Genomic DNA, 57,671 nt, shown 5'->3' with positions numbered 1-57,671 from the left:
CAGGTTGCTGGCGCTGGGTTGCAGGAACAGCCGCACCAGCGAGCGTCCCATCACGCGGATCGCCTGGCGCCACGGCTGCGACTCGGCATACGCCGGGTGCACCGGCAAAATCGCCTGCTCCTTGCGCAGTTCGATGATCGCGTGGCCGACCTCCAGCACCACGAACATCCAGCGCAGCAAATCGCGTTGCACCTGCGGCTGGCCGGCCGCGAGGCCATACGCTTGGTGCAGCAGGTCGCGGGTGCGGCTTTCAAAGCTCGACGCCAGGCCCTTGAGCTTGCCGCTGATGGCATACACCACCTGCTCACGCAGGTCTTGCTCCAGGCGGCGCCACAACCAGCGGCTGTTGGGCGGCAAAATGATCGCCCCCGCCGCCGCGCATACCAGCATGCCGATGACCATGGCGATGTAGTCGTTGATAAAGGTGTAGGGGTTATAGACCGTGAGGTTGTCGGGCACCGAGCCGGTGCTGAAGAAGATCAACAGGCCCACACCCACACCGGCGTATTGCGGGCGGGAGGAGAGGAAGGCACCGAAGATGATCACCGGCGCCAGCATCACGCACAGCAGCGGGAAACCGTCGATCCAGGGGAACACGAAGAACATTTCGACAAAGCCGACCAAGGCGCCGATCAAGGTACCGCAGGCCATCTGGAACGCCATGCGCTTGGGGTTGGGCGTGGCAGCAGACAGGCCCACCGTGGCCGCCGCGATCAGGGTCATGGTGGCGCCGCTGGGCCAGGCCGTGGCCACCCAGTAACTGCCCAGCACAACTAGGATAAACGAGGCGCGCACACCGGCAGCGGCACAGGCCAGCCAGTTGGTCTTTGGCGTGTAGGCTTCGTGCCAATCCTCCCGCGCATGGCGATGATCGGCCAGGGACGCGTGGGTTTGCGCGTAGTTGTGCAGGTCGTCGACGAAGCGGTACAGCAGCTCGTAGGCAGTGTGGAAATCCAACTGCTCGGCGTCCGTCGGGTTGTCTTCCTGGAAGCTCGCCCGCAGGCTACGCACCTTGGCGGGCAGGCCGTCCTTGTAGGCGCTCAGTTGGTTGACCAGGCGCGCGGCATCCAAGCTGGTGAGGGCGCGGCCAGAGAAGCCGTCGAGCACTTCGGCCAGGTCTTGCAGGCCGGGCTTGATCGCTGCCACTACATGGTCGGCCTCATCGGCGCGCAAGCGTTCAAGCAATTGGTGCAAGGCGTTGAAGCGCGTGGTGATGCTCATGAATTCGCTGTTAAGGCGACTGAGCCGCCCGTTACGCCGACGCATGTGCGGGTCTTCGAACACGGTGACGCTGCGCAGGCCTTCCAGCCCCACGGCTTCGGCAATAAAGCGCACGTTGCTGGCCTCGAAACCTTCGCGTTGGCTGCGCCCGCGCAGGCCATCGGTCACAAACAGCGCGAACACACCGAAGCGCTGGTACAGCGCGTTGCGCATGGCGGCGCTGGAGGTCTGCGGCAGGATGGCGGCGCTGACCAGTGTCGAGCACAGTATCCCCAGGGAGATTTCCAGCACCCGCCACACCGCCGCCATGAAGGCGCCGTCCGGGTGGGCCAGGGCCGGCAGGCCGACCATCGCCGCGGTGTAGCCGGCGAGCACGAACCCATAGGCGCGAAAGTTACGATTGCGCGTGGCGCCAGCGGTGCAAATGCCCACCCAGATCGCCAGCGCACCGAGGAACAGTTCGGTGTTCTGCGCAAACAAAGCGATCAACAGCACCATCACCGCCGAGCCTGCCAAGGTCCCGAGGAAGCGATAGAAACTCTTGGCGAACACCTGGCCGCTCTGGGGCTGCATCACGATAAATACGGTGATCATCGCCGTGCGCGGTTGCGGCAGTTCCAGGCGCATCGCCAGCCACAGCGTCAGGAACGCAGCGACCAGCACTTTGAAGATATACACCCAGGTCACGCCATCACTGCGTGCCCAGTCGAAAAAACCACGGCGCCACTCAAGGGAATGCAGCCAGCGCAGCGGTGCAGGCAAGGGAGTCATCAAGGCCTACTCAGTGATCAAACACGGCGAGCGCCGCCGGAGTCTTGCTTGGGAGTGTCTTGGCAGCCGTGGGCACATCATCGCCAGCACCGAGGCCGCCGCCCAAGGCGGTCACTAGCTCGGCATGGGCGCTGAGGCGTGCCGCCTGCACCTGTTGTGCGATCTGCTGCTGGCGAAACAACAAGGTTTGGGCGTTGAGCACGTTGAGGTAATCAGTGAGGCCACGCTGATAGGCGATCATGGCGATGTCGTAGGTTTTCTGCGCCGAGGCCACCGACTGCGCGGCAAAAACCGATTGCTTGTCCATGGATTCGCGGCGGATCAACTGGTCGCTGATGCCCTTGAGCGCATTGACCAGGGTCTGGTTGTACTGGGCCACCGCGATGTCGTAGCCGGCACTGGCTTCACCCAATTGCGCACGTAGACGGCCGCCGTCGAAGATCGGCAAGGTGATCGCCGGGCCGACGTTGTAGTTGAATTTCTTGCCAGCCAGGAATTCCAGCATGCCGCCCCCAGTGGCCATGTAGCCAAGGCTGCCGACCAGGTCGACGTTGGGGTAGAAGCCTGCATGAGCCACATCGATACCCCGCGCCTGGGCCGCTACCTGCCAGCGACTGGCGACCACGTCCGGGCGTTGGCCGAGCAATTGCGCGGGCAGGCTGGAGGGCAATTTCAACGGCGCGGCGAGGGCCAGGGTCGGGCGCTGCAACTGCGCGCCCTCCCCCGGGCCTTTGCCGGCCAACGCCGCCAGTTGGTTACGGCTCAGGGCGATTTCCTCGTCCAGGGCATCCAGTTGGCGATGGGTTTCCGGCAGCGGGGTTTCGGCTTGGCTGACGTCAAAGTGAGTACCGATCCCGGCGGCCAGGCGTTTGTTGGCCAGGTCCAGGATCTGCTGTTGCTGGGCCAGGGTGGCGGCCGCGATGTCATGGTTGGCGTACTGCAACGACAGCTGGATATAGGCGCGCACCACGTTGTTTTGCAGTTCGAGCTGGGCCAGGCGCGCTTCGGCGGCGCTCATGTGCGCCAGGTCGACGGCGCGTTCGGTCGTGTTGCTTTCCCGGCCCCACAGGTCGAGGGCGTAGCTCAGGCCCAGGGACGAATTGTTGTCCCAGGTGTTGGCGCCGCTCAATTGGCCGGGGCCGTAGAACTGATCCTTCGGCCAGTTGTGACGCTTGAGGGTGGTGTCGCTGTTGACCTGCAGCGACTCGGCCGACTCGGCCACGCCGGCCAGCGCTCGGGCTTGCCGCACACGGGCGGCGGCCACGGCCAGGCTGGGGCTGTTGCGGGTGGCGAGTTCGACCCAACGGTTGAGCTGCGGGTCGCCGTAGGCCTGCCACCATTGGGCGGTGGGCCAGTGGGCGTCGCGGTCGGCGCTCTGGATCGCGGCGTCGGTGGCCAGGGTATTGGCGTTGATCGCCTGGCCTTGCGGGGCGATTCCTCCGGTTCCGATGCAACCGCTGATGACTGACGTTAAAGCCCAAACACTGAGAGTCTTCAGCTCTCTGCTGATGCGACGCGGCACGGCAAGCGAATTCCTGAGAGGGTGTTGCGGGAGAGGTGGCGCAATTCTAGGCGGCGCCAGGGAGGACGATAAGCTGGTATTCCTGTGAATCTTTGTTACCGTTCAGGCGATAATCCGTTGGTAGGGATCACTGAAAGCGTAACTTTCTGTCACAATTTGCTATCTCCCTTGAGAACACTCCATGGACACTTTGCAAAACATGCGCGCCTTCAGTTGTGTGGCCGAAGCCGGCAGCTTCACCGCCGCCGCCGTGCAACTGGACACCACCACGGCCAACGTCTCGCGCGCGGTCTCCAACCTTGAGGCCCACCTGCAAACCCGCTTGCTCAACCGCACCACCCGACGCATCGCGCTGACCGAAGCCGGCAAACGCTATTTGCTGCGCTGCGAGCAGATCCTCGCCTACGTCGAAGAGGCCGAGGCCGAGGCCAGCGACGCTCACGCGCGCCCGGCCGGGCAGTTGAAAGTGCACACCATGACCGGCATCGGCCAGCATTTCGTCATTGACGCCATTGCCCGCTACCGCCGCACCCATCCCGACGTGACCTTCGACCTGACCCTGGCCAACCGCGTGCCGGATTTGCTCGATGAGGGCTACGACGTGTCCATCGTGCTGGCCAGCGAACTGCCGGATTCAGGTTTCGTGTCCCAGCGCCTGGGCATCACCTACAGCATCGCCTGCGCCTCGCCGGACTACGTCAAGGCCAAGGGCTGCGCACAGCGGCCCCAGGACTTGCTCAACCATGCGTGCCTGCGCCTGGTCAGCCCAGTGGTCCAGTTGGACAAATGGACCTTCAACGGCCCTGAAGGCCAGGAAAGCGTGGCGATCAACAGCTCGCCGTTCCTGGTGAACTCGGCCGACGCGATGAAAACCGCGATCACCAGCGGCATGGGCGTCGGCCTGCTGCCGGTGTATGCCGCCATCGAAGGGCTGCGCAATGGCACGCTGGTGCGGGTGATGCCGACCTACCGTTCCCAGGAGCTGAACCTGTACGCCATCTATCCTTCGCGCCAATACCTGGATGCGAAGATCAAGACCTGGGTGGAATACCTGCGCGGTTCGTTGCCGGAAATTCTGGCGGCGCACCAAGCGGAGTTGGTGGCGTATGAGTTGAGCGGTGGTGTGGGTGGCGTGCGGATGGCGAACTGATTTTGGCATGCTGCTTCCCCACCCCCTATAAATTCATTGTGGGAGCATGCAAGCCAGCTCCCACATGTTGAGTGGAGTTCTGCAATGAAAAAGACTGTCCTGGCCTTCAGCCGTATCACCCCGCCCATGATCGAACGCCTGCAACAGGATTTCGAGGTGATCGTGCCCAACCCCAAACTGGGTGACATCAACGCACAGTTCAACGAAGCCCTGCCCCATGCCCATGGCTTGATCGGCGTGGGCCGCAAGCTGGGCCGCGAGCAGCTTGAAAGCGCGAGCAAGCTGGAGGTGGTGTCCAGCGTGTCGGTGGGCTACGACAACTACGACGTGCCGTACTTCAACGAGCGCGGGATCCTGCTCACCAACACCCCCGATGTGCTCACCGAGAGCACTGCCGACCTGGCCTTTGCGTTGCTGATGAGCAGCGCCCGCCGCGTGGCCGAATTGGACGCCTGGACCAAGGCCGGCCAATGGAAAGCCAGCGTGGGCGCGCCTTTGTTTGGTTGCGATGTGCACGGCAAGACCCTGGGCATTGTCGGCATGGGCAATATCGGCGCAGCCGTGGCCCGGCGTGGGCGCCTGGGCTTCAACATGCCGATCATTTACAGCGGCAATAGCCGCAAGACCGCGCTGGAGCAGGAACTGGGCGCGCAGTTTCGCAGCCTGGAGCAGTTGCTGGCCGAGGCGGATTTCGTCTGCCTGGTGGTGCCGTTGAGCGACAAGACCCATCACCTGATCAGCACTCGGGAGCTGGCGTTGATGAAGCCCAGCGCGATTCTGATCAATATTTCCCGTGGGCCGGTGGTGGATGAGCCAGCGCTGGTCGAAGCCCTGCAAACCCAACGCATTCGTGGCGCCGGGCTGGATGTGTATGAAAAGGAACCGCTGGCTGAATCGCCGTTGTTCCAGCTGAGCAATGCGGTGACCCTGCCGCATATTGGTTCGGCCACCGGTGAAACCCGCGAAGCCATGGCCAACCGCGCCGTGGACAACCTGCGCAGCGCCCTGCTGGGCCAACGCCCGCAGGATCTGGTGAACCCCCAGGCCTGGAAGGGCTGATACTGGACTTAATGTGGGAGCTGGCTTGCCAGCGCCCACATAAACAGTGCCCGACACAAAAATCCGGTTAAAGCCCAGGCCAGCCAAGTCGATAACTCTCTATAGATCGTCATCCCTGATCCACAGAAGGTTTTTATGTCCACCACCAAAGCCCGCGCAGACTCACTCTCGCTTCTGCTCTTTACCTTGCGCAGCGGCAAGCTGATGGCCATCAACCTGTTGAAAGTCAGTGAGATCATCCCCTGCCCGCCGTTGACCAAGCTGCCGGAGTCCCACCCGCACGTCAAAGGCATAGCCACCTTGCGCGGCGCTTCGTTGTCGGTGATCGACTTGAGCCGCGCCCTGGGTGAAATGCCTTTGCAAGACCCGGACGGCGGCTGCCTGATCGTCACCGATGTCAGCCGTTCCAAGCAGGGCCTGCATGTTCAGGCGGTGAGCAAGATCGTGCATTGCCTGACCACCGATATCCGCCCGCCGCCCTACGGCTCCGGCGGCAATCGGGCGTTTATCACCGGTGTGACCCAGGTGGAAGGTGGCCTGGTGCAGGTGCTGGATATCGAGAAAGTCATCCATGGCATCGCCCCGGCACCGATTGAAGCGGCGCCGACCGACCTGACCATGGAAGAAGCCGAAGTGCTGGGCAACGCCCGCATCCTGGTGGTGGACGACAGCCAGGTGGCTTTGCAGCAATCGGTACACACCCTGCGCAACCTCGGCCTGACCTGCCACACCGCCCGCAGCGCCAAGGAAGCCATCGACGTGTTGCTGGAACTGCAAGGCACGGTTGAACAGATCAACGTGGTGGTGTCGGACATCGAGATGTCTGAGATGGACGGCTACGCCCTCACCCGCACCCTGCGCGAAACCCCGGATTTCAAGGACCTCTATGTGCTGTTGCACACCTCTCTGGACAGTGCGATGAACAGCGAAAAAGCGCGCCTGGCCGGCGCCGACTCGGTGCTCACCAAGTTCTCATCCCCAGAGCTGACCAAATGCCTGGTGGTCGCCGCGCAAACCGTGGCGCAAAAGGGGCTGTAAGCCTTGGCCGAGTATTACCAGTTGCTGCGTCGCGACCTCACCGGCAGCCTGCCCGCCCCGCAGTGGCCAGCGAATACCCGGCTGGATCATTATCGCGATGAGCTAGCTCCGGCGATCCATGCCGTGCTGCGCATGACCCAGGACCAGGGCGGCGGCCGTGTCGGCCACCTGGAGGAGTGGCGCCAGCAGTTCGTCACCGATGCCGACTACGACCCGACGCTGTGTCTGGTGGCGAGTAACCGCGACGGTATTCTCGCAGTGGCACAATGCTGGACCAGCGCCTTTATCAAGAACCTGGCCGTACACCCCTGTGCCCAAGGCCAAGGGCTGGGCCGCGCCTTGCTGCTGCACAGCTTCCAGGTGTTCAAGCAGCGCAGCGAACCCTATGTGGACCTCAAGGTGCTGGAGAGCAACCTGCGCGCCCGGCAACTGTACGAAAGTGCGGGCATGCGGTTTGTGCTGCGCGACGTCGTATCCAAGGGCTGATCCTCACTGGCGCATAACTTGCTTCCAGAGCCCCTGAGCGGTAGATAGAGGTAAAAACCCGTCACCCCTCAAGCGTGCCCTCTGACCTTGCCTGGTGACAGATCCGCCATGAACACACACTTTTCCTGCGTCGGTTGCGGTAAATGCTGCAGCGACCATCACGTGCCCCTGACCCTCGAAGAAGCCCGCAGTTGGGCGGCGGACGGTGGCAACGTCATCGTTCTGGTCGAGGGCTTTCTTGGCAATGGCCTGGGCCTACCCCTGCAACAACGGGAACACGCCGAGCGCCGCTCAGTGGTCGTGCCCAGCGGCAATACCGAGGCGTTTGTGGCAATTACCTTTGCCGCCTACAACGCCGGACGCTGCCGGAATCTTGACGAAGACAACCGCTGCCGCATCTACGAACGGCGCCCGCTGGTGTGCCGCATCTACCCGATGGAGATCAACCCGCATATCCCGCTGAACCCAAGCGCCAAGGACTGCCCGCCCGAATCCTGGGAGCAAGGCCCCGCGCTGATCGTCGGTGGCGAGTTGATGGACGCACAACTGGCCGAACTGATTCGCCGCTCACGCCAGGCCGACCGTGATGACGTGCAGACCAAAGAAGCGGTGTGCGCGTTGCTCGGCATCCGCACGACCGCGCTCAAGGGCGACGGGTTTACCGCGTACTTGCCGGATATGCAGGCGTTTGCCCAGGCCATTGAACAGGCGGTTGAACAGCCGGCGGTGACCAATGAATGGGTGTTTCATGTGTCCGGGATGGACGTCGCCGAACAGGTGCTGGATGCCGGAGCGCAAATTGCCACTGAGGTGCCAGCCAATTATGCGTTTATCTCGTTGAGGGCGGCTTAAGCCGCTGCGGCCTCATGACGGTATGGGTATCTAATTCAACTTCGGGTGCAAAGCTGCACACCCATTAGCGCTCATGGACGGGCGGGCAATACACCGAGGCGATAGGGCTGGAGGATGCGTTGGTATTCGCCATTCTGCATCAGTTGCTCAAGCGCATGATTAAGCTCATTACGCAACGCGGTATCGGTTTTTCGCACCGCGATCGCCACGCTATTACCCAGCAGGCCAGACGACACAGGCGGGCCCATGAAGTCGAAGTCCAGGCCATCGGCCGTGTCGAGCAGGGCTTCACGGATCTCCACGACGCCTTGCAGGGTCGCATCGATATCGCCCGAAACCAGGCTCTGCACCAGTTGGTCGTTCAGCCAAAAACTCCTAATGATCACTCCCGCCGGCGCCCACTGCGACAGGGCGTAGGCTTCACGATTACTGCGCACCAACACCCCGACCCGCTTGCCCTTGAGCAAGCGCCGATCAGGGCGCAGGCCTGAGGTTTTACGCGCCACCAGCCGCGTGGTGATCGGGTAGAGGTCATCGGTGAAACTCACCCGTTTGCGCCGACGACAGGTGGGCGCCATGCCCATGATCGCGTCGAACTGCCTGGCTTCAAGGGCCGGGAAGTTTTCCATCACGACCTGGTCGACCCAGGTACAGCGCACGTTGAGCTGCTCGCAGAGGGCATTGCCCAGTTCGATATTCAGCCCCACCAATTGCCCTTGGGAATTGCGGCTTTGAAATGGCGGGAAATGCGCGGCAACGGCGAAACGGATTTCACGCCGCGGTTGCACGTCGACGGCAACCGCAGTCGACGAGAGCAAGAGGACGAGCACCGCACAGAGGTGTATCAGGGCCACGGGAATGTCCTTTTCCGGAAAGCTGACTCACCACGCCCCGATGAGCGTCATCGGGACGAAGCAAACGCTGTGCAAGCTTTCAAGAATCGGTCGCGGACCTACAAGCAGAAATTTCTACGGGCAATGTAGGTAACAGCCTATAACGCACCTACGGTTTTAATCTCAGCGTTTACCCATGGACCGGCGAGTGCCCGGAGGCGCCATGCCCGGCGTCTTGGTATGGCCGTTCTTGGCGCCGCCTTTGTACCAGGGCTGGCTGGCATTCTTGGCGCCAGCCAGCTCGCCCGGTTTGAAGGGGAACTTAAACGCCGGGATCTCGGTTTTTTCAACGCCGTCGGCGGTGGCCGAATCGACGAGGTCAGCCGCGTCGACAGGGGGTTGGGTTGGGGAAGTCATAGGGGCTCCGGCGCAGCTATAGGTGTAAAAGCGCGAGTATACGGGGGCAAAGCGGCAAGCGGTAAGCTTCAAGCCACAAGTAAAACGCGCTAGCTGTCGCGGCTGTCAGTTTCGCGTCACCGTGCTGACCGTATTACCGGGCTATAAAGCAGCTACCCAACCTTCAACTGGCAGCTTGCGGCTTAAAGCGTGCAACTGCGTCCCGGCGCCTCCCATGCAGATAAAACGAAACACGGCCCTGATGGTGGGCGTCCTCTTGATACTAGCGGTGGCCGCCTTGGCCGTAACACGGCCTGCCAAGCCCCGGCTGGCTGCGCCCACAGCGATCCCGGTACGGGTGGTGAGCGTCGCGCAACAGGACGTTCCCAGGTTCATCAGCGGCATCGGCTCAGTGCTGTCGTTGCACAGTGTGGTGATTCGCCCGCAGATCGACGGCATCCTCACCCAGTTGCTGGTCAAGGAGGGCCAATCGGTGAAGGCCGGCGACTTGCTGGCGACCATCGATGACCGTTCGATCCGCGCCAGCCTCGACCAGGCCAGGGCGCAATTGGGCGAAAGCCAGGCGCAGTTGCAAGTGGCGTTGGTCAATCTCAAGCGCTACAAAGCGCTGAGCATCGACGACGGCGTGTCCAAACAGACCTATGACCAGCAACAGGCGCTGGTCAACCAGCTCAAGGCCACTGCGCAAGGTAATCAAGCGGCCATTGATGCAGCTCAGGTACAACTTTCCTATACCCAGATTCGCTCCCCGGTCAGCGGCCGCGTGGGCATCCGTAACGTGGACGAAGGCAACTTCCTGCGCATGAGCGATACCCAGGGGCTGTTTACCGTCACCCAGCTCGACCCGATTGCCGTTGAGTTCTCCCTGCCACAACAGATGCTGCCGACCTTGCAGGGCCTGATTGCCGCCCCCACCCGGGCCACCGTCGACGCCTACCTGGGCGCCGACACCGACAACCAGACCGGCGACCTGCTCGGCGAAGGCCACCTGAGCCTGATCGACAACCAGATCAGTTCCACCACCGGCACCCTGCGGGCCAAGGCCGAGTTCAGCAACCCGGCGCATAAGCTATGGCCGGGGCAACTGGTGACCATCAAGGTCCAGACGGCCCTCGACAAGAACGCCCTGGTGGTACCGCCGACCGTGGTGCAGCGCGGGCTGGACTCACATTTCGTGTACCGCGTAAGCGCTGACAAAGTCGAGGTGGTGCCGGTGCAAGTCGCCTACCAGAACAGCGACATCAATATCATCAAAGGCGTGCAGGCCGGCGATGTGCTGGTCAGCGATGGGCAATCGCGGCTCAAGGCCGGTGCGCAGGTGGAGGTGCTCAAGGAGCCGCCGCAAGTGATCCACACCGCCAACGCCCAGGTGCAACCATGAGTGCAAGCCGGTCGCCCTCGGCCTGGTGCGTTGACCACCCGGTCGCCACCCTGTTGCTGACCTTCGCCCTGGTGTTGCTGGGGATTATTGCCTTCCCGAACCTGGCCGTCGCGCCACTGCCGGAAGCGGAATTCCCGACCATCCAGGTCACCGCGCAACTGCCCGGCGCCAGCCCGGACACCATGGCCTCATCGGTGGCCACGCCTCTTGAGGTGCAGTTCAGTGCCATCCCCGGCATGACCCAGATGACCTCCAGCAGCGCCTTGGGCTCCAGCCTCTTGACCCTGCAGTTCACCCTGGAAAAAAGCATCGACACCGCCGCCCAGGAAGTCCAGGCCGCGATCAACACCGCGTCCGGCAAGTTGCCCAGCGACATGCCGAGCTTGCCCACCTGGAGGAAGGTCAACCCGGCGGACAGCCCGGTGTTGATCCTCAGCGTCAGTTCCAGCAGCATGCCCAGCACCGAGCTGAGCGACTACGTGGAAACCCTGCTGGCGCGCCAGATCAGCCAGATCGACGGCGTCGGCCAGATCAACATCACCGGCCAGCAACGCCCGGCGATTCGCGTGCAAGCGGCACCCGACAAGCTCGCGGCCATCGGCCTGACGCTCGCCGACATACGCCTGGCCATCCAGCAGTCGAGCCTGAACCTGGCCAAGGGCGCGATCTATGGCGAAAACAGCGTGTCCACCCTGTCGACCAACGACCAACTGTTTCATCCGGAGGAATACGGCCAACTGATCGTTTCCTACAAGAACGGTGCGCCGGTTCAACTGCGCGATATCGCCAAGGTCATCAACGGCTCGGAAAACGCCTACGTGCAAGCCTGGTCCGGCGATACGCCAGGGGTGAACCTGGTGATTTCACGCCAGCCTGGCGCCAACATCGTCGACACCGTCGACCGCATCCAGGCCGAGTTGCCGCGCCTGCAAGGCATGTTGCCAGCCTCGGTGCAGGTCAGCGTGTTGACCGATCGCACCAAGACTATCCGCGCCTCACTGCATGAAGTGGAAATGACCCTGCTGATCGCCATCCTGCTGGTGGTGGCGGTGATGGCATTGTTCCTGCGTCAACTGTCGGCGACGCTGATTGTGTCTGCGGTATTGGGTGTGTCGCTGGTAGCCAGTTTCGCCCTGATGTATGTGATGGGGTTCAGCCTGAACAACCTGACCCTGGTGGCCATCGTGATCGCCGTGGGCTTTGTGGTGGACGATGCGATTGTGGTGGTGGAGAACATTCATCGGCACTTGGAAGCCGGCTTGGGCAAACGTGAAGCGGCGATCAAGGGCTCCGGCGAAATTGGCTTTACCGTAGTGTCCATCAGTTTCTCGCTGGTGGCGGCGTTTATTCCGCTGCTGTTCATGGGCGGCGTGGTCGGGCGGTTGTTCAAGGAGTTTGCGTTGACGGCCACCGCGACCATTCTGATTTCAGTGGTGGTTTCGCTGACATTGGCCCCGACGCTGGCCGCCTTGTTCATGCGTGCCCCTACCCACCCTGCCCACGCCAAACCCAGCTTCAGCGAACGCCTGCTGGCCGGCTATGCGCGCAACCTGCGCCGGGCCTTGGCGCACCAACGCAGCATGGCCGCGATCTTCGTGGTAACCCTGGCCCTGGCGGTGGTCGGCTATGTGTTCATTCCCAAGGGATTCTTCCCGGTGCAGGACACCGGTTTCGTGCTCGGCACCAGCGAAGCGGCGGCCGACGTGTCGTACAAGGACATGGTCGGCAAGCACAAGGCTCTGGCCGAGATCGTCAAGGCCGACCCGGCGGTGCAGGCGTTTTCCCATTCGGTGGGCGTTACCGGCAGCAACCAGACCATCGCCAACGGCCGCTTCTGGATCGCCTTGAAAGACCGCAGTGAGCGCGATGTGTCCGCCAGCCAGTTCATCGACCGCATCCGCCCACAACTGGCGAAGGTGCCTGGCATCGTGCTGTACCTGCGCGCCGGCCAGGACATCAACCTGAGCTCCGGCCCCAGCCGCGCCCAGTACCAATACGTGCTCAAGAGCAACGACGGCCCGACGCTGAACACCTGGACCCAGCGTCTCACCGAAAAACTGCGCGCCAACCCGGCGTTTCGCGACCTGTCCAACGACCTGCAACTGGGCGGCAGCATCACCCATATCAGCATCGACCGCCAGGCCGCCGCACGTTTCGGGCTGACCGCCACCGATGTCGACCAGGCGTTGTACGACGCCTTCGGCCAGCGCCAGATCAACGAGTTCCAGACCGAGATCAACCAGTACCAAGTGATACTTGAACTGGACAGCCAACAGCGCGGCAAGGCCGAAAGCCTCGACTACTTTTACCTGCGCTCGCCATTGACCAACGAGATGGTGCCGTTGTCGGCCTTGGCCAAAGTCGACCCGCCCACGGTCGGGCCGTTGTCCATCAGCCATGACGGCATGTTCCCTGCTGCCAACCTGTCATTCAACCTGGCGCCCGGCGTGGCCCTGGGCGATGCAGTGATCATGCTCGACCAGGCCAAAAACGAAATCGGGATGCCGAGCACAATCATCGGCAACTTCCAGGGTGCGGCCCAGGCGTTCCAGAGCTCGCTGGCCAGCCAACCCTGGCTGATCCTCGCGGCGCTGGTGGCGGTCTACATTATTCTGGGTGTGCTGTACGAGAGTTTTGTGCACCCGCTGACGATCATTTCCACCCTGCCCTCGGCGGGCCTCGGTGCGCTGGTCATGCTGTGGCTGCTGGGCCAGGACTTTTCGATCATGGCCTTGATCGGCCTGGTGCTGCTGATCGGCATCGTGAAGAAAAACGGTATCTTGATGATCGACTTCGCCCTGGAGGCGCAGCGGGTACGCGGGCTGCCACCCGAAGATGCGATTTATGAAGCCTGCGTGACACGGTTCCGGCCGATCATCATGACCACCCTTGCCGCGTTGCTCGGCGCCGTGCCGTTGATGCTCGGCGCAGGCCCTGGGGCGGAACTGCGCCAGCCGCTGGGCATCGCGGTGGTCGGTGGCTTGTTGGTGAGCCAGGCGCTGACGCTGTTCACCACGCCGGTCATATACTTGTACCTTGAACGTTTTTTCCACAGGCCCAAACCAGCGCTGACGCTGGCGACCACACACTGAGGCGGTCATGCGCGTCCTGATTATTGAAGATGAAGAAAAAACCGCGGACTACCTGCACCGCGGCCTGACCGAGCAAGGCTACACCGTCGATGTGGCCCGGGAAGGTATCGAGGGCCTGCACCTGGCGCTGGAAAACGATTACGCCGTGATCGTGCTCGACGTGATGCTGCCCGGCCTGGATGGCTTCGGTGTGTTGCGTGCCTTACGCGCCCGCAAGCAGACGCCGGTGATCATGCTCACCGCTCGCGAGCGCGTTGAAGACCGCATCCGCGGCCTGCGCGAAGGCGCCGACGATTACCTGGGCAAGCCGTTTTCGTTCCTGGAACTGGTGGCCCGCCTGCAAGCCCTGACCCGCCGCAGCGGCGGCCATGAACCGGTGCAGGTCACCGTTGCCGACCTGTGGATCGACCTGATCAGCCGCAAGGCCAGCCGCAACGGTGTACGCCTGGACCTGACCGCCAAGGAGTTCTCGCTGCTCAGCGTATTGGCGCGACGCCAGGGCGAGATCCTGTCCAAGACCGCGATTGCCGAGATGGTCTGGGACATCAATTTCGACAGCGATGCCAACGTGGTGGAAGTGGCGATCAAGCGTCTGCGCGCCAAGCTCGACGGGCCGTTCGAACACAAGCTGCTGCACACCATTCGTGGCATGGGCTATGTGCTGGAAAACCGCATGCAGGAAAACCACAGTGGTCGCTAATTCCATCGCCCTGCGCCTGAGTGGCATGTTCACCCTGGTGGCGCTGCTGATCTTTCTGTTAATCGGCGGCGCGCTGTACCAGCAGGTCGACCGTGGCCTGGGGCTGTTGCCAGGTGCCGAGTTGGATGCGCGCTACAGCGTGCTGGAATCGTCGATCAATCGCTTCGGCACGCCGGAACATTGGGCCAAGATCAGGTCCAAGCTCAAGCTGTTGGGGGAAGAAGACAAGCGCATCCGTTTCTGGGTGGTCAGCAGCGACCCGAGCTACGAATACGGTGAGCCGGACGCGCAGATTCGCGCCTTTGCCGAAGGCGCCACAGGTAAGCGCGACCTGCGCCTGCCGGGTCACGATTATCCCTTCAAGGTGCTGGTCAGCCAATTTGCAGCCAAGGACCAGCGCCCGGCGTTGCGCTTTATGATTGCCATCGACACGGAGAACTTCCGCGCCACCCAGCATCACTTGCTGGTGGCGTTGATCAGCCTCGCGCTGGTGGGTGTAATACTGGCGGCAGTGCTGGGGTTCTGGGTCGCGCGTATCGGCCTCAAGCCCTTGGGCAAACTCTCGGATGAAGCGCAAAAGCTTGCGCCGCCGAAACTCTCCGGGCGCCTGCAATTGTCACCCTTACCGCCCGAGCTGAGCCAATTCGTCAATTCATTCAACGCCACCCTCGACCGGGTTGAACAGGCGTATTCGCGCTTGGAATCGTTCAACGCCGACGTTGCCCATGAACTGCGCTCGCCGCTCACCAACCTGATCGGCCAGACCCAAGTCGCGCTGACACGCGGGCGTTCGGCCGAACACTATTTTGAGGTGCTGCAATCGAACCTGGAGGAGCTGGAACGGCTGCGCTCGATCATCAACGACATGCTGTTCCTTGCCAGCGCCGATCAGGGCAGCAAAGCCACCAAGCTGATCGAATGCTCCCTGGCCGATGAAGTGGCCACCACCCTCGACTATCTGGATTTTATCCTCGAAGACGCCCAGGTTCAGGTGCGCGTGGACGGCGATGCCCTGGTGCAGATCGAAAAAGCCCACCTGCGGCGTGCGCTGATCAACCTGCTGAGCAATGCCGTGCAACACACCGCACCCGGACAGATTATCGACGTGCATATCCAGGTGCAGGAGAAGCAGGTGGCAATCGGCGTGACCAACCCCGGCGACGCGATTGCCAGCGAACACTTGCCACGCCTGTTCGAACGCTTCTATCGGGTGGATGCCTCGCGCAGCAACAGCGGGGCCAATCACGGGTTGGGGCTGGCGATCGTCAAGGCGATTGCGTTGATGCATGGCGGGGATGTGTTTGTGCGCAGCGAAGGCGGTGGCAATACGTTTGGTATCACCCTGCCGATCTAAACAACTCGGTCAAAATGTGGGAGCTGGCTTGCCTGCGATAGCATCACCACGGTAGGCCTGGCATACCGAGGTGTCTGCATCGCAGGCAAGCCAGCTCCCACAGAAGATCCCATGGCCCTCACTGTTGCGATTTGGGCAATAGTTATTATCTTGTTACACTCTGTATCGCACCGCTCCCCTGCGTTACTTTGACGCATCGATGAGCGCGACGGCAAAGACAGCTGACCACTCACCCGAATTTCCCTCGACTTATTTCCAGGGCTCTACACTGGGAATCTGTCTTAAAGCCGCTGACTTCAGCGGCTTTTTTTTGGTGCGCCAGGCATGGCGCGTTGCGCGCAAGCGCAACCAGCTTGGCTGTGGTGGCCACGCTGGTGACTGGGAGGTGAAAGTCCTCTACACACCCGGCAAGGGGAAGTGTTAGCCAGAGGCAAGGGTGTCGCGGGTGACTGCGAATCTGAAGGAAGCCCGAGGCAAAATGCTGGCCTGACGAACAGGAAGCGGATAGAGGCGGCGCAGCGGGGTAAGAAGGCCAAAATCTTCAAAGCCCAATACTTGCACGGAACGCTGTGACGTAGATCCGACAGGCATAAGCAGGAAGGTCGCGCGAATTACCCTGGGAGATCTGCACGTTTGCCAGTGTGCTACCGAGCGTCGAGAGGCGATGGGATGAGCGTGCAGAAGTCAGCCGAAGCCGTAGTAAGTGGCGAATAACCGCGCCACCAAGGGCCGAACAGGTTATGCCGCCAGTAGGCGTCAGAGTCTCGTTGAATACCGAAATGCAGAAATTTCTCCAAGAGAAGACTGTGACTCCGAGTCCCGGACAGAATCCGAGGATGACGGCTGACAGCGCAAAGGTATCGACGGCATCTGTGACGTGGACGAACGCGGAGCCGGACACGCTGATGGCGCGGGTGCTTGCACCGGCCAACCTCAGACGTGCGTATCAGCGCGTGGTCAGCAACAAGGGCGCGCCGGGTGCCGATGGCATGACGGTCGACGACTTGGCGGACTACGTGAATCAGTATTGGCCGATCCTCCAGAGGAGGTTGCTGGCCGGCGAATACCACCCGCAAGGTGTACGCGCCGTCGACATCCCCAAACCCAAAGGCGGCACCCGACAACTGGGCATTCCCTGCGTCGTGGATCGCCTGATCCAACAGGCACTGCTGCAACAGCTCACGCCGATCTTCGACCCGCTGTTTTCGGATTACAGCTACGGCTTCCGTCCGGGCAGAAGCGCCCACCAAGCCATCGAGACAGCCCGCGCCCATGTGGCGGCAGGGCATCGCTGGTGCGTGGAACTCGATCTTGAGAAATTCTTTGACCGGGTCAACCACGATCTCCTGATGGCGTACGTGGCGCGCCAAATCGTAGATAAACGCGTGCTCAGACTGATCCGGCGGTACCTCCAAGCCGGTGAGATGTCGGGTGGGATCGCCAGCCGACGGCAGGAAGGGACGCCGCAAGGCGGCCCGCTCTCGCCGTTGCTGTCGAACATCCTGCTCAACGAACTCGACCGCGAGCTGGAACGGCGGGGTCATCGCTTCGTGCGTTATGCCGACGATGCGAACATCTATGTGCGCAGCCCTCGTGCTGGCGAACGAGTGATGGCCAGTGTTGAGCGCTTCCTGAATCAGCGCCTGAAACTAACGCTGAATCGGGATAAGAGCCGAGTAGCCGGGTCTTGGATGTGTGATTACTTGGGTTACGGGATGAGCTGGCATCAGCAACCGAGACTGAGAGTGGCGACGATGAGCCTGGGTCGCTTGCGCGACCGGCTCAGAGAGCTGCTACGTAAAGCGCGGGGCCACAAGGTGGCGACTGTCATCGAGCGGATAAACCCCGTGCTGCGCGGATGGGCGGGCTACTTCAAGCTGAGCCAGAGCAGACGGCCACTTGAGGAATTGGACGGCTGGGTGCGTCACAAGCTTCGCTGTATCGTCTGGCGTCAATGGAAGCGGCCCTCTACGAGGGCGCGCAACTTGATACGCTTGGGACTTAATGCGGCGCGGGCGTGGAAATCGGCAGTCAATGGCCGAGGCCCATGGTGGAACTCGGGAGCGCCCCATATGAATCAGGCGTTGCCGAAGAAGCTGTGGGACCGCCTCGGGCTGGTCTCGATACTGGATACGATAAACCGACTTAACCGTATAACCTGAACCGCCGTATACGGAACCGTACGTACGGTGGTGTGAGAGGACGGCGGATGTGAATCCGCCTCCTACTCGATCCGTGAAAAAAGGCCGGGCACACCCCACGACACTGGCCGTTCATGATTGACCAAAGGAGCTCCACCGGTGAAGAACTCGCTGACGTTCACCCCGTTATTCCTCGCAATCGCAGCAACGATCATCCCCCTTGCCCACGCGGCAGACGCCCCGCCCGTCGAAGGCTTCGTCGAGGGTTCACACCTCACGATCAACACCCGCAACTACTACATGAACCGCGACCGGCGCGATATTCATACCGATGACAGCAAAGAGTGGGGTCAGGGTTTTATCGGCACCTTCGAATCCGGCTACACCCAGGGCACCGTCGGTTTCGGCCTGGACGTCAATGCCATGTTCGGCCTCAAGCTCGACGGCGGTGGCGGTACGGATGGTTCCAGCATCCTTCCGTATGGCAGCGGCAACGGCAAAGCGCCGGGTTCGTTCTCGACGGCTGGCGGCACCTTGAAGCTGCGCGCCTTCGACACCGAACTGAAAGCCGGCGACCTGTTCCTCAACAACCCGGTGATCGCCGGCGGCATGACACGCATGTTGCCGCAGACTTTCCGTGGCGTGAGCCTGACCAACCACAGCTTTGACGGCTGGATGTTCGAAGGTGGCCAGGCCAGTTTCACCAAGCTCTATAACCAGAGCGGCCATCGGCGTATTGGTACCAGCTACGGCACGCTGCCCGCCAACACCGACAGCCAGCACCTGGACTGGGCTGGCGTGTCGTTCAGCGGGATCGAGGGGCTGACCAGCAACCTGTACGCGTCCGAGCTCAAGGACGTCTGGCACCAGTATTACTACGACCTGGAATACACCTACGCCCTGAACGACCTGGTCAGCCTGACGCCCGGCCTGCACTACTACCATACCCAGGACACCGGTCAATCGCTGCTGGGGGATATCGACAACAACACCTACAGCCTGCATTTCACCTTGGGCGTGGGTAACCACAGCGTCACAGCGACTTATCAGCGGGTCAATGGCAACACGCCGTTCGATTACATCACCCAGGGCGACAGCGTGTACCTGGACAACTCCCAGCAGTACTCGGATTTCAACGGGCCCAATGAGCGCTCCTGGAAGCTCAAGTACGCCTACGACTTTGCCGGCCTCGGCGTGCCCGGCCTGACGTCCGCCGTGTCCTACATCAGCGGCAAGACCGACCTGACCAAGGTCGACCCCAACAGTCGCGGCTACAGCAACTGGTACAGCGCCGATGGCAAGGATGCCAAGCACTGGGAGCGCGATATCGACCTGAAATATGTGGTGCAGGGCGGCAAGGCCAAGGACTTGGCCGTGCGCCTGCAATGGGCGACCAATCGCGGCAGCAATGGCTACTCGGCGGTGGACCGGGATGTGGATGAATACCGTGTGATCGTGGACTACCCGATCAACGTGTTCTGAGTACAGGTAGGAGCGAGCTTGCTCGCTCCAGGTTGGCTTTGCGCCATATTTAAGAGTTGCTACTACGCTAAGGGCATTCTCAATGCAGAAGTGTGCCCGATGAGTTCAAGCCCTACCCGCCCCAACCGCCGCCCGGAGCGCCTGCTGATCCTGGGCAGCACCCTCACGGTGTTGCTGATCGTGGGGGTCGTCACTGCGCTGCTGATTCGTGAACATGCCAACACCCTCCAGACGGCCAAGCGCACCGCCAACACCATCACTCAATTGATCGACGCTGACGTGCTGCGCAATGTCGAACTTTACGACATGGCCCTCAAAGGCTTGATCAGCGCCACCGAGCGCACCGACCTGCAAGACGTTTCAGAGAGCATCCGTCATTTGGTGCTGTTCGATCGTTCCGCAGCGGCGCCCTACAAGGGCGATATCCTGCTGTTGGACCCGGCTGGCGAGGTGATTGCCGATTCCTCCCTGCTCACGCCCAAACTGGGTAACTTTGCCGACCGGGACTACTTTCGGGCGCACCGCACCAACCCCGACCTGGGCCTGTATATCAGCCGTCCGTTCATGGCGCGCTGCCAGTGTGCCGACCCCTGGCGCATCGCGTTCAGCCGTCGCGTTTCGTCACCGGATGGGCGCTTCCTGGGAGTGGCGGTCGCGTCCATGCGCCTGTCGTACTTTCATCAGTTGTTCAGCAGCTTGAACATCGGCAGCAACAGCACCATCAACCTGCTCAACCACCAAGGCATCCTGCTGGCGCAAGAGCCTCTGCTGGAAGCAGATATCGTCGACAAGGACCTGAGCCAGCGCCCGAATGTGGCGCGCATGCTGCGCGAACGGGACGGCAGCTTCCAAAGTATCTCCAGTGTCGATCGCCAGGCACGGCTCTACAGTTTTTCGAATGTGGGCAACTTGCCGCTGATCGTGGCAGTGGCCTTGTCCAGCAATGAAATGTTCGCCCCCTGGCGACGTGCGGCGTGGCTGGTCAGCATCGCGACCGGAGTGTTGTGCGTGGGCCTGTTGTGGCTGACCTGGGCACTGTGCATGGAGCTGCGCCGTCGCCATCGCGCCGAACAGGTGCTGTCAGAACTGGCAGCCACCGACGCCCTTACCGGCCTGGCCAACCGCCGCACGCTGGACGAACGCTTGCGGCTGGAATGGGACCGGGCACAACGCTCCATCGAGTCGTTGAGTGTGCTGATGATCGATGTGGACCACTTCAAGGCCTTCAACGACCGCCACGGCCACCAGGGCGGCGATGAGGCGTTGCGCGCAGTCGCGCAGGTGATCGCCAGCCATATCCGCCGCCCTGCCGATCTGGCGGCGCGTTATGGCGGTGAAGAGTTCGCGGTGGTGTTACCCAATACCGACGCCAAGGGGGCGTGGGTGATCGCCGAGCATATCCGCAAGGGTGTCCAGCACTTGCCGCGCAAGGCCGGGGATGAGCAACCAATCACGGTGAGCATCGGCATGAGTACTTGGCAAAAGCACAGCCGTATTTCCCTTGAAGACCTGCTGCTCAAGGCTGACCAGGCGTTGTATCAGGCCAAGCACAGCGGCCGTAACCGGATAGTGGATGTTTCAAAGACCTCAAACTGATGAGGTCAGGTGTGGGAGCTGGCTTGCCTGCGATGGCGGTGGGGCAGCTATCTATAAGCTAACTGGCCGGCCGCTATCGCAGGCAAGCCAGCTCCCACATTTGGATATTCGTCAGGCATAAAAAAAGGCCACCCGAAGGCAGCCTTTCAAAACTAAAGAAAGAGAGTTGTTACTTACACCGCCGCAACGGGACGCATGTAAGAGATCGGTGCGGTGCTGGCATCTTCGAAGGTCACGACTTCCCAAGCGTCTGTCTGCTCAATCAACTTGCGCAGCAGCTGGTTGTTAAGGGCGTGGCCCGACTTGAAGCCTTTGAACTCGCCTATCAGGCTATTGCCCAGCAGGTAGAGGTCACCGATTGCATCGAGGATCTTGTGCTTCACGAATTCGTCTTCGTAGCGAAGGCCGTCTTCGTTCAGTACACCATCCGCGTCGACCACAATGGCGTTTTCCACGCTGCCGCCGAGTGCGAGGTTGTGCTTGCGCAGGTACTCGATGTCACTCATGAAACCAAAGGTACGGGCGCGGCTGACTTCTTTTACAAACGAAGTGCTGGAAAAATCCACGCTTGCACTTTGGGTGCGGTCACGGAATACCGGGTGATCGAAATCGATCTCAAAGCTCACTTTAAAGCCTTCGAACGGGACGAAGGTGGCGCGCTTGTCGCCGTCTTCTACTGTCACTTCCCGCAGAATGCGAATGAACTTCTTGGCTGCGTCCTGTTCTTCCAGGCCGGCAGATTGAATCAAGAATACGAAGGGTCCAGCGCTGCCATCCATGATCGGGACTTCGGACGCGGAGAGCTCGACGTAGGCGTTATCGATGCCCAGGCCAGCCATGGCCGAGAGCAAGTGCTCCACCGTGTCCACTTTGACGTCACCGTTGACCAGAGTGGTCGACATCGTGGTTTCGCCAACGTTTTCCGCGCGAGCAGGAATCTGCACCACAGGGTCCAGGTCGGCACGAACAAACACGATGCCGGTGTCGACAGGTGCGGGCTTGAGGGTCAGGTATACCTTCTCCCCGGAGTGCAGACCTACACCTGTGGCACGGATAATATTCTTCAGGGTGCGTTGTTTAATCATGGCTTGGACCGCTTCAGCGCAAATTGCGAACTGGTATCAACAAAGGCTGGCGATAATAACAGACCAGACCTTTGCTGAACACCAATCACCTTCATAGCCCTGATACATTCCATTAATCGGCCTGACGACGCAGGAATGCCGGGATGTCCAGGTAGTCCAGGTCATCTTGCGGATTCGGGCTACGGGACGCCGCAGCACCGGCCTGAGCCTGGTTGCGCATCACGGTCGGACGGTCCAGATCACGGTAGTTCACCGACGGCAGTTCCTGGCGAGCAGGGGCTGGGACAGCAGTTGCCTGGCTGGCCTGGCTAGTGTGCAGGGTGTTGTCGATGACCTTTACAGGCTTCTCGATTTTCGCACCCAGGCCGGTCGCAACCACGGTTACATGCAGTTCGTCGCGCATGTCCGGATCGATAACGGTACCCACCTTGACCATGGCGTGCTCGGACGCGAAGGCTTCGATGATGCTACCCACGTCGGAGTACTCACCCAGGGACAGGTCGGGACCGGCGGTGATGTTCACCAGGATGCCGCGTGCGCCTTGCAGGTTCACGTCTTCGAGCAACGGGTTGCGGATGGCCGCTTCGGTGGCCTCGCGTGCACGGTTCGGACCGCTGGCGCAGCCAGTGCCCATCATCGCCATGCCCATTTCGCTCATGACCGTACGAACGTCGGCAAAGTCGACGTTGATCATGCCCGGACGCTTGATGATGTCGGAGATACCGCGAACGGCACCGGCCAGTACATCGTCAGCCTTGGCGAACGCAGACAGCAGGCTTGCGTCCTTGCCCAGGATGGTCAGCAGTTTCTCGTTGGGGATGGTGATCAACGAGTCGACGCTTTCAGACAGCAGACGGATACCTTCGTCGGCGATCTGCATGCGCTTGCGGCCTTCGAACGGGAACGGACGCGTCACGACAGCAACGGTCAGAATCCCCATTTCCTTGGCCACTTCGGCAATGATCGGTGCAGCACCGGTACCGGTACCGCCGCCCATGCCGGTGGTGATGAACACCATGTTGGTGCCTTGCAGCACTTCGGCAATACGCTCGCGGTCTTCCAGGGCGGCTTGACGGCCGACTTCCGGATTGGCGCCAGCGCCGAGGCCTTTGGTCACCGCGGTGCCCAATTGCAGGATGGTCCGCGCGCCGATGCTTTTGAGCGCCTGGGCATCAGTGTTGGCGCAGATGAACTCAACGCCTTCAATGTTGCTCTTGACCATGTGGTTGACAGCGTTGCCGCCGCCACCGCCGACACCGATTACTTTGATAACCGGGCTAGCGGGGATGTTGTCTACGAGTTCGAACATGTTCCCTCTCCTTTCATTTTCTCTAGTTTTTTCGCCTACTGCTTGCTGCGGGTGTTGCGGTGTCGCGGTAAATCTTTAGAAATTGCCTTGTACCCAGCTTTTGATCCGGTCCAGCAGCGGCGCTTTCTCATCGTCATCGCTGCGGTAGCTGTCACGGATGCTCGGGCCCGACAGGGAAATGCCGTCGGTCTGCTTTTGCAGCCCGTACAACAGCAAGCCCACACCGGTGGAATAAATCGGGTTGCGCACCACGTCGCCCAGGCCCTTCACGCCATGGGGCACGCCCAGGCGCACCGGCATGTGGAAGATCTCTTCGGCCAACTCGACCGCGCCTTCCATCTTCGAGGTACCACCGGTCAGCACGATGCCGGCCGGGATCAAATCTTCGTAGCCGCTGCGGCGCAGTTCAGCCTGAATCAGGGTGAACAGCTCGTCGTAGCGTGGCTCGACCACTTCGGCCAGGGCCTGGCGCGACAGCTCGCGGGGTGGACGATCACCCACGCTTGGCACCTTGATGGTCTCACCGGCACCGGCCAGCTTGGCCAGGGCGCAGGCGTAGCGGATCTTGATTTCTTCGGCGTACTGGGTCGGTGTGCGCAACGCCATGGCGATGTCGTTGGTGACCTGGTCGCCGGCAATCGGGATCACGGCGGTGTGACGAATCGCACCCTCGGTGAAGATCGCGATGTCGGTGGTGCCGCCGCCGATGTCCACCAGGCACACGCCCAGCTCTTTTTCGTCGTCGGTCAGTACCGAGTAGGCCGAGGCCAACTGCTCGAGAATGATGTCGTCGATTTCCAGGCCGCAGCGGCGCACGCATTTTTCAATGTTCTGTGCGGCGTTGACGGCGCAGGTCACCACGTGAACCTTGGCTTCCAGGCGAACGCCCGACATGCCCAGGGGCTCGCGCACGCCTTCCTGGTTGTCGATCACGTAGTCCTGCGGCAGGGTGTGCAGCACGCGCTGGTCCGCCGGGATCGCCACGGCCTGGGCGGCGTCGAGGACGCGCTCAAGGTCGGCCGAGCTGACTTCACGGTCGCGGATCGCCACGATGCCGTGGGAGTTCAGGCTACGGATGTGGTTGCCCGCCACGCCGACGAACGCCGAGTGAATCCGGCAACCGGCCATCAGCTGCGCTTCTTCGATAGCGCGCTGGATCGACTGCACGGTGGACTCGATGTTCACCACCACGCCCTTCTTCAGGCCCCGGGACGGATGCGTGCCAATACCGACGATTTCGATCGCGCCGTCTTCCCCGACCTCGCCCACCAGCGCCACCACCTTGGAGGTGCCGATATCGAGACCGACGATCATTTTGCCGCTTTGCACGTTTGCCATGGGTCCTGCCTCTTCTTAATTCTTCGCGACAGCGGGTTGTGCTGCCGTGGGCGCAGCCGGTGTACGCCAGCCGACGGCCAGGCCGTTGGCGTAACGCAGGTCGACGCTCGCAATGTTCGTAATCTGTTCTTTCAAGGTTTTTTCATAGATGGCAATAAAGCGGCGCATCTTTTCCACCAAGCGGTCGCGTCCCAGCAACAACTCGATGCCCGGGCCGGAACTGCCTGCCCCGGTCGTCAAAAACCAGCTGCCCCGCTCACGCAATTCCAGGCGTGCAATGGAGAAGCCCAGTGGCCGCAGCATCTGGCTCAAGGCCTGGTACTGCTGCATCACTTGCTGCTGCGCCCGCTGCGGCCCGAACAGCTGCGGCAGGTGTTCATAATTGGCCAGCTCACGCGGGGTGAACGCCTGGCCCTGGTTGTTCAACAGCGCTTCATCGCCCCAACGGGCCACGGGCAGTTGTTCTTCCAGGCGGATCGTGACCTGGTCCGGCCATACACGGCGAACTTCGGCGTGGGCGATCCACGGCATCTGTTCCAGCTCCGAGCGCATGCCAGCCAAGTCGATGGTAAAGAAGCTCGCCGCCAGGTATGGGCCGATGCGCTGCTGTACCGCTTGCTGGCTGATGTAGCTCAAGTCGCCCTGCACGCTGATCTTGGTGATCGGCCGGTCGGCATACGGCAACAGACGCTGCGCGCCTTCGTACGTGCCAAAGCCCAGCACCACCAGCAGCACCGGCCAGAACAGCGCCTTGATAAAACCAAAGTTGGCTTTTGGCAGACGCGCCGACATCGGCTCTTTAGCCACCATTCGGCTTGCACCCCGTGGCACCGGCTTGCGGCTCGGTGCTTGTGGGGGCTGATGACGAAGCGATGCGCCGTTCATGTGTTTAGCCTCTTGGCTCAATGCTGTCGGCCAGGATCGCCAGCACTAACTGCTGGAAATCCAGACCGGCGGCACGGGCAGCCATGGGAACCAGGCTGTGATCGGTCATGCCCGGTGCGGTGTTGACTTCAAGGAACCAGAAATTCCCTTGGTCATCCTGCATCACGTCTGCCCGCGCCCAACCGGCGATACCCAGCGCCTCACAGGCTTTCGCCGTGAGGTCCATCAATTCTTGTTCCTTGGTTGCTTCGAGGCCGCATGGGATCCGGTACTGAGTATCGGAAGCCAGGTACTTGGCGTCGTAGTCATAAAAGGTGTGGGGCGTGCCCAAAGCGATGGGCGGCAATACCTGGCCACGCAGGGTGGCGATGGTGTACTCGGGACCGGAAATCCACTGTTCCACCAACACTTGCGAATCGTAGGTACTTGCCGCTTTCCATGCGTCGATCAATTCGGCGGCCGAGTTCACTTTGGCCATGCCGATACTGGAGCCTTCATGGGCTGGTTTGACGATCAAAGGCAGGCCCAGTTCCTTGGCCGCAGAAATACAATCGTCTTCACTGCACAGTACGGCGTGACGTGGGGTCGGAATGCCCAGGCTGTGCCACACCTGCTTGGTGCGCAACTTGTCCATCGCCAAGGCCGATGCGAGGATGCCGCTGCCGGTGTAAGGGATGCCGGCGCATTCGAGCAGGCCCTGCATGCTGCCGTCCTCACCGCCGCGGCCGTGAAGAATGAGAAAGGCGCGGTCGATTTTTTCAGCCTGCAGACGGGCAAGGAAGTCATCGCCCACATCGATACCGAAGGCATTCACGCCAGCACTTTGCAGCGCCTCAAGCACCGCATTGCCGGACTTGAGCGACACTTCGCGCTCAGCGCTCTTGCCGCCGAACAACACGGCCACGCGACCGAAGTCGGCAGGCGCAAGGGTGGAAAACAGGGAGCCGTAATCAGTGGTCATTTCGACTTCCCCTTGGCGGCGGCTGCAAACAGCGGGCTCGCCAGCAACTTGGGCGCAAGGCCACCGATATCACCGGCGCCCTGGCACAGCAGGATGTCGCCGGCGCGCAGCAGCGGCTTGACGATAGGCGCCAGGTCCACGCCACGCTCGATGTAGATCGGGTCCAACTGGCCGCGCTGGCGAATGCTGTTGCACAGCTTGCGGCTGTCAGCGCCCGGGATCGGTTCTTCACCGGCCGGGTAGACTTCCATCAGCAGCAGCACGTTGGCATCGGCCAGTACATTGACGAAATCGTCGTACAGGTCGCGGGTGCGGCTGTAGCGGTGCGGCTGGTACACCATCACCAGCCGGCGCTCCGGCCAGCCACCGCGCACGGCCTTGATAACGGCCGCAACTTCGGTCGGGTGGTGCCCGTAGTCGTCCACCAGCATCACGTCACCACCTTCAACCGGCAGTTGGCCGTAGACCTGGAAGCGACGGCCCACACCGGCAAAGCGCGACAGGCCCTCGACGATGGCTTCATCGCTGACGCCTTCATCGGTGGCAATGCAGATGGTCGCCAAAGAGTTCAGCACGTTGTGGTTGCCCGGCATGTTCACCGACACGTCCAGCGGCTCGCGATCGGGGCGCAGCACGGTGAAGAAGGTTTGCATGCCTTCCTGGCGCACATTGATTGCGCGCACGTCGGCGTCTTCGCTGAAGCCGTAGGTCACGGTAGGGCGTTTGACCTGGGGCAGGATTTCACGCACTACCGGGTCGTCCAGGCACACCACGGCCAGACCGTAGAACGGCAAGTTGTGCAGGAAGTCGACGAAGGTTTTCTTCAATTTGTTGAAGTCACCGTCGTAGGTCGCCATGTGGTCTTCGTCGATGTTGGTGACGACGGCGACCAGCGGTTGCAGGTGCAGGAAGCTCGCATCACTTTCATCGGCTTCGGCGATCAGGTAGCGGCTGGTGCCGAGCTGGGCATTGGTGCCAGCTGCATTCAGGCGGCCACCGATGACGAAGGTCGGGTCCAGGCCACCGGCGGCGAACACCGAGGCGATCAGGCTGGTGGTGGTGGTCTTGCCATGGGTACCGGCAACGGCGATGCCGTGGCGATAGCGCATCAGCTCGGCGAGCATCTCGGCACGCGGCACCACAGGGATACGGCGCTCAAGGGCGGTGGCCACTTCCGGGTTGGAGGTGTTCACGGCGCTGGACACCACCAGCACGTCAGCCTCGGCGGCGTTCTCGGCACGGTGGCCGATGAAGATCTGTGCGCCAAAGGACTTCAGGCGCTCGGTGACCGGCGACTCTTTCAAGTCCGAGCCGGACACCTGGTAGCCCAGGTTCAGCAACACTTCGGCAATCCCGCACATGCCCACGCCACCGATACCGACGAAGTGAATACGACGGATGCGGCGCATCTCGGGTTGCGGCATGGCTTTCTGATTCTCAACCATGGGCCACCTCCAGGCAGATATCGACCACGGTGCGGGTTGCGTCAGGTTTGGCCAGGCGGCTTGCGGTGCTCGCCATGCTGTTGAGTCGTTCCGGTTGCATCAAAACCTCGGTCAGGCGTGCGGCCAAATCGGCGGCGCCAGTCGTTCTTTGCGGCAGCAGGAAGGCAGCGCCCTCCCCGGCCAAATATTCGGCGTTGCGGGTCTGGTGATCGTCGATGGCGTGGGGCAAAGGCACCAGCAAGGACGGCAGACCGGCGGCCGCCAGTTCACTGACGGTCAGCGCACCAGCGCGGCAGACCACCAGGTCGGCCCAGCCATAGGCTTGGGCCATGTCTTTGATGAAGGGCTGTACATTGGCCTCTACACCGGCCTCGCGATAACGCGCGGCGGTGACTTCATCGTGGTTCTTGCCGGCCTGGTGGAAGATCTCCGGGCGCACATCCTCAGGAAGTTGCGCAACGGCTTCAGGCAGCAATTTATTCAGCGGCTCGGCGCCCAGGCTTCCGCCCAGGATCAGCAGGTGAGCCTTGCGCCCCGCCAGCGCGTCACGCGCAATGGCCATGAACAGTTCGGTACGCACCGGGTTACCGGTGGTGCGAAGCTTGTCGGAGGCGGCGAAGGTTTTCGGGAAGGCTTCACACACCCGCGCAGCCAACGGCACTAGCAGACGGTTGGCAGTACCGGCGACGGCGTTCTGTTCGTGAACGATCACCGGCACACCCGCGAGTTTCGCCGCAACACCACCAGGGCCGGTCACATAACCGCCAAAGCCGAGCACACACACCGGCTTCAACTCGCGAATGATCCTGCGCGCCTGCATGACCGCCTTGAGCAACACGAACGGTGCCTTGAGCAATGACAACTTGCTCTTGCCACGCAGGCCGGTGACGTTGATCAAATGCAGCGGCAAGCCGGCATTGGGCACCAAGTCGTTTTCGATGCCACGGGGCGTACCCAGCCAGTGCACGGTGTAGCCACGGTTCTGGAATTCACGGGCGCAAGCCAGGGCCGGGAACACATGGCCCCCGGTGCCGCCCGCCATGATCAGCACGTTAGCGCCCATGGGTCGGCTCCTCGGCGAAGTCGCTTTCGCTGAACTCCATCTCTTCGCTGCCCAGGTGGGTGCGACTCTCCCACTCGATACGCAGCAACAACCCGAGACAGGCGCAGCAAATCACCAACGAGCTGCCGCCGTAACTGAGGAACGGCAAGGTCAGGCCCTTGGTCGGCAGCAGGCCGACGTTCACGCCGATGTTGATCAGGAACTGGCCGATCCACAGGAAGGCCAATCCATAGGCAACGTAGGCGGCGAAGAACTGCTTGGCCTTCTCGGCCCACAAGCCGATGTACATGGCGCGCACGCAGACGAATACAAACAGAGCCACTGTGCACAGCGAGCCCACCACACCCAACTCTTCGGCCAATACCGAGAACACGAAGTCGGTGTGGGCTTCCGGCAGGTAGAACTGCTTCTGCACACTGTTGCCCAGGCCCACACCCAGCCACTCGCCGCGACCGAAGGCAATCAGCGCCTGGGTCAACTGGTAGCCGGAGCCGAACTGGTCGGACCAGGGGTCGGTAAAGGTGATCAAACGCGCCATCCGGTAGGGTTGCGCCTGCACCAGGATGGTCACCGCCGCGACGGCCAGCACCACCATCAAGGTGAAGCGGAACAGCCCGACACCACCCAGGAACAGCATCGCGGCGGCGGCGCCCATCATCACCACCGTGGCCCCGAAGTCGGGCTCCATCAGCAGCAGGCCAGCCATGGGCAGCAGCACGATGAACGGCTTGAAGAAGCCCATCCAGCTTTCGCGTACTTCTTTCTGACGGCGCACCAGGTAACCGGCGAGGTAGATCACCACGAACACTTTGGCAATTTCCGACGGCTGCACGTTGAACGCGCCGAAGCCGATCCAGCGCATCGAACCGTTCACCTCGCGGCCGATGCCGGGCACGATCACCATGACCAGCAAGCCGAACGCACCGATCAGCATCAGCCAACCCAGACGCTGCCAGGTAGCAATCGGAATCATCATGGTGACGATGCAGGCGCCCAGGCCGATCACCAGGTACACCAGGTGGCGGATCATCATGTACAGCGTGTTGCCCGACTGCACGGCGGCCACTTCGGAGGACGCCGAAGTGATCATCACCAGGCCCAGGCCGAGCAGCGCCAGGCAACCGGCGAGCATCGGGAAATCGAGGTCGATGCCGCGCCCGGTAATGATCGGCGACGGGTATGGCTTGATGATGTTTCTCAGGTTGAGGCTCATGCCAAAGCCTCCACGGCGCGGGCGAACAGTTGGCCGCGCTCTTCATAGTTCTTGAACATGTCGAAGCTGGCGCACGCGGGCGACAGCAACACCGCATCGCCAGGCTGGGCCAGGGCTTTGCACTGGGCAATGGCGTCGTCCAGGGAAGCTGCGCGTACTTGCGGTACAGCGTCACCGAGGGCGGCGGCGATCAGGTCCGAATCGCGGCCCATCAGCACCACGGCGCGGCAATGGGCGGCCACTGGAGTTTTGAGGTCCTTGAAGTCGGCACCCTTGCCATCACCACCGGCGATCAGCACCAGCTTGCCGTCGATATCGGCCCCCAGGCCTTCGATGGCCGCCAGGGCTGCACCGACATTGGTGGCTTTGGAGTCGTTGTAATAGCTGACGTCATTGAGGTCGCGCACCCACTGGCAGCGATGCTCAAGCCCGGCAAAGGTGCGCAGGCTCGCGAGCATGGCGTCGAACGGCAGGCCAACCGCGTGACCGAGCGCCAAGGCCGCCAGGGCATTGGACTGGTTGTGTGCGCCACGGATTTTCAGTTCGCGTACCGGCATCAGGTTCTGGAATTCGAACGCCAGGTACTTCTCGCCGTTCTCTTCACGAATGCCGAAGCCTTTGAAGTCCGGTTTGCCCAGGCCGAAGGTCCAGCAGGGCATGCCCTCGCCTATCAGCGGACGGCTCAGGGCATCCTGACGATTGACGACAAATTGCTTGGCGCCACGGAAGATCCGGTGCTTGGCCAGGTGATAAGCCGGCAGGCCGCTGTAGCGGTCCATATGGTCTTCGCTGACGTTCAATACCGTCGCCACTTCAGCGCCCAGGTCGTGGGTGGTTTCCAGCTGGAAGCTCGACAACTCCATCACGTACAACTCGACGTCGTCGCTGAGCAAATCCAGTGCCGGCACGCCAAGATTGCCGCCGACGGCCACACGCTTGCCCGCCGCAGCCGCCATCTCGCCGACCAGAGTGGTGACGGTGCTTTTGGCGTTGGAACCGCTGATGGCCACGATCGGCGCCTTCGCGTTGCGTGCGAACAGGTCGATATCGCCAGACAGCTTCACGCCACGGGCCGCAGCCGCTTGCAGGGCCGGTGTCGCCAGGGCCAGGCCCGGGCTCACGTAGAGCTCGTCGGCACGGCACAGAAACTCGACATCCAGCTCGCCACAACGCACTTCCACGTGCGGGTAGTCACGGCGCAGCGTGACCAGCTCCGGTGGATTTTCCCGCGTATCGGCCACGGCAAACGACGTGCCCCGGTTCGCCAGGAAGCGAACCAGGGACATGCCGCTCTTGCCGAGGCCGACAACGATGCGGAAGTGGTCTGAAGCGATCAGGGACACTCGTTTCTACCTCAGTTTCAGGGTGGCAAGGCCGACCAGTACCAGAATCACGGTGATGATCCAGAAGCGGACAATCACGCGTGGCTCAGGCCAGCCCTTGAGTTCAAAATGGTGGTGAATCGGCGCCATGCGGAACACGCGGCGCCCGGTCAACTTGAAGGACGCCACCTGGATGACCACCGACAGGGTTTCCATCACGAACACGCCGCCCATGATGAACAGCACGATTTCCTGGCGAACGATCACCGCGATGGTGCCCAAGGCCGCGCCCAGCGCCAGTGCGCCGACGTCGCCCATGAAGACTTGTGCTGGGTAGGTGTTGAACCACAGGAACCCCAGGCCGGCACCGATCAGCGCACCGCAGAACACGATCAGCTCACCGGCGCCCGGTACATAAGGGATCAGCAGGTATTCAGCGAATTTCACGTTACCGGAGAGGTAGCAGAAGATGCCGAGCGCGCCGCCCACCATCACCGTCGGCATGATCGCCAGGCCGTCGAGGCCATCGGTCAGGTTCACCGCGTTGCTGGAGCCGACGATCACGAAGTAGGTCAGCACCACAAAACCGACACCCAGTGGGATGCTCACATCCTTGAGCATCGGGATGATCAAGGTAGTTTCCACGGCACTTGGCGCGGTGGTGTACAGGAAGATCGCGGCGGCCAGGCCGAACACCGACTGCCAGAAATACTTCCAGCGGCTTGGCAGCCCCTTGGAGTTTTTCTCGATCACTTTGCGGTAGTCATCCACCCAGCCGATGGCGCCGAACAGCAGGGTCACCAGCAGCACCACCCACACGTAGCGGTTATGCAGGTCGGCCCACAGCAAGGTGCTGACGCCAATGGACGACAGGATCAGCGCGCCGCCCATGGTCGGAGTGCCAGACTTGGACAGGTGCGACTGCGGGCCGTCGTTACGAACCGATTGACCAATTTGCAGGTTCTGCAGGGTGCGGATCATCCACGGCCCTAAAAACAGCGACAAAGACAGCGCGGTCAGCACACCCAGAATCCCGCGCAGGGTCAGGTACTGGAAGACCGCGAAGCCTTTGTGGAACTGTTGCAGATACTCAGCCAGCAGCAGCAGCATTAATGTTTCTCCGTACTTGAGCCACACAAGGCTGCGACGACGTTTTCCATCACCGCGCTGCGCGATCCCTTGATCAAAATGGTTGTGTGTTTGTCATGTTCAGCCGCCGTCAACGCCTGGATCAGCTCGGCCTGGCTGGCGAAATGCTGCGCGCCGGGGCCGAAAGCGTTGACCGCATGAGCCATGTTCGTGCCAACGGCATAGAGCGCGTCCACTTTGCCGGCGGCATAGGCGCCGACTTCACGGTGGCCTTGTTCAGCCCAATCGCCCAGTTCGCCGATATCGCCCAGCACCAGCACCTTGCGCCCATCAAAGCCTGTAAGCAGGTCCACAGCGGCATTGATGGAGGACGGGTTGGCGTTGTAAGTGTCATCAATCACGCGCATGCCGTTGCCAGCCAGTTGCGCCACAGTGCGGCCCTTGACCGGCTGCACCGCGCCCAGGCCCGTGGCAATGCCGAACAGCGACACACCCAGGGCATGGGCGGCAGCGGCGGCGGCCAAGGCGTTGGCGACGTTATGGTTGCCCAGCAGGTTCAACTGCACGTGCTCATCACCTTGCGGAGTGTGCAAGGTGAAGGACGGGCAGCCACGGGCATCGACATTGATGTTGGAAGCGTGAAAATCGGCTGCGGCATTCAGCACTGCAAACGTCAGGACCTTGCGACCGGCGGCGCGTACACGCCAGGTCTCGAACGCCTTGTCATCCAGGTTCAGTACCGCAGTGCCCGAGGCGTCGAGGCCCTCAAGGATTTCGCCCTTGGCTTCGACGATTTTTTCCGGGCCGCCGAACTCACCGACATGGGCGGTACCGGCGTTGTTGATGATCGCCACGTGAGGCTGGGTCAGCGCCACGGTATAGGCGATTTCGCCGATGCGCGAAGCCCCCAGTTCAATCACTGCCGCCGTGTGTTCCGGGGCCAGTTCGAGCAGGGTCAGCGGTGCGCCGAAATCATTGTTCAGGTTGCCACGGGTCGCGAGTACCGGCCCGCGCGTACGCAAGACGCCAGCAAGCAGTTCCTTGACCGTGGTCTTGCCGCTGGAACCGGTAATGGCCGCCACCGGCTTATCAAAAGCAGCACGGTTAAGCGCACCCAGTTGGCCCAGGGCCAGGCGGGTGTCGGCTACCAGCAATTGCGGCAGGGCAGAATCGGCCACTTCACGCTGCACCAAGGCACCGACGGCACCTTTGGCGGCAACGTCGTTGAGGTAGTCGTGACCATCGAAACGCGGGCCGGCCAGGGCGACAAACAGCTGCCCCGGCTGGATGTTACGACTGTCGATACTGACGCCGGTGAATGTGCAGTCGCTCGACAGCACACGGGCCGACAGGGCCTGGGCCAGTTCGCTGAACGTCATCGCTTTAAGCATGGGCGACCTCCCAGGCGGTCAAGGCGTGATCCGCCTCGACCAGATCGGAGAAGGCATGGCGCTCACCGTTAATTTCCTGATAGTCCTCGTGGCCTTTACCCGCGAGCACCACGACGTCGTCCGCGCCGGCACTGGCGATCAGCTGGGCAATGGCGGCGCCGCGTCCAGCCACAAACGTGACCTTGGAGGCGTCTTTGAAACCGACACGGATGTCGTCGAAAATCTGGCTCGGGTCTTCGCTGCGCGGGTTGTCGTCGGTGACAAGTACGCCGTCGGCCAAACGCTCGACGATCTCGGCCATCAATGGGCGCTTGCCGCGATCGCGATCACCGCCGCAACCGAACAGGCACAGCAGTTTGCCTTTGGCATGTGGGCGCAGGGCTTCGAGGACTTTTTCCAGGGCATCCGGTGTGTGGGCGTAATCGACCACCACCAGCGGTTGCGTGCCGCCACCCAGGCGCTGCATGCGACCGGCCGGGCCTTCCAGCTTCGGCAGTACCCGCAGGATTTCATCCAGGGCGTAGTCCAGGCCCAGCAGTGCACCGATAGCGGCGAGCACGTTGCTCAGGTTGAACCGCCCGAGCAAGGTGCTGCGCAAGTGGTGCTCGCCCTGCGGCGTCACCAATGTGGCGCGCACGCCTTCATCATTGAATTGGGCTTCGCGGCAATACAGGTAGGCACTGGCATCTTGCAGGCTATAGCTGATCAGGCGCGCGTCGCTGTCTCCGCCCGCCAGTTGGCGGCCAAACGCGTCGTCGAGGTTGACCACCCGGCACTTCAGGTCATTCCAGGCAAACAGCTTGGCCTTGGCGGCAGCATACGCCTCCATAGTGCCGTGGTAGTCGAGGTGATCGCGGGACAGGTTGGTCATCACCGCCACGTCAAAGGCCAGAGCAGTGACACGCCCTTGGTCCAGTCCATGGGAAGACACTTCCATGGCAACCGCCTTGGCGCCGGCCTTTTTCAGGTCGGCCAGGGTCGCTTGCACGGCAATCGGGTTTGGCGTGGTGTGCAGGCCGCTTTGCAGCGCGCCATAGAAACCGGTACCCAGGGTGCCGACGATGCCGCAGTGCTGACCCAGCAGGTCCAAAGCCTGGGCGACCAATTGGGTCACGCTGGTCTTGCCGTTGGTGCCCGTCACACCCACCAGGTTGAGCTGGCGGCTCGGGTCACCATAGAAACGCCCGGCGATGTCAGAAAGCTGCGCAGCCAGGCTCTTGACCGGAATCAACGGCACATCGGTGATCGGCAGCACGGTGGCGCCTTCCACTTCATAGGCGACCGCAGCCGCACCGCGTTGCAGGGCATCGGCGATATGCGCACGGCCATCGAGCTTGCCGCCAGGTACCGCCAGGAACAGGTCGCCGGCGCGTACATTACGACTGTCCAGGGTCAGCTCACGAATCAGCAGATCGTGGCCGGCATGGGCAAAAATCTTGTTCAGGCTAAGAGACATCAGCCGCGCCCTCCATTGGCTTTGACAGCGGCAGCCGGTGGACCAGCGTTGGCTTGTTGCGTCGGCGGCAGGTTGTCCGGCGTGATATTCATCAAGCGCAGGGTGCCGGACATCACTTTGCTGAACACCGGCGCCGAAACCAGGCCACCGAAGTAGCCGGCTTTACTAGGCTCGTCGATGACCACGACGATGGCGTAGCGCGGGTCGCTCATCGGGCCGAAGCCCGCGAACAGCGAACGGTAGGAGTTTTCGGCATAGCCCTTGGTGCCCACCGAGGTCTTACGCGCCGTACCGGACTTGCCAGCAACGTGGTACGCCGGCACCTGGGCGCGGAATACGCCGCGCGGTGCCTCGATCACTTGTTGCAGCATGCCTTGCATGGTCTTGGCGACGTTTTCCGGGATCACTTGGGTGGCTTTTGGCGCTTCGTCGACGTGGATCAGGCTCAGCGGAACCATACGGCCGTTATTGGCCAATACAGAGAACGCGTGGGCCAACTGGATGGCGGTCACCGACAGGCCGTAGCCGTAGGACAGCGTGGCAGTCTCGGCTTTTCTCCACTCGCGGTAGTTCGGCAGGTTACCGACCCGCTCGCCCGGGAAGTCGAGGCCGGTGGGTTGGCCCAGGCCGATCTTTTGCGCCAAGTGATAAATAGTCTCGCCGCCGATATCGAAGGCCACCTTACTCATGCCGACGTTACTGGAGTTGATCAGGATGCCGGTCAGGTCCAGCACTGGCCCCTCGGTGCGGGACACGTCACGAATGGTGTACTTGCCCAACTGCAAGGTGCCTGGGTAAACCTCGACCTTGTCGCTGGGTTTCCAGCGGCCGGTTTCCAGGGCAGCGCTCATGGAGATCGCTTTCATGGTCGAGCCCGGCTCGAACACGTCGATCATCGCGCGGTTACGCATCATCGCCGGCTGCAGGTTGCGACGGTTGTTCGGGTTGTAGGTCGGCTGGTTGACCATGGCGAGGATCTCGCCAGTCTTCACATCCATGATCACCAGGCTGCCGGCCTTGGCGCCGTTCTCGATGATCGCGTTACGCAGTTCGCGGTTGGCCAGGTATTGCAGGCGCAAATCGATCGACAACGCCAGAGGCTTGCCGGCCTTGGCGTTTTTGGTGACCTGGACATCCTTGATCAGTCTGCCGCGCCGATCCTTGATGACCTGCCGCTTGCCGGGAACGCCGGCCAGCCATTCGTCGTAGGCCAGTTCGACACCTTCGCGACCATGGTCATCGATATCGGTAAAGCCGACCATATGCGCGGTGGTTTCACCGGCCGGGTAGAAACGACGAAACTCCTCGATGCCGTAGACACCGGGGATTTTAAGGTCGAGCACTTGCTGGCCTTGCTCAGGGGTAAGCCCGCGCACCAGGTAGATGAATTCTTTGTTGGCCTGGGCTTCCAGGCGCTCGGTCAGGGCCTTGCGGTCTTGCCCCAGGGCAGCGGCCAGTTCAGGCCACTTGTCCTTGGCAACTTGCAGTTCCTTGGCGTTGGCCCACAGGGTGGTCACCGGGGTACTGACGGCCAGAGGCTCGCCGTTACGGTCGGTGATCAGGCCACGGTGCGCAGGAATCGGAATATGCCGCAGGCTGCGGGCGTCACCCTGGCCGATCAGGAAGTCGCGGTCGACGACCTGCAGGTCGAAGATGCGCCAGACAATCGCCCCCACCATCAATGCCAGCAAGCCGAGCATCAGGCGAAAGCGCCACGGGTAGAGTGCCCCTTCGAGTTTCATCATGGCGCCACCATGCGAACTTCAGCCGCGCCAGGGATGTGCATCTTCAATTGTTCAGTGGCCAGCACTTCGATACGGCTGTGAGCCGTCCAGGTGCTTTGCTCAAGGATCAGCCGGCCCCACTCTGCCTGGGCTTTGTCACGCACGCTCAATTCCCCGTACAGGGTATTGAGCAACTGGCGGTTCCAGTGGGCGCTGTAGGACACCGCAATCGCGGATACCAGCACGCCGACAAACAGCAGCAACATAAAGAAGCTGCCGCCCGGGAGGGGCTTGGCGAAAAGCTTGCTCACCGCAATTTCTCCGCAACACGCATGACGGCGCTACGGGAACGTGGGTTGGCCTTGAGTTCGGCTTCGGAAGCGAACTGCGCTTTGCCATGGATTTTGATTTTCGGCACAAAGGCTTCGAAACGCACCGGCAGGTTGCGCGGCAGGTTATCGGATTCGCCCTTGACCAGGCGACGCATGAACAGCTTGACGATGCGGTCTTCCAGGGAGTGGAAGCTGATCACCACCAGGCGACCGCCCACTTCCAAAGCATCCAGAGCGGCTTCGAGGCCGGCCTCCAGATCGCCCAATTCGTTGTTGACGTGGATACGCAGGCCCTGGAACGCGCGGGTAGCCGGGTTCTTGCCCTTTTCCCAGGCAGGGTTGGCCACTTTCAGCACTTCGGCCAGGTCAGCGGTGCGTTCGAACGGCTGGATTTCGCGGCGCTCGACCACGGCACGCGCCATTCGACCGGCGAAGCGCTCCTCACCGTATTCCTTGAACACACGGGCGATTTCTTCCACCGGCGCGGTGGCGATGAATTGTGCGGCACTGACCCCACGGGTAGGGTCCATGCGCATATCGAGGGGGCCGTCGTTCATGAAACTGAAGCCGCGCTCCGGGTCATCGAGCTGTGGCGAAGACACGCCCAGGTCGAGCAGAACCCCGGCCACCTTGCCCGCCATGCCGCGCTCGGCAACTTCGGCCCCCAGCTCGGCAAAGCTGCGCTGCACAACGACAAAGCGGCCGTCTTCGGCCGCTAGCGCTTGCCCGGTGGCAATCGCTTGAGGGTCTTTGTCGAACCCAAGGAGTTTGCCGTCGGACCCGAGCTGGCTGAGTATCAACCGGCTATGCCCGCCCCTGCCGAATGTGCCATCGACATAGCAGCCATCCGCGCGTACGGCGAGAGCCTCGACGGCTTCGTCAAGCAGTACGGTGATGTGGTTAAAGCCGCTATCAATAGTCACAGGATCAAATCACGCAGTTCATCAGGCATGGCGCCCGGTTGTTGAATAGCAGCCAGGTCCGCTGCAGACACAGCATCCCAGGCATCTTCGTCCCACAATTGGAACTTGTTCAGTTGGCCTACCAGCATTGCGCGCTTGTCGAGCTTGGCGTACTCGCGCAGTCGCGGCGGCACCAGGAAACGACCACTGCCATCGAGTTCAAGGTCGACGGCATTACCGATCAGCAAACGCTGGAGTCGGCGGTTTTCTTCACGCAATGAAGGCAGCGCGCGCAACTTGGTTTCAATCAACTCCCACTCATCGAGGGGGTAAACACACAAACAGGGATCAACGGCGTCAATCGTGATGATTAACTGCCCCGAACTTCGCGAAATGAGCTCGTCACGATACCGGCTCGGCATAGCGAGACGGCCTTTTGCATCGAGACTGATAGCGTTAGCTCCGCGAAACACAGATGCGTTTCTCCAAATTTTAGCGTTTTACGTTCAAAAAACCCACTTTGTGCCACTTTCCGCCACTTGCGCACACTATAGGAATGCGCCTACCACACCGTCAAGGCGCGTATTCAAGGAAAAGCCTTACAGAACGGAGATTTAGGAGGGTAAAAGGAGGAGAAACGAGAGTTTTGCGATGTTTTTGACTCAACAACAGCAAATAGCTCAAAGAGCTAGAGCGCAAAGTTAAAGTAATTTATTAAGAGTAAGATTTTTTTGGTATTACGAAGATGCATCTGCCAATGATTTGGCAGGGAGGGATTCTTGCGTTACTACCGGGTTTGCGCACGAGATTCGAACGCAAGGAAAAAAGGTGGAGAGTCGATCTGTAAGCCGGGTTCTGTCTTGAACAGTCATTCGTCTACGATGGCCATCACTGGACATCTTTAGCAACCTACCCGGTCCCAGCGCGGGCCACGCCTTGGGACCCTATTTGGTCTTGCTCCAAGTGGGGTTTACCTAGCCACGAACTGTTGCCAGTCGTGCGGTGCGCTCTTACCGCACCTTTTCACCCTTACCGGCACCGAAGTGCTTAGGCGGTTATTTTCTGTGGCACTTTCCGTAGGCTCACGCCTCCCAGGCATTACCTGGCACTTCGCCCTATGGAGCCCGGACTTTCCTCCCCCCCCTAATTTTCATAGAGGGCAGCGACTGTCCAATCGACTCTCCGCCGCGAAGGTTAACGGCACGGCGGCTTGAGGACAAGTATTAAAAGTGCAGCATTGCCATCACGTTCAGACGAAATACAGATTTGGTCCCGGAACTATTCGGCCTTCTGTTTATCCAGCGCGACCTGATACAACACATTCTTGCGAACGCCAGTAATTTCCGCCGCCAGGGCGGCGGCGCGCTTGAGCGGCATTTCCTTGAGCAGCAAATCGAGGACGCGCATGGCCTCGCTGCCCACCGCGTCTTCATTCTCCGGCGCGGCCCAGCCTGCTACCAGCACCACGCATTCGCCGCGCTGCTGATTGCTGTCGCCCTCGACAAACGCTCGCAGTTCCTCCAGCGGCAACCCCTTGAGGGTTTCGAAGGTCTTGGTCAACTCCCGGGCCAACAAGGCCAGGCGCTCGCCGCCGAACACCAGCTCCATGTCTTGCAGGCATTCAAGAATGCGATGCGGGGCCTCATAAAAGATTAAGGTGCGCGGCTCTTCTTTAAGTGCCTGCAGACGCGCCCGACGCCCTACGGCCTTGGCGGGCAGGAAGCCTTCGAAGATAAAGCGGTCCGAGGGCAACCCGGCGGCCGATAATGCAGCAATCAGCGCGCAGGCTCCTGGAACAGGCACTACATTGATACCAGCGGCGCGCGCCTGGCGGACCAGATGGTAACCAGGATCGGAAATCAGGGGCGTGCCCGCGTCGGAAATCAGCGCCACGTCATCACCCGCCAAAAGACGCGTGATAAAGCGGCTACCCTCTTCACGTTCGTTGTGTTCGTGGCAGGCCGCTAATGGCGTGCTGATACCAAAATGCTGCATCAACCGTTGGGAGTGCCGCGTGTCTTCTGCCGCGATCAATTTCACCTCGCGCAACACCTTCAGCGCCCGGGCACTGATGTCGTCCAGGTTGCCAATGGGCGTCGCCACCACAAAAAGCGAGCCAGCAGTGGAATTCAAAGGACCTGGAGCAGTCAAAGCGCACACCTCGATGGTTGGCAAAAGCCACATTGTAGCGCGTAGACGCCTTGAAAATATGCCATCACGGCCGATGCCGTTTCAGCCACCGTCAGCTATTGGCAACATTTGCACGACCTAAATCCACGGTTTAACGCCATGAACATCGCGCCTGGGCCAGTGCTTGGGTACACTTCCACGCTAATTTGATCGGTATCAGGAACACTTACATGATCGCTTGCCTGCGGCTGCTCTCCGCCCTCTGCCTCGCTGCCTTGCTGGCCGCTTGCGCCAGTTCGCCCTCCTCCAGTCTTGGCGAACTGCCACGCACGCCCGATGCCAGTATCGAGCAACTGCTCGAACAGGCGACGAACGCCAAGACGCCAGAAAAAGCCGCGTTGCTGCGCCTGAGCGCGGCGGACCTGGCCTACCAGCAGAACAATCCCGGCCGCTCCTCGCAGATCCTTGCGCAAGTGCCCCTGGATGCCCTGAAGCCAGCCGCGCAAGTATTTGCCAGCACCCTGGCCGCAGAACTGGCCATGGGGCGCAACCAGCCCAAGGCGGCCTTGGCAGCGCTGAACCACCCTAGCCTGCAAAACCTGAAGGAACTGCCGACCGACCAGCAGATCCGCACCGGTACCGTACATGCACGCGCCTATGAAGCCGACGGCCAGACCCTCGCCGCCGCTCGCGAGCGGGTGGCCATGGCGCCCCTGCTGACGGCTGAAGCTGCCAGCAGCAACCACGAGGCTATCTGGGTATTGATTGCCGCGCTGCCAGCCGAACAGCTGCAAGCTACCGGCAACCCGACGCTCGATGGCTGGATCACTCTGGCCCAGGCGGTCAAGGGCGCCGGTACGCTGGAGCAACAACAAGCCGCCATCGACACCTGGCGCGCTCAGAACCCAGGGCACCCGGCGGCAGTGCAACTGCCAGCACCGCTGACCAAGCTCAAGGAACTGGCCAGCCAGCCCCTGAACAAGATTGCCCTGCTGCTGCCGCAGGAAGGTCCGCTGGCTGCTGTAGGCAAAGCGCTGCGCGAAGGCTTCATGGCGGCGCACTACCAGGCTGAGCAAGCCGGGCAGAAGCCGCCGGTCATTGAGTTCTATGACAGCTCGCGCCTGGCCTCCCTCGACGAGTTCTATGCCAAGGCCCAGGCCGCCGGTGTGCAACTGGTGGTCGGCCCGCTGGAAAAACCGCTGGTCAAGCAACTCAGCGCGCGCCCGCAGCTACCGATCACCACCCTGGCCCTGAACTACAGCGAGACCGATCAGGGCCCGGCGCAGTTGTTCCAATTCGGCCTGGCCGCTGAAGACGAAGCCCGCGAAGTGTCGCGCCGTGCCCGTGCCGATGGCCTGCATCGCGCCGCCGCCATGGTGCCCCGTGGCGAATGGGGTGAGCGTGTCTACAAGGCGTTCCGCCAGGATTGGGAAGCCAATGGCGGTACCGTCATGGGCGTTGAATATGTCGACCAACCTGTGGCCCTGGCCCAGCAGATCGCCGATCTGTTCCAACTGCGCAAGAGCGAAGGCCGCGCCAAGAGCCTGCAAAGCACAGTCGGTACCGACGTCGCCGCCCAGCCTTCGCGTCGCCAGGACATCGAGTTCATCTTCCTGGCCGTCACGCCGCAACTGGCCCAGCAGATCAAGCCGACCCTGAACTTCCAGTACGCCGGGGATGTGCCGGTATACGCAACCTCCCACGTGTACAGCGCCAGCGGTGATCGTAACCAGTACCTGGACATGACCAACGTGATGTTCTGCGAAACCCCTTGGCTGCTTAATACCACCGACCCACTGCGCAACCAGGTCGCCGCGCAATGGCCGCAAGCCAATGGCAGCCTGGGCCGCCTCTACGCGATGGGCGTCGATGCCTACCGCCTGGCGCCACGCCTGGGCCAGCTCAAGGCACTGCCGGACACCCGTGTCGACGGCCTCTCGGGCAACCTGGGTATCAGCGCCAACCAGCGCGTTGATCGCCAGATGCCGTGGGCGAAGTTCGTCGGCGGCGACATTCAGCGCCTGCCCGATACCCCACGCTGATGCCCGAGCGGTCCAGCGCACACAGCGGCAAGGATGCCGAACTGCATGCACTCAGCTACCTGCAACAACAGGGTCTGCGCCTTCTGGCGCAGAACTGGTTATGTAAACGCGGCGAGCTTGATCTGGTCATGCTTGACGGCGATACAGTAGTATTCGTCGAAGTCCGCTACAGAAAACACGCACAATGGGGTGGCGCGCTCGCCAGTATCGACGGGCGCAAGCGTCAAAAGCTGATACTCGCTGCGCAGTTTTTTCTGCAAAAAGAGCATCGCTGGGCTGACTGCTCCTGCCGTTTCGATGTGGTTGCCATGGAAAGCACCCCGTCAGGCACAGCTGATCTGACCTGGCTCAAAAATGCCTTTGACAGCTGATTCGCCGGGCACCTTCACCACTCATTTTTGCTCTTTGCTTTGCGGGCTGCACATTACCTGTGCCAAACAGCCGCGCTACTTAAGGTCACACAGATGGACATGCAATCCCGAATTCGCCAGCTTTTCCAGGCCAGCATCGACACCAAGCAACAGGCGATGGACGTACTTGCACCGCACATCGAGCAAGCCAGCCAGGTGATGGTCAACGCCTTGCTCAACGAAGGCAAAATGCTTTCGTGCGGCAATGGCGGTTCGGCTGGCGATGCCCAGCATTTTTCCTCCGAGCTGCTCAACCGTTTCGAACGTGAGCGCCCGAGCCTGCCGGCTATTGCCTTGACCACCGACTCGTCGACGATCACTTCGATTGCCAACGACTACAGCTACAACGAAATCTTCTCCAAGCAGATCCGCGCCCTCGGCCAGCCGGGCGATGTATTGCTGGCGATTTCCACCAGCGGCAACTCGGCCAATATTATTCAAGCGATCCAGGCCGCACATGATCGCGAAATGATTGTCGTAGCCTTGACCGGTCGCGACGGCGGCGGCATGGCGTCGCTGCTGCTCCCGGAGGACGTGGAGATTCGCGTCCCGGCCAATGTCACTGCACGCATCCAAGAAGTTCATCTGCTGGCGATCCACTGCCTGTGCGATCTGATCGACAGCCAACTGTTCGGGAGTGAAGAATGACCGTTAATCGCCTCAGTCTTTTGGCCATCACGCTGTGCGTCGCCATCAGCGGCTGCAGCTCGGCTATCACCGCTACACGGGACACCCCTATCCAGGACGACCGTGGCACACGTACCTTCGGCAGCACCATCGATGATTCGCTGATCGAAACCAAGGTCAAGGTCAACGTCGCCAAGGCGGCTACCGACCTGGGCAACGGTGCCTCGCGCATCGTGGTGACCAGCTTCAACGGTGTGGTCCTGCTGGCAGGCCAAACCCCGCGCGCCGACCTCAAGGCCCAGGCCGAGCAAGCCGCTGCCGACGTGCAACGCGTCAAGAAGGTCCACAACGAACTGCAGGTCATGGACCCGATCACTCTGCTGGCCATCAGCAATGATGCGCTGCTGACCACCAAAATCAAGGCCCAGATGCTGACCGACAGTGCAGTGCCAGGCTCGCGGATCAAGATCGTCACCGATAACGGCATCGTCTACATGATGGGCCTGCTGACCCAGGCAGAAGCCACCCGCGCCGCCAACCTGGTACAGGGCGTGTCGGGCGTGCAGAAGATCGTGAAGGTGTTCGAATACATCGACTGATGTAGATCGAAGGTGCCTGATCGTTCCCACGCTCTGCGTGGGAACGCATCCCGTGACGCTCCGCGTCACCGCACACGCTTCAGCTTTTGCGCCAAGAGTAGGACGCGGAGCGTCCGAGCGGGCATTCCCACGCAGAGCGTGGGAACGATCAAAAAAGGGCGCCGTGCATTGACTGCACGGCGCCCTTTTTAGTGCCCAGGGGTTTACTGGTATTGCTGGTACGGGTTGCCCTGGAACTGGTTGTTCTGCTGTGGCGCCTGCTGCTGGCCAGGCTGGCCGTATTGCTGGCCAGGGATCGGGCCGAGGTTGACCTCGACACGACGGTTCTGGGCACGGCCATTCACGTCGGCGTTGCTGGCAATCGGGTTATCCGGGCCGGCCCCGCGTGCGCTCAGGTTGGCACCGTTGACACCTTGGGAGGTCAGGTAGTTGGCCACGCTCTGCGCACGGCGCTGGGACAGGTCCATGTTCAGTTGACGGCTACCGGTGCTGTCGGTGTAGCCAACGATCTGGATGGTGTTCTGGTTGAACTGCTTGAGGGAGTTGGCCAGGTTGTTCAGCGGCTGATAGAAGCTGCTGGAGATCGCGTCCGAGTTGGTGGCGAACGTAATGTTACCCGGCATGATCAGCTTGATCTGGTCGCCCTGGCGCTGCACCTCAACCCCGGTATTGGCCATGCTTTCGCGCAGTTTTTTCTCCTGCTGGTCGGCGTAGTAGCCGTAGCCCGCCGCACCGGCACCCGCAACGACTGCGCCAATCAGCGCGCCCTTGCCACGGTTGTTATGGTCGATGGCTGCACCGGCCAATGCGCCAGCCAGCGCACCGAGGCCGCCGTACTTGGCGGTTTTGCTCATGCCGCTTTCGGAACCATTGCTGGCCTGTCCCTGGCTGCCGTCATAAGGGTTAGGTGAAGCGCAGCCAGACAACAGGGCTACGGCGGTAGCGACAACAAGCAGACGACGCGGAGTGAACATGAAGGAAGCTCCTACTTTTGCATTCTGTGATGCAGAGGACATTGGCAATGGACCTGTGCCGAGTTTGGAACGCGACAAACGGCAAAAATTCCGTGCAGGGGTGCGTAAAGCATAGCTGTCTTTGGCTCGGGCCTGTGCCTGTGTGTCTGTACCGGCTTGTATCAGAGCCGACAACCCATCACGCACGCACGAAAGGATTCTCCCGCATCTCATCGCCCAGCAACGTATCCGGCCCATGCCCAGTGACCACCGTCGCGCCTTCGTCCAGCGTATACAGGCGCTGCTTGATCGACCGCACAATCGTCGCCTGGTCGCCGCCCCATAAATCCGTACGCCCTACCCCGCGACGAAACAAGGTATCGCCGGCGATCAACAGCTTGGCGTCGGATGTCAATGTAGTGTGAGCAAATGAGCAGAGTGGCGAGCACCCTGCTATACCTACGCAAGCACGGGAGCTCGTACCTTGTTCAAGCAAAGTGAAAATTTAATATGTGTAAAGTCAATTCTTAGGTCAAATGGCCGAGTTTACGATCGAACAGATGTCTTCGATCTTGACGCTATTGGGATAGTCCAAGATGCATGGATAGCAATAGCACTCAAACAAATAAGTTCGCGATCAATTCACGAAAAAGTGACAACCAGCTATACCTATGGAATCCAGCAGGCACTTAGTGAACTCTCTGTCGACATCGACGCAATCGAAATTTTAAACAAAAATGAATCCGCACTGACTGCGGCCCTTTTGCATCGTCTCTTTTTAACCCTTGAACGAAGACTATTGAAACGAACAGACAAAAAGGCAGAATCGCGACGAAAAATATCTTTTTCATTTAGAAATCTTGTAATCCACTCTACATTTAACTGCCCAAATGAAATAAGCAGAGAGTCTATAAATTACAAAACGATTCTAGGAGCACTGCGAGCAGATCCACGACCAATACTTAATTCCGAGCAACACGCCAAAGCCCACAGTAATAAAATCCCACTAGGAGCCGTCCCACACAAAAACTACAACGAACTGATTTCCAAGTCCATTGATCTGCTCGCCACCGACCTGCAAAAAATAATAGACGCATGCATTGCCGATCTAAACAACATAGAAATCTTGAGAAAGCTCGTTATTAGCTCAAAAGAATCGACACGAAGCGCATCAACAGAGAAAGTAATCAGGCGATTTATTTACAATTCTTACCCCACTTCTTACGACATTAGGCGCTATGAGATACTATGCCCTAAAAAAAGATTAAACGCTTATTTAAACATAATCAAAGATGACAAATTACTTTATAAAGGCGCGCGTTTATGGGTTGGTTACAAGTTACCCGAATTGCTCAAACAAGCTGGCCTTACCTCCACACCTGGATTTAACACCAGGCATATCTTAGCACTTTCCGTCAGAGCTTGCTTTATCGAGTTGCAAGCCATATTTATACTGCTACTTTGTAGAACAGGCTGGAATAAAGCCTCATTGTTTGCAATGGAAATCAACAACATCATATATGATGAAGAATATGGGCACTACGAAATCCAAGGGTACAAGTCAAAAACAGATGACTTTACCCCATCAGTATTCATTGATCGGCATGAAAAACACTATCAAGATGCCATTCGTCGTCTTATATGGAATCGAAACCAACTAATCTTACTTGAATTTATCCCCGCTACCGAACAACGCATATGGTTTTCGTGGACCACTTCGAAAGACATGTACACGGAAAGATCTGTAATGATTCAAATGACACCCGACGCATTCATTGAAAGGCATAGCCTTTTCAAATTTACACTTGAGCAAATCCGAGAACAAGTTGGGAGCCTCGAGCACTACACCACGAGAAGTACCGAGCATACAAGACGCAAACTCGGACATACAAGCATAGGCACAACCGGACTTTATCTTGACCAATTATTCAGCAGAAATATAAACTCCTCAATTAATCTCGAGTTCCAAAAGAGATTAGAAAAAAAGATCATCTTCAATATGGAAAAAATAAAAACAACCGGCACTTTAAATTTAATGCCTATTGGCGATGGAGCACTATGCTCCGACCCGATCAATCATCCCTTTAAAAGCCTTCAATCTGGAGAGAACATATGCCAAGCCCATCATTGCCATATCGGTGATGGCTGTCCGAACCGTGTAATTGAAATTGATGAGTTTCGGATAACTGAAGTCATACGCACACGAAACTACTATTACCATCACTGGAAGCAGCTCTACTCTGAAAACAATGACCACTTCTCCATGCGGATAGCCCCTCGAATCATATTCAACGAGGCACTATACAATTTCATTAATAGCTCCGCCTATGGTTATATTTTAAGACAGATAGAGGCAACCATTAATCATGATTAATAAAAACCTATCCAGCGCGATACTTCTACAGCTAAAAAAACATCCTTTAGACACTGACATCTCAGTAACACCAGATGCTTTACTTCGAATAACTCAAAGTGAAGCAAGGAAAGATGAAGTTGGCTACAAAGAGATATCTTTGCAGAGATTTGTTCTTCCACCCAACTCGGTCTACCCAAAACCTACAAAATTAGTAGATCATGAAATTCTATTTTTATCGACCATTTATGCAGTTAGCGAATACTCGAGAAACACCCCCTCGTCCAAAAGCAAAGCAAACAGAATTGCATTTATGTTAACAATAACAGTTAAATTTATGGAATATATTTGGCTAAACGACACATTCGACCTTAAAGACCTTTCTCCCCATACATTAAAGAAGCTACCTTGCCATTTAGCAAATGGGGGTTGGCATGAAGCACTGAATATTAGTGAAAGACTTAGCAGTTTTCTTGCGACAGCAAACGACTATGATCATCCTGTTTTCACGTCCACCAACAGCAAAAAATCAGTTAGCAGTGCTGGCTTTCAATTAGCAATCTCTACAAACATAACAGGCAAGGAGACATCTTTATACTTCGACCAAGTACAGAAATTTAAAGCAATGAAAGGCTGGCCATCGGCAGCTAAAAACCAGAAAGAAACATTAACTCTTGGCATGAATTACAGTTCATTACGCCAGACTTTGGAAGCATTAAATTACCTGTATAGGATACCTAACCTCTACCGCTTAGGAATGGTACCTTATCCTGAATATTCCCGCCTAAGTAAAAGGCTGACGGACACACCTGGACGAACAAAGAATATTAACAGTTATGGCGCAGGAAAAATGTTAGAGGAAGCTCTGACCTTATTGTACGAACAGAGTGACGCTATACTTGAGACGATACATTATGCAGGTGCATGCCTATCCAACATTGATGGCCGAAATATAAAAACAAAACTTAACGATATATCTCTACACTCAAAACTCATTAATCCTTCCGTCACAACCGAAAACATCTACAAACCAATAACAATTAAACACCTAAACCATTTAACCAGAGACCTACTTACAGCTTGTTTTCTAATAATAGCTATATTTAACGCAAGAAGAAGAGACGAAATAACACATCGTAAACTCGGTATATCCCTCGGCGCCTGCACTGTCTACAACAAAGAAAACAATATCTTTGAAATGATGTTTTACATAGAAAAAAATCGAAAAGACTATTTGCCATTTTATGTAGGAAACGCAACACAAAAAGCGGCTGAAGCTTTAGAGAAACTACAACTAATCTATCTAAATATAGACTATAAAACTCACTCAATAGGCAAACTGAAAGACACTAATATCACATTGTTTAGACATAAACTTTTTTCTGCCAAGGGATTCTTAGGCAGCTATACAGACTACAATTTTGAAGCCTATAAAACCGGCCAAGCATATCATTTCATTTCTTCACGCTTAAAATTTGAAATACATTCAACGCCACATATGTTCAGAAGGCTTTACTGCACCATTTTCATGAACCAACACGAGTTCCCACATCTTCCCGCACTATCATACCAACTCCAGCATGAGTGCTTGGCAACAACCCAAATTTACATAACTAGTCCGATTACCCAATCCGAAGCAGCCACGCTGAGTAAAATTTATGACTGGCAAATAGAAGAATATATAGACACACACAAACACCACAACAACGACATAGCAAAATATATGGATGAAGCAATAAAAGAAAAATTCTCAGAAATCATATATCGAATAATATCCAACGACAGCGTGACTGGCGGGTACACGAAAATGGTCAGAGTATTATTCAGACGCTTACAAAAGTCTGTTACTTTTAAAGGTTTGGACGACCGCCAAAAAATTGATACATTTATTGAGAGGCTTTCTTCAAGAGGCCATGCACCATCAACTTTTAAACATGCACAGTGCCTTGCAGGAAATAATAGAATAAAGTCTCGCTCGAAATGCTATGAGCTTTCGGACAACACCCTTCACAAAGAAAACGCAACCCCACAACTATGCAGTAATTGCCCATTCTCATTCACATCAATTGAACATATAAAAGGTTTGGAACAGCACTCACTTGAATTATCCAACCAAATAAAAACCCTATGCTCAAACTCCATAATAGTTAAAAACCTTGAGATAAAATTGCAAAACCTTTATGAGATCATTGAGTATCATCACAAAAAACTAGCAGGAGGCTAAATGAATCGATCACAAATAAATAAGCACGAAGCGCTTAACAATATAATGGAAAAAATATTGATTCTTAGAAAATGGGCAACTCAAACCGAAAGCTTTGCTAAAGATGAATACTACCCTCTAACGATTAGACAGTTCAATAATTGGAATATGTTGCAAAACTCTGAAAAAGTGCGCGAACAGTCCGCCGCTATAAAACGAAACGCTAATGATACTCTAAGACGATACCCTGACTTACGAGAAGAAATTGCAAGTCTAATATCATCGATCACTTTAAACATCAATAAAAAAACATCCAAACCAGAAAAACTTACAGCTCTCAGACAAAACATTCACGACCTAAAAAATTATATAGACACACTAGAAAAATACACAGCGGCACAAAAAGCGCAACTCGTGTTGATGCAGGAAAAACACTCGTCGCAAATTTCCCAATTAAATAACATTATTAATGAACTTAAAAAGCATCGGAGCTAACTCAATGAGCTTAAAACTTAGATGGCAACACACCCCAAAGATCGATATAGCAATACCTTACGACACAGAAATGAAAATTATTGTAAATGAGTTAATGGATTACGCAATTTATTTGCAACGCGAAGAGAGCCTAAGCCATCTATACATTAAAAACGAAATGTTCCATTTATCGCTATTTTACATTCACCTTCGCAAAAGTCGCCTTAAGTTTACGCAAGCTGATACGCAAACCCTTAGGGATTTTCGTGATGATGACTTCAAACGATTGCAACGGTACAGCACGGCAACCCCGAAAAGCTTAAAAGCTGTAGTTAATAATCGATTACGTAGGATCTATCACTTTTATTCCTGGCTTCAATTACATCTTGGGTTAATTAACATAATTGGCCTAAAAAGTGCCCAAATATACTCCTCGCTTCCAAACCATCTCGGCAAATCCACGTATAAATTACGTGACAAAAACATGTTCCCCTTACTTTACCCGCGCATTGGAGCTCTTAGCAAACACACTACAAAATACGAACCTTCCGAGAAAAACTTACGTACCCTTGAGTTAGCATTTCTAAAACATCGCGACATTTACATAGCACATCGAAATGCATTGATGCTAGCGATAGCAAATGCGACAGGCTTTAGGAGAGCTTCTATAAACTCACTGCTATGCAGTCAGTTTAGCGATGGCGAAATCGATGTAACTGATGAAGATTTCTTTGTCGTAACCCCGCCAGAGCAAAAATATAGTAATACTTTAAGCTACAAAATCCCACTGTTACTCGCCTTTCGCATCAACGCTTTTATTAAGACTTATCGCAACAACTTTCTTCAAGATAAAAATATAAAAGAAGCAGTCACTTGCGATAGAATTTTCCTATCCGCGCGAACGGGCGCCCCGTTGAACAATCAATCTGTCTCAGAAATTTTTGCCGCCGCTATCAAATCAATCAATATTCCCAGCGCAAGAGTTGGCATACATGCCTTTCGACGAAAATTTACTAACGATGAAATCGCTAAACAGTCTACAATTCGTGCAGAACTAAAATTAGATACTTCAGATGCATCAATAAAAAGCGCCGTGTCACTTTCCCTCGGACAATCGTCTCCGGGGTCCATCAACTCCTATGTCTCACGTAGACAAACTCACGAGGTTCACAGAAGGCAAAATCAAAAAAACCGTGAATTCGAGCAAGTTGTGCTGGAGAATGAGAGACTGGAAGAAGAAAATGAAACCCTTAGAAATAAATTAAAATCCTTAGTTTCCTTCGAAGACTAGAAGATCTATTTCCGGTTCAAAGACGCTCTTAAAAAATACTATGGACCTACTTCCCCTATAACCCTAATGTTAATTATATAACTACACATCGAGATTCAGATCTCAAGAGCAAAGCTCTCATAACGCTTTATATCTAATACCCAAGGCCAGACGTTCAGAGTATTCTTCATTTCAGCGTACTCTTTCTTCACAACTATCTGCCAGAGAATCTAAAGCTTAGCGGTACTGGCTACTGCTCTGATACCCTCCTCTCGCAGCTTGGCTCCAAAAGGCCACACTGCCTAGCGTTAATTTCAACACTTAAAAATGCCCAGCATTTGAACCGGACCCTTATCCGTCTCCGGGGCACGTGGCTTCTTGCCTCCGCCGCCCCTTATAGCTGCAAGAGCTTGGTTCCCGGTTTTATTAGAGTCGTTGGAAAGGGTCCATCTCCCGTGAAGCTCAAGACGCAGGAGGGGTATCATGCAGATTGCGCCCTCCTTTCTGGGGCTTAACCGCATGGGCGTCTCATCGATGGGGGAGGAACTGTGGTAGACGACTCTTTCAATTTTGGCGAAATTTCTGCTCACCTTGATCACCTGATAGACACCGATCCTGACGAGGCATTGAGGCAAGCGAGAGCGCTAAGCCTTGAAGGGCCAAATCGCCTCAACAAGATGCAGCTGCGCGCTGCTACGTTGGTGAATGCTGGAGTGCAGTGCCAACAGCAAGATGCGATCGATGATGGGCTTGCTCTCTACCGTGAACTCCATAGCCAGTACCCCACAGCGAATACCGTCTTCAACCTAGGCACTGCGATAGTCAGCTCAATTGGCTATTCGCCGGATGGGGCCGAGTGGTTGGATCATAAGGAAGGCACTAGGCACGCCCGCTCGGAGGCCAGGGCATGCTTTTGGAGTGTGGCTCAGGATGCCAAAGCAAGTGCGTCCGCGCGGACGCAGAGCTGGACGAATCTCGCTAATCAGTTGGCAGATAGCCAACGCTGGAGCGAGTGTCATGATGCGCGACTTGCTGCCATGGCTCTGGATCGAAAAAATGGCGTTGCTGCTCACGCCGCTGCTAGGTACCTGATTTACTGCTACCAAATGGGCCTCTGTTCGGACCTCGCGATACTAGAGGCTGCTGCATACGCCAAGGTGGCACGGGAAAACCGGGATCGAATCATAGAATACGCGGGGCTGCAGGCAGCGGATGGCATGCTTGGCTTTCTCAATCGTTTCCAAGAGCCTCCGCCAAGGGCGCCGCATAGCGACCCCTTCATTTCCTGGGTTGAGAAGGAGCGGCTAACTCTCGGCCCGACTGTTGAGCTTGTAGATTCCGAAATAAGCAAGCTTGATTGGTTGCGGTTGCCGGGCATTCTGGAGCGAGAGAATGGAAAAGGAACAACGCCTCCACCGATATTTGCGATGTTCAACCAGATGAAAGGTGACTTCATCCTAGCCCGTGATCTTGCCTGGCGTTCTCGCGATGAGGCCGGGTGGCCTACCTCGGGGTGCTTCGATGACACCTTGGATTACGCCGTATCTAATGCAAACGACTGGTCAGGTGCGGTGCAATTTCCCATCTGGCGGCCTGGTTCAAAATGAAACCAACGCCAACATTCTGAGAAAGTCCTCGACTGGCGTGCATCGCTTCATCACAGCAGCGAATGCAATTTTGAGTGACATAGGATCTCCCCGAATTGCACCAGTCATCGCAGTGCGAATAAGCCGGGAAGCCCTTTTACATTGATCTAACCGATATCACTTCTACGTATCGATATTTTTTCTTGGCTACTCTGACCGCTTCCTGCTCCGCCAGGAGGGTGCTCAAGGTATCCGCTTCGTGGATCATCTCGTATGTTTTGCCTTCAAATTCATTGCCTACGCAAAGGGTCACCTTCAATCGTGGCGTGAACGCCTTCGCGACCTTCTTTTTCTGGTTCAGGTTTACCAGTTGAGCTGGTGCAATATCGGACTTGGGCGCTTCTACCGGAGTGAAAATGATTTGTTCTGCTGGCGCGGGGGTGCCGAAGAGCGCTCGGCGCATCTCTTCTTCAGTCAATTCTGGGGTCATGCGATTTCTCGTGGATGATGTTTAGCTGGTCTAACTCTACCAGTTGAGCATTACGTTAGATGCACCACCATCTATCCTATCTGTTGATAACCGAACTTATAGCGTTTTTTTCAACACATAAAATGCCCAGCATTTCAACCAGACGTTTACCCACGGTCTCAGCTTCAAATAGTGTACCCATAACAATAACCCCTACGCCATGCTGTTGCTGGAATCCAATATCCTCCAGCTGTCGTACCTCCCCGCCACGAGGAATCACCAGCAAAACAGCATCCGGCTTACGCTCCAGCCAGCGTAAGCTGTCGTGGTACAAATGCGCTGACTCCATCCCTTCCAGCACACCGAAACGACTTGAGCGATACTTGGCGTCTAAAACTATAAAACGCTGCGGGCCTGTTACATCCGATAGGGTGATGGCTATGTCAGGAACTCGACGTCGAGACAGACTCGAAAAGTCGTTGTAAGGCCTTTTGTCGACTGCCGGGCATACAACCTGCAGCCAAATATCAAGCGTGATCCCCTCATGCTTGGCGCGCCACAGCACGCGATCAGTGGTTTTGAAGCGACGGCACTTCCAATCGAAATGAGCCAGCAGCTGCTTGAGCGCGCTCACCAGCATCACGTAGCACCAACGCTCATAGATTTCCCAGGTGGGACTGATCCATAAAGACTCCTCCCCGACCTCTCCATTGATACCGGAGCGCAGGGCATACCAGCCGTAACGATAGGCCCGCGCGTAAGCCGGATGGGCAGAGATCGCATTCAATCCTGCCGCAGACAGACGCCGAGACTTCAGGTGTCTGAATGGCTGGGCACGCTCCAGAAGCTCAAGCTTTCGTTGCAAAGCGGCCAGATACGCAATCCGTCGCTCCAAGCGCGGAGTCAATGGCGACCGAGTTTCACTAACACGGGTCTTGCTCGCCACTGTCGCTAGAGCAGTGCTGACCTTGCGGCACCGCCTGATCACCTCTCCCAGGATTAGCCCCATCGCCTGATTTGCCGGGTTGTCCTGATCCTCGTACGCTTTTGAGACATCGAAATAAACAGCATTGAGGGGCGGCCGCTCTACTGACTGAGGATGCAACAACGCCAACCCTGTTGGGTTACGAAGCGCTCTACGAATCGCGATACCGTCCACATTTTTGAGCCGATGGGCACCGACAGGCTGCCGCTCTCGGCGCAAGGACGTCAATGGTTTGTGGGCCACCTGCTTGAGACCTGCCAGCAGCCGGTCACCATAGCGACGCAAGCGTGCATATTGAAGGTGATGAGTGGTTAGCGCATCGTCACTGCCAATACCACGCTGAGCTTCCTCGGTACCGAACAGCAGGACAGGATCAAACGCCTGGATAGCCTCCAGCATGGCCGAGAATGTCTCCCCTCCCAGCTTGCTGGCGTCAGGCGCGACATCCAAGCGGTAGTGTCCTACATAGTTTTCTTTATCATCAAAGAGCTCCGCGCAGACCTCACCGGCATAGAACCCGGGCGACCAGCGCCATACAGGCGCCCCTGCAACTTGAATGAGCTCCAGTCGTACGTCGTCGACAAATAACGACCAGCCTTTCGTCGCGCTGAAATGGTAGGTCGAGCGCTCGGAAAATCCCGAGGTGATCTCACCCCGCACGACTGCAAATCGTATGCCTTCGGCAGTCGAACACTGAATGATCGGCACGGTCACCGCCAGAATCGCGTTGAGCCGGTGTGCACCAGGTCTTCATGCATATCCCGGACTTTCTGGTGCGAATCGGTCAGTCCCCTGGCTTCCAGGACCTTTTTGAGCGCTGCAAATACTGCCTGAAAGCGCGGGCTGTCTTCACCTCTGAGCTTGGGCAGCAGCTTGGCATAAACGACGTGATCCAGCGCATGTTCAAAACCGATGACCCCGCTGGCCTGGGTTTGCTCCACATAGCCCAGCACGTCGCTCAATGTACGCCAGCCAAAATGCATGCGCGCGGGACGCAGCACCTCCATCAATGCGTTCATCAACGCGCGAATGGTCGAACGCTGCTCATCGCTGAGAACGCTCGCCTCCCAGCCAGGATAACTATCAATATCGATATCCCAGAATTCAATCACGGTGGCTCGATCCAAAACCTTGTCACTCAACCCGTGAGTGGTTTCATCCATGTTCACTGTCCCGATAATCACCAGGTTACCGGGATAGGGAATGCAGGAAGGAACACCATTGATCTCATCGGCCTGACCGTGCAGCTCAATTGCATCTCCCGTCTCCATCGAAGACAGCAATGGTGCGAGGTATTGCTCTGGATGAGACAGGTTCATCTCATCCAGTACCAGCGTATAGGGTCTGCCCGGGTCCGAACTCGCCTGCAGGAGAAAATCCAGAAACCGGGTGCGCACGTATGACTCGGTGTCGAGCGGGTTGACGTAGCCCAGCAGGCTGGAATAGTCGTGCCAGCCCGGTTGGACTGGCACGATCAGCAAGCCTTCTTCAGGGTTGGCTTCGAGCTGCCACAAGCTCAACGCGTAGCCTCGGGCCAACTGCGTTTTACCTGCCCCGCTAAGCCCCGTCAGCACTGCCAGGTGTCGTCTTTTGTGACTCCACAGTCCGGCATCAAGCTGAGCGATCAGCTCTTTTTTGAACGGGAACTCTTTGGAAAAACCATCAATGACCTGATGCAACGCAGGTCTTGCCACTGACGCTGGGGAAACTACCTGAAGGCTCTGCGGTGACAACATTGCATCGGACACTTCCGCAGCCGGCAGTGCCTGAGGCTCCCAGTCAATTCGCTGAGCCCACTCTTGACCTGTACCCGTGAGGTGCAGTTCTTTGTCGATGACGTGCGCCAACTGCAAGTGTTTGAACCAGTTAATCAAGCTGGTTGGACCAAAGTCTTTGGTCCAACCAGGATTGGCTGTGCGCAGTATCAGGATGGCTTCGCGGAGAGTACGCGGACCTTGAGCCAGTGCACGGAGCAGATAATCGAAACCCAGGATCCGGGTGATCATCAAGTCCAGGACCTCATCGGGATCACCAGACTCCAGAAAAGCCTCTCCCCGAGACGTCAGCACCAAGTCGCTGCCGTTTGCCTTGATGACTCCCCACTCAGCGATCAGTGCATTGAACTGGGTGTTCAACGTAGTCTTTTTTGCCGCCAGATGCAGTGATTGCATATGCTCAATGAAGTCTTCCCGCGTACAGCCCTCCAGCGCAAACTCGATCATTGCCCGAATCGTCTCAGTCCCACCGCCAATGGCGAGCATGCCACGCCTTCTGCGCGCAGCCGGGAGCGGGTTCAGCTTCTCCTTGCCGGTCACAGGGTCTGATACTTCAGTGGGCTCAAGTTCAGGGCTCTGTGCATGATGAACGTACAGCATCCACGGGAGTGCCAATCGTGTCGCGCCCTCCTTTGTCAGATAATCTGGCACCGGCCCCAGGCTTTCTTCAATACGATTCAACACCAGCTTGTGCAACACGGGCCGTGCCTCACCCCGAACAGGAATACCCAGCAAGGCTGCAAGGTCTTTAAGCTTGCGATAGTGCGCGATGGTCGTGAAAGCCCCCGGACATAACAGTGCAAATACCCGGTACATCTTGAGCTTCGGGTTGCGCTTGGTGAGCGGACCGACAGCCTTAAAGACTGCCGTCCTCGCAGCCTGCACCAACGATTCCTTTTCTGCTTCCGTGGGTGCGGCGGCAAAATCGGTCTTGAGCTCCCAGAGCTGCTCAGCTATCGCCGGGTTACTGGCTACCTTGGAAATGTCAATCTGCCCCATCCCGGTAGACGTGACGGCCTCGTTCTCCCAAAGAGAAAGCTGAAATTTTTCAGTCAAAAACTCCTCGCGGGTGACGTCTCGAACGCGCTCCATCCACTCAAGAAACTCAGCAATCCACTGCTGATTTCCAGGCCTCGAAAGTTCCTGATTCACAAGCGCTTGGCAAGCGGCCCTAAGCTGGCTGTC

General features: G+C 58.4%; 46 protein-coding genes, 1 other RNA gene and 1 pseudogene (2 of these 48 running past the window's edge). 21 read left to right on the top strand and 27 right to left on the bottom strand.

Features of this window, described 5'->3' with window-relative positions; genetic code table 11:
- A protein-coding gene (locus RHM69_RS26695) for an FUSC family protein (RefSeq protein WP_197865381.1) crosses the window boundary here: on the bottom strand, nucleotides 1-1,992 show its 5' portion. The gene continues 186 nt to the left of window position 1, outside the view; 1,992 of the gene's 2,178 nt are visible here — the first part of the coding sequence; the start codon lies at nucleotides 1,990-1,992; the stop codon falls past the left edge of the window.
- Nucleotides 1,993-2,002: 10 nt separating this feature from the next.
- A complete protein-coding gene (locus RHM69_RS26690) occupies nucleotides 2,003-3,514 on the bottom strand; it encodes an efflux transporter outer membrane subunit (RefSeq protein WP_038448975.1) in 1,512 nt (503 codons plus the stop codon).
- Between the two features lie 181 nt (nucleotides 3,515-3,695).
- Here RHM69_RS26690 and RHM69_RS26685 point away from each other — a divergent pair, with 181 nt between their 5' ends.
- The 5 genes from RHM69_RS26685 to RHM69_RS26665 all read left to right on the top strand — a co-directional run bounded on the left by RHM69_RS26685 (nucleotide 3,696) and on the right by RHM69_RS26665 (nucleotide 8,099).
- Nucleotides 3,696-4,664 carry a LysR family transcriptional regulator gene (locus RHM69_RS26685; protein ID WP_038448973.1) on the top strand — a complete coding sequence of 323 codons (969 nt, stop codon included), beginning with the start codon at nucleotides 3,696-3,698 and terminating at the stop codon, nucleotides 4,662-4,664.
- Between the two features lie 84 nt (nucleotides 4,665-4,748).
- Nucleotides 4,749-5,723, top strand: coding sequence for a 2-hydroxyacid dehydrogenase (locus RHM69_RS26680; protein ID WP_200599129.1), 975 nt, complete (start codon nucleotides 4,749-4,751; stop codon nucleotides 5,721-5,723).
- A gap of 135 nt (nucleotides 5,724-5,858) precedes the next feature.
- A complete protein-coding gene (locus RHM69_RS26675; RefSeq protein WP_014716988.1) occupies nucleotides 5,859-6,761 on the top strand; it encodes a chemotaxis protein CheV in 903 nt (300 codons plus the stop codon).
- A 3-nt stretch (nucleotides 6,762-6,764) separates the two neighbouring features.
- On the top strand, nucleotides 6,765-7,247 hold the full coding sequence (locus RHM69_RS26670) for a GNAT family N-acetyltransferase (RefSeq protein WP_038448969.1): 483 nt from the start codon (nucleotides 6,765-6,767) through the stop codon (nucleotides 7,245-7,247).
- Between the two features lie 108 nt (nucleotides 7,248-7,355).
- A complete protein-coding gene (locus RHM69_RS26665) occupies nucleotides 7,356-8,099 on the top strand; it encodes a YkgJ family cysteine cluster protein (protein ID WP_019816937.1) in 744 nt (247 codons plus the stop codon).
- A 71-nt stretch (nucleotides 8,100-8,170) separates the two neighbouring features.
- On the opposite strand, the gene RHM69_RS26660 is transcribed toward RHM69_RS26665, so the two are convergent.
- Nucleotides 8,171-8,953: a transporter substrate-binding domain-containing protein gene (locus RHM69_RS26660; protein ID WP_014716985.1), complete on the bottom strand. Its 783-nt coding sequence runs from the start codon at nucleotides 8,951-8,953 to the stop codon at nucleotides 8,171-8,173.
- 162 nt (nucleotides 8,954-9,115) lie between these two features.
- Nucleotides 9,116-9,349 carry a hypothetical protein gene (locus RHM69_RS26655; protein WP_014716984.1) on the bottom strand — a complete coding sequence of 78 codons (234 nt, stop codon included), beginning with the start codon at nucleotides 9,347-9,349 and terminating at the stop codon, nucleotides 9,116-9,118.
- Nucleotides 9,350-9,563: 214 nt separating this feature from the next.
- Between RHM69_RS26655 and RHM69_RS26650 the strand changes: the two genes are divergently transcribed.
- The 7 genes from RHM69_RS26650 (at nucleotide 9,564) to RHM69_RS26620 (ending at nucleotide 21,095) form a co-directional block, all read left to right on the top strand.
- Entirely contained in the window at nucleotides 9,564-10,730 is a 1,167-nt protein-coding gene (locus RHM69_RS26650) for an efflux RND transporter periplasmic adaptor subunit (protein ID WP_137270404.1), read from the top strand.
- Nucleotides 10,727-13,822 carry a multidrug efflux RND transporter permease subunit gene (locus RHM69_RS26645; protein ID WP_197865379.1) on the top strand — a complete coding sequence of 1,032 codons (3,096 nt, stop codon included), beginning with the start codon at nucleotides 10,727-10,729 and terminating at the stop codon, nucleotides 13,820-13,822. Before RHM69_RS26650 ends, RHM69_RS26645 begins: the two co-directional genes overlap by 4 nt.
- Before the next feature lie 7 nt (nucleotides 13,823-13,829).
- Nucleotides 13,830-14,522, top strand: coding sequence for a heavy metal response regulator transcription factor (locus tag RHM69_RS26640; protein WP_014716981.1), 693 nt, complete (start codon nucleotides 13,830-13,832; stop codon nucleotides 14,520-14,522).
- Nucleotides 14,512-15,876: a heavy metal sensor histidine kinase gene (locus tag RHM69_RS26635; RefSeq protein ID WP_014716980.1), complete on the top strand. Its 1,365-nt coding sequence runs from the start codon at nucleotides 14,512-14,514 to the stop codon at nucleotides 15,874-15,876. Before RHM69_RS26640 ends, RHM69_RS26635 begins: the two co-directional genes overlap by 11 nt.
- A 740-nt stretch (nucleotides 15,877-16,616) precedes the next feature.
- A complete protein-coding gene (gene ltrA / locus RHM69_RS26630; protein ID WP_011805433.1) occupies nucleotides 16,617-18,038 on the top strand; it encodes a group II intron reverse transcriptase/maturase in 1,422 nt (473 codons plus the stop codon).
- A gap of 138 nt (nucleotides 18,039-18,176) precedes the next feature.
- Nucleotides 18,177-19,499, top strand: a complete 1,323-nt coding sequence (locus RHM69_RS26625; protein ID WP_137270408.1) for an OprD family porin — start codon at nucleotides 18,177-18,179, stop codon at nucleotides 19,497-19,499.
- Between the two features lie 99 nt (nucleotides 19,500-19,598).
- Complete coding sequence (locus RHM69_RS26620) at nucleotides 19,599-21,095, top strand: sensor domain-containing diguanylate cyclase (RefSeq protein WP_014716978.1); 1,497 nt, start codon at nucleotides 19,599-19,601, stop codon at nucleotides 21,093-21,095.
- A 173-nt stretch (nucleotides 21,096-21,268) separates the two neighbouring features.
- Here RHM69_RS26620 and lpxC read toward each other — a convergent pair whose 3' ends face one another.
- From lpxC to rsmI, 18 genes are all read right to left on the bottom strand, one after another.
- Nucleotides 21,269-22,180 carry a UDP-3-O-acyl-N-acetylglucosamine deacetylase gene (lpxC, locus tag RHM69_RS26615; protein ID WP_003171886.1) on the bottom strand — a complete coding sequence of 304 codons (912 nt, stop codon included), beginning with the start codon at nucleotides 22,178-22,180 and terminating at the stop codon, nucleotides 21,269-21,271.
- Nucleotides 22,181-22,292: 112 nt separating this feature from the next.
- Nucleotides 22,293-23,489 carry a cell division protein FtsZ gene (gene ftsZ, locus RHM69_RS26610; protein WP_060766552.1) on the bottom strand — a complete coding sequence of 399 codons (1,197 nt, stop codon included), beginning with the start codon at nucleotides 23,487-23,489 and terminating at the stop codon, nucleotides 22,293-22,295.
- Nucleotides 23,490-23,564: 75 nt separating this feature from the next.
- Nucleotides 23,565-24,827, bottom strand: a complete 1,263-nt coding sequence (gene ftsA, locus RHM69_RS26605) for a cell division protein FtsA (protein WP_014716976.1) — start codon at nucleotides 24,825-24,827, stop codon at nucleotides 23,565-23,567.
- A 15-nt stretch (nucleotides 24,828-24,842) separates the two neighbouring features.
- The gene (locus tag RHM69_RS26600; RefSeq protein WP_019816943.1) at nucleotides 24,843-25,712 is read right to left on the bottom strand and encodes a cell division protein FtsQ/DivIB; all 870 of its coding nucleotides are present in this window, start codon (nucleotides 25,710-25,712) and stop codon (nucleotides 24,843-24,845) included.
- A gap of 4 nt (nucleotides 25,713-25,716) precedes the next feature.
- Entirely contained in the window at nucleotides 25,717-26,673 is a 957-nt protein-coding gene (locus tag RHM69_RS26595) for a D-alanine--D-alanine ligase (protein ID WP_014716974.1), read from the bottom strand.
- Nucleotides 26,670-28,118 (bottom strand): UDP-N-acetylmuramate--L-alanine ligase, encoded by a 1,449-nt coding sequence (gene murC, locus RHM69_RS26590; protein WP_003188677.1) that lies wholly within the window; start codon nucleotides 28,116-28,118, stop codon nucleotides 26,670-26,672. Before murC ends, RHM69_RS26595 begins: the two co-directional genes overlap by 4 nt.
- Nucleotides 28,111-29,181 carry an undecaprenyldiphospho-muramoylpentapeptide beta-N-acetylglucosaminyltransferase gene (murG, locus tag RHM69_RS26585; RefSeq protein ID WP_014716973.1) on the bottom strand — a complete coding sequence of 357 codons (1,071 nt, stop codon included), beginning with the start codon at nucleotides 29,179-29,181 and terminating at the stop codon, nucleotides 28,111-28,113. The genes murC and murG overlap by 8 nt, the downstream gene beginning before the upstream one ends.
- A complete protein-coding gene (gene ftsW, locus RHM69_RS26580) occupies nucleotides 29,171-30,394 on the bottom strand; it encodes a putative lipid II flippase FtsW (RefSeq protein WP_003188673.1) in 1,224 nt (407 codons plus the stop codon). Before ftsW ends, murG begins: the two co-directional genes overlap by 11 nt.
- Nucleotides 30,391-31,737 (bottom strand): UDP-N-acetylmuramoyl-L-alanine--D-glutamate ligase, encoded by a 1,347-nt coding sequence (gene murD, locus RHM69_RS26575; protein WP_014716972.1) that lies wholly within the window; start codon nucleotides 31,735-31,737, stop codon nucleotides 30,391-30,393. Before murD ends, ftsW begins: the two co-directional genes overlap by 4 nt.
- A 6-nt stretch (nucleotides 31,738-31,743) precedes the next feature.
- A complete protein-coding gene (gene mraY, locus RHM69_RS26570; RefSeq protein WP_003188670.1) occupies nucleotides 31,744-32,826 on the bottom strand; it encodes a phospho-N-acetylmuramoyl-pentapeptide-transferase in 1,083 nt (360 codons plus the stop codon).
- Nucleotides 32,826-34,196 carry a UDP-N-acetylmuramoyl-tripeptide--D-alanyl-D-alanine ligase gene (locus RHM69_RS26565; RefSeq protein ID WP_038448961.1) on the bottom strand — a complete coding sequence of 457 codons (1,371 nt, stop codon included), beginning with the start codon at nucleotides 34,194-34,196 and terminating at the stop codon, nucleotides 32,826-32,828. The genes mraY and RHM69_RS26565 overlap by 1 nt, the downstream gene beginning before the upstream one ends.
- Nucleotides 34,189-35,652: a UDP-N-acetylmuramoyl-L-alanyl-D-glutamate--2,6-diaminopimelate ligase gene (locus RHM69_RS26560; RefSeq protein WP_058409873.1), complete on the bottom strand. Its 1,464-nt coding sequence runs from the start codon at nucleotides 35,650-35,652 to the stop codon at nucleotides 34,189-34,191. Before RHM69_RS26560 ends, RHM69_RS26565 begins: the two co-directional genes overlap by 8 nt.
- Complete coding sequence (locus RHM69_RS26555) at nucleotides 35,652-37,394, bottom strand: peptidoglycan D,D-transpeptidase FtsI family protein (protein ID WP_019816949.1); 1,743 nt, start codon at nucleotides 37,392-37,394, stop codon at nucleotides 35,652-35,654. Before RHM69_RS26555 ends, RHM69_RS26560 begins: the two co-directional genes overlap by 1 nt.
- Complete coding sequence (gene ftsL, locus RHM69_RS26550; protein ID WP_003188663.1) at nucleotides 37,394-37,687, bottom strand: cell division protein FtsL; 294 nt, start codon at nucleotides 37,685-37,687, stop codon at nucleotides 37,394-37,396. The genes RHM69_RS26555 and ftsL overlap by 1 nt, the downstream gene beginning before the upstream one ends.
- Nucleotides 37,684-38,631, bottom strand: coding sequence for a 16S rRNA (cytosine(1402)-N(4))-methyltransferase RsmH (gene rsmH / locus RHM69_RS26545; RefSeq protein WP_003188661.1), 948 nt, complete (start codon nucleotides 38,629-38,631; stop codon nucleotides 37,684-37,686). The genes ftsL and rsmH overlap by 4 nt, the downstream gene beginning before the upstream one ends.
- Nucleotides 38,628-39,083, bottom strand: coding sequence for a division/cell wall cluster transcriptional repressor MraZ (gene mraZ, locus RHM69_RS26540; RefSeq protein ID WP_003171868.1), 456 nt, complete (start codon nucleotides 39,081-39,083; stop codon nucleotides 38,628-38,630). The genes rsmH and mraZ overlap by 4 nt, the downstream gene beginning before the upstream one ends.
- 355 nt (nucleotides 39,084-39,438) lie before the next feature.
- Nucleotides 39,439-39,792, bottom strand: an RNA gene (gene rnpB, locus RHM69_RS26535) — RNase P RNA component class A.
- A gap of 96 nt (nucleotides 39,793-39,888) precedes the next feature.
- Nucleotides 39,889-40,794 (bottom strand): 16S rRNA (cytidine(1402)-2'-O)-methyltransferase, encoded by a 906-nt coding sequence (gene rsmI / locus RHM69_RS26530; RefSeq protein WP_144269763.1) that lies wholly within the window; start codon nucleotides 40,792-40,794, stop codon nucleotides 39,889-39,891.
- Between the two features lie 176 nt (nucleotides 40,795-40,970).
- Here rsmI and RHM69_RS26525 point away from each other — a divergent pair, with 176 nt between their 5' ends.
- The 4 genes from RHM69_RS26525 (at nucleotide 40,971) to RHM69_RS26510 (ending at nucleotide 44,418) form a co-directional block, all read left to right on the top strand.
- Nucleotides 40,971-42,782, top strand: a complete 1,812-nt coding sequence (locus tag RHM69_RS26525) for a penicillin-binding protein activator (protein ID WP_014716968.1) — start codon at nucleotides 40,971-40,973, stop codon at nucleotides 42,780-42,782.
- Entirely contained in the window at nucleotides 42,782-43,153 is a 372-nt protein-coding gene (locus tag RHM69_RS26520) for a YraN family protein (protein WP_200599128.1), read from the top strand. The genes RHM69_RS26525 and RHM69_RS26520 overlap by 1 nt, the downstream gene beginning before the upstream one ends.
- 93 nt (nucleotides 43,154-43,246) lie before the next feature.
- Complete coding sequence (locus RHM69_RS26515) at nucleotides 43,247-43,840, top strand: phosphoheptose isomerase (RefSeq protein WP_007904374.1); 594 nt, start codon at nucleotides 43,247-43,249, stop codon at nucleotides 43,838-43,840.
- A complete protein-coding gene (locus tag RHM69_RS26510) occupies nucleotides 43,837-44,418 on the top strand; it encodes a BON domain-containing protein (protein WP_200599127.1) in 582 nt (193 codons plus the stop codon). Before RHM69_RS26515 ends, RHM69_RS26510 begins: the two co-directional genes overlap by 4 nt.
- Nucleotides 44,419-44,621: 203 nt before the next feature.
- Here RHM69_RS26510 and RHM69_RS26505 read toward each other — a convergent pair whose 3' ends face one another.
- Together RHM69_RS26505 and RHM69_RS26500 are read right to left on the bottom strand one after the other, a co-directional pair.
- Entirely contained in the window at nucleotides 44,622-45,392 is a 771-nt protein-coding gene (locus RHM69_RS26505; protein ID WP_019816951.1) for an OmpA family lipoprotein, read from the bottom strand.
- 178 nt (nucleotides 45,393-45,570) lie between these two features.
- A pseudogene (locus tag RHM69_RS26500) lies at nucleotides 45,571-45,774 on the bottom strand (MBL fold metallo-hydrolase); the annotation flags it as partial.
- A gap of 81 nt (nucleotides 45,775-45,855) precedes the next feature.
- Between RHM69_RS26500 and RHM69_RS26495 the strand changes: the two are divergent.
- From RHM69_RS26495 to RHM69_RS26475, 5 genes are all read left to right on the top strand, one after another.
- On the top strand, nucleotides 45,856-47,745 hold the full coding sequence (locus RHM69_RS26495) for a hypothetical protein (protein WP_200645811.1): 1,890 nt from the start codon (nucleotides 45,856-45,858) through the stop codon (nucleotides 47,743-47,745).
- Nucleotides 47,738-49,948, top strand: a complete 2,211-nt coding sequence (locus tag RHM69_RS26490) for a hypothetical protein (protein WP_200645810.1) — start codon at nucleotides 47,738-47,740, stop codon at nucleotides 49,946-49,948. The genes RHM69_RS26495 and RHM69_RS26490 overlap by 8 nt, the downstream gene beginning before the upstream one ends.
- Nucleotides 49,949-50,422 (top strand): hypothetical protein, encoded by a 474-nt coding sequence (locus tag RHM69_RS26485; protein WP_149873203.1) that lies wholly within the window; start codon nucleotides 49,949-49,951, stop codon nucleotides 50,420-50,422.
- Between the two features lie 4 nt (nucleotides 50,423-50,426).
- Entirely contained in the window at nucleotides 50,427-51,692 is a 1,266-nt protein-coding gene (locus RHM69_RS26480) for a hypothetical protein (RefSeq protein ID WP_200601232.1), read from the top strand.
- 527 nt (nucleotides 51,693-52,219) lie between these two features.
- Nucleotides 52,220-53,278 carry a hypothetical protein gene (locus RHM69_RS26475; RefSeq protein WP_200601231.1) on the top strand — a complete coding sequence of 353 codons (1,059 nt, stop codon included), beginning with the start codon at nucleotides 52,220-52,222 and terminating at the stop codon, nucleotides 53,276-53,278.
- A gap of 136 nt (nucleotides 53,279-53,414) precedes the next feature.
- Here the strand turns inward: RHM69_RS26475 and RHM69_RS26470 are convergent, their stop codons facing one another.
- From RHM69_RS26470 to RHM69_RS26460, 3 genes are all read right to left on the bottom strand, one after another.
- Nucleotides 53,415-53,747, bottom strand: a complete 333-nt coding sequence (locus RHM69_RS26470) for a hypothetical protein (protein ID WP_078046931.1) — start codon at nucleotides 53,745-53,747, stop codon at nucleotides 53,415-53,417.
- Nucleotides 53,748-53,823: 76 nt separating this feature from the next.
- Complete coding sequence (locus RHM69_RS26465) at nucleotides 53,824-55,425, bottom strand: DUF2357 domain-containing protein (RefSeq protein ID WP_200601229.1); 1,602 nt, start codon at nucleotides 55,423-55,425, stop codon at nucleotides 53,824-53,826.
- Nucleotides 55,422-57,671, bottom strand: the 3' portion of a protein-coding gene (locus tag RHM69_RS26460; RefSeq protein ID WP_200601227.1) for an McrB family protein. 18 nt of this gene lie beyond the right edge of the window; the window shows 2,250 of its 2,268 coding nt (coding positions 19-2,268); the start codon falls outside the window, past its right edge; the stop codon is at nucleotides 55,422-55,424. The genes RHM69_RS26465 and RHM69_RS26460 overlap by 4 nt, the downstream gene beginning before the upstream one ends.

This window comes from Pseudomonas sp. CCI1.1, assembly GCF_034348165.1.
GTDB classification, from domain to species: domain Bacteria; phylum Pseudomonadota; class Gammaproteobacteria; order Pseudomonadales; family Pseudomonadaceae; genus Aquipseudomonas; species Aquipseudomonas paracarnis.
Note: the sequence above shows the minus strand (reverse complement) of the source record. Positions and strands in the feature narration are given on the sequence as shown.

What these genes read in the sequence shown, in the direction of transcription:
- RHM69_RS26685 (WP_038448973.1), top strand. Translation starts at nt 3,696, where the DNA reads ATGGACACTTTGCAAAACATGCGCGCCTTCAGTTGTGTGGCCGAAGCC.
- RHM69_RS26680 (WP_200599129.1), top strand. Translation starts at nt 4,749, where the DNA reads ATGAAAAAGACTGTCCTGGCCTTCAGCCGTATCACCCCGCCCATGATC.
- RHM69_RS26675 (WP_014716988.1), top strand. Translation starts at nt 5,859, where the DNA reads ATGTCCACCACCAAAGCCCGCGCAGACTCACTCTCGCTTCTGCTCTTT.
- RHM69_RS26665 (WP_019816937.1), top strand. Translation starts at nt 7,356, where the DNA reads ATGAACACACACTTTTCCTGCGTCGGTTGCGGTAAATGCTGCAGCGAC.
- RHM69_RS26655 (WP_014716984.1), bottom strand. Translation starts at nt 9,349, where the DNA reads ATGACTTCCCCAACCCAACCCCCTGTCGACGCGGCTGACCTCGTCGAT.
- RHM69_RS26650 (WP_137270404.1), top strand. Translation starts at nt 9,564, where the DNA reads ATGCAGATAAAACGAAACACGGCCCTGATGGTGGGCGTCCTCTTGATA.
- RHM69_RS26645 (WP_197865379.1), top strand. Translation starts at nt 10,727, where the DNA reads ATGAGTGCAAGCCGGTCGCCCTCGGCCTGGTGCGTTGACCACCCGGTC.
- RHM69_RS26640 (WP_014716981.1), top strand. Translation starts at nt 13,830, where the DNA reads ATGCGCGTCCTGATTATTGAAGATGAAGAAAAAACCGCGGACTACCTG.
- ltrA (WP_011805433.1), top strand. Translation starts at nt 16,617, where the DNA reads ATGCCGCCAGTAGGCGTCAGAGTCTCGTTGAATACCGAAATGCAGAAA.
- RHM69_RS26620 (WP_014716978.1), top strand. Translation starts at nt 19,599, where the DNA reads ATGAGTTCAAGCCCTACCCGCCCCAACCGCCGCCCGGAGCGCCTGCTG.
- lpxC (WP_003171886.1), bottom strand. Translation starts at nt 22,180, where the DNA reads ATGATTAAACAACGCACCCTGAAGAATATTATCCGTGCCACAGGTGTA.
- ftsZ (WP_060766552.1), bottom strand. Translation starts at nt 23,489, where the DNA reads ATGTTCGAACTCGTAGACAACATCCCCGCTAGCCCGGTTATCAAAGTA.
- ftsA (WP_014716976.1), bottom strand. Translation starts at nt 24,827, where the DNA reads ATGGCAAACGTGCAAAGCGGCAAAATGATCGTCGGTCTCGATATCGGC.
- RHM69_RS26600 (WP_019816943.1), bottom strand. Translation starts at nt 25,712, where the DNA reads ATGAACGGCGCATCGCTTCGTCATCAGCCCCCACAAGCACCGAGCCGC.
- RHM69_RS26595 (WP_014716974.1), bottom strand. Translation starts at nt 26,673, where the DNA reads ATGACCACTGATTACGGCTCCCTGTTTTCCACCCTTGCGCCTGCCGAC.
- murC (WP_003188677.1), bottom strand. Translation starts at nt 28,118, where the DNA reads ATGGTTGAGAATCAGAAAGCCATGCCGCAACCCGAGATGCGCCGCATC.
- murG (WP_014716973.1), bottom strand. Translation starts at nt 29,181, where the DNA reads ATGGGCGCTAACGTGCTGATCATGGCGGGCGGCACCGGGGGCCATGTG.
- ftsW (WP_003188673.1), bottom strand. Translation starts at nt 30,394, where the DNA reads ATGAGCCTCAACCTGAGAAACATCATCAAGCCATACCCGTCGCCGATC.
- mraY (WP_003188670.1), bottom strand. Translation starts at nt 32,826, where the DNA reads ATGCTGCTGCTGCTGGCTGAGTATCTGCAACAGTTCCACAAAGGCTTC.
- RHM69_RS26565 (WP_038448961.1), bottom strand. Translation starts at nt 34,196, where the DNA reads ATGCTTAAAGCGATGACGTTCAGCGAACTGGCCCAGGCCCTGTCGGCC.
- RHM69_RS26560 (WP_058409873.1), bottom strand. Translation starts at nt 35,652, where the DNA reads ATGTCTCTTAGCCTGAACAAGATTTTTGCCCATGCCGGCCACGATCTG.
- RHM69_RS26555 (WP_019816949.1), bottom strand. Translation starts at nt 37,394, where the DNA reads ATGAAACTCGAAGGGGCACTCTACCCGTGGCGCTTTCGCCTGATGCTC.
- rsmI (WP_144269763.1), bottom strand. Translation starts at nt 40,794, where the DNA reads ATGTGGCTTTTGCCAACCATCGAGGTGTGCGCTTTGACTGCTCCAGGT.
- RHM69_RS26525 (WP_014716968.1), top strand. Translation starts at nt 40,971, where the DNA reads ATGATCGCTTGCCTGCGGCTGCTCTCCGCCCTCTGCCTCGCTGCCTTG.
- RHM69_RS26520 (WP_200599128.1), top strand. Translation starts at nt 42,782, where the DNA reads ATGCCCGAGCGGTCCAGCGCACACAGCGGCAAGGATGCCGAACTGCAT.
- RHM69_RS26515 (WP_007904374.1), top strand. Translation starts at nt 43,247, where the DNA reads ATGGACATGCAATCCCGAATTCGCCAGCTTTTCCAGGCCAGCATCGAC.
- RHM69_RS26510 (WP_200599127.1), top strand. Translation starts at nt 43,837, where the DNA reads ATGACCGTTAATCGCCTCAGTCTTTTGGCCATCACGCTGTGCGTCGCC.
- RHM69_RS26505 (WP_019816951.1), bottom strand. Translation starts at nt 45,392, where the DNA reads ATGTTCACTCCGCGTCGTCTGCTTGTTGTCGCTACCGCCGTAGCCCTG.
- RHM69_RS26490 (WP_200645810.1), top strand. Translation starts at nt 47,738, where the DNA reads ATGATTAATAAAAACCTATCCAGCGCGATACTTCTACAGCTAAAAAAA.
- RHM69_RS26485 (WP_149873203.1), top strand. Translation starts at nt 49,949, where the DNA reads ATGAATCGATCACAAATAAATAAGCACGAAGCGCTTAACAATATAATG.
- RHM69_RS26480 (WP_200601232.1), top strand. Translation starts at nt 50,427, where the DNA reads ATGAGCTTAAAACTTAGATGGCAACACACCCCAAAGATCGATATAGCA.
- RHM69_RS26470 (WP_078046931.1), bottom strand. Translation starts at nt 53,747, where the DNA reads ATGACCCCAGAATTGACTGAAGAAGAGATGCGCCGAGCGCTCTTCGGC.